Annotated in this window: 42 protein-coding genes and 8 tRNA genes; 18 read left to right on the top strand and 32 right to left on the bottom strand. The window is 51.4% G+C overall.

Annotated elements, in window-relative coordinates; translation table 11 throughout:
* Window positions 1-3: 3 nt before the first annotated feature.
* The 11 genes from AB7038_RS15840 to AB7038_RS15790 form a co-directional block, all read right to left on the bottom strand.
* Window positions 4-79: transfer RNA gene (locus AB7038_RS15840), tRNA-Lys, on the bottom strand.
* Between the two features lie 25 nt (window positions 80-104).
* Window positions 105-180 (bottom strand) — tRNA-Lys (locus AB7038_RS15835).
* Between the two features lie 164 nt (window positions 181-344).
* Window positions 345-1,124, bottom strand: coding sequence for a cell division protein CpoB (gene cpoB, locus AB7038_RS15830; RefSeq protein WP_015422550.1), 780 nt, complete (start codon window positions 1,122-1,124; stop codon window positions 345-347).
* A gap of 9 nt (window positions 1,125-1,133) precedes the next feature.
* Window positions 1,134-1,628 carry a peptidoglycan-associated lipoprotein Pal gene (pal, locus tag AB7038_RS15825; RefSeq protein WP_024474148.1) on the bottom strand — a complete coding sequence of 165 codons (495 nt, stop codon included), beginning with the start codon at window positions 1,626-1,628 and terminating at the stop codon, window positions 1,134-1,136.
* Window positions 1,629-1,671: 43 nt separating this feature from the next.
* Window positions 1,672-2,964, bottom strand: coding sequence for a Tol-Pal system beta propeller repeat protein TolB (tolB, locus tag AB7038_RS15820; protein ID WP_369453632.1), 1,293 nt, complete (start codon window positions 2,962-2,964; stop codon window positions 1,672-1,674).
* A gap of 127 nt (window positions 2,965-3,091) precedes the next feature.
* The gene (gene tolA / locus AB7038_RS15815) at window positions 3,092-4,177 is read right to left on the bottom strand and encodes a cell envelope integrity protein TolA (protein ID WP_072871202.1); all 1,086 of its coding nucleotides are present in this window, start codon (window positions 4,175-4,177) and stop codon (window positions 3,092-3,094) included.
* 46 nt (window positions 4,178-4,223) lie between these two features.
* Window positions 4,224-4,649, bottom strand: a complete 426-nt coding sequence (gene tolR, locus AB7038_RS15810) for a colicin uptake protein TolR (RefSeq protein WP_004235659.1) — start codon at window positions 4,647-4,649, stop codon at window positions 4,224-4,226.
* Window positions 4,650-4,663: 14 nt separating this feature from the next.
* Complete coding sequence (gene tolQ, locus AB7038_RS15805; RefSeq protein ID WP_004241620.1) at window positions 4,664-5,350, bottom strand: Tol-Pal system protein TolQ; 687 nt, start codon at window positions 5,348-5,350, stop codon at window positions 4,664-4,666.
* Complete coding sequence (gene ybgC / locus AB7038_RS15800) at window positions 5,347-5,739, bottom strand: tol-pal system-associated acyl-CoA thioesterase (protein WP_004241619.1); 393 nt, start codon at window positions 5,737-5,739, stop codon at window positions 5,347-5,349. Before ybgC ends, tolQ begins: the two co-directional genes overlap by 4 nt.
* Window positions 5,740-6,165: 426 nt before the next feature.
* A complete protein-coding gene (locus AB7038_RS15795; protein ID WP_369453631.1) occupies window positions 6,166-6,573 on the bottom strand; it encodes a hypothetical protein in 408 nt (135 codons plus the stop codon).
* Window positions 6,566-7,939 (bottom strand): MFS transporter, encoded by a 1,374-nt coding sequence (locus tag AB7038_RS15790; protein ID WP_368888790.1) that lies wholly within the window; start codon window positions 7,937-7,939, stop codon window positions 6,566-6,568. The genes AB7038_RS15795 and AB7038_RS15790 overlap by 8 nt, the downstream gene beginning before the upstream one ends.
* Window positions 7,940-8,030: 91 nt before the next feature.
* Here AB7038_RS15790 and AB7038_RS15785 point away from each other — a divergent pair, with 91 nt between their 5' ends.
* Window positions 8,031-8,924 (top strand): LysR family transcriptional regulator, encoded by an 894-nt coding sequence (locus tag AB7038_RS15785; protein ID WP_368888791.1) that lies wholly within the window; start codon window positions 8,031-8,033, stop codon window positions 8,922-8,924.
* Window positions 8,925-8,990: 66 nt separating this feature from the next.
* On the opposite strand, the gene ybgE is transcribed toward AB7038_RS15785, so the two are convergent.
* The 12 genes from ybgE to sdhC form a co-directional block, all read right to left on the bottom strand.
* Complete coding sequence (ybgE, locus tag AB7038_RS15780) at window positions 8,991-9,275, bottom strand: cyd operon protein YbgE (RefSeq protein ID WP_015422547.1); 285 nt, start codon at window positions 9,273-9,275, stop codon at window positions 8,991-8,993.
* A gap of 5 nt (window positions 9,276-9,280) precedes the next feature.
* Window positions 9,281-9,388: a cytochrome bd-I oxidase subunit CydX gene (cydX, locus tag AB7038_RS15775; RefSeq protein WP_071997709.1), complete on the bottom strand. Its 108-nt coding sequence runs from the start codon at window positions 9,386-9,388 to the stop codon at window positions 9,281-9,283.
* A 13-nt stretch (window positions 9,389-9,401) separates the two neighbouring features.
* Window positions 9,402-10,544: a cytochrome d ubiquinol oxidase subunit II gene (cydB, locus tag AB7038_RS15770; RefSeq protein WP_368888792.1), complete on the bottom strand. Its 1,143-nt coding sequence runs from the start codon at window positions 10,542-10,544 to the stop codon at window positions 9,402-9,404.
* A 14-nt stretch (window positions 10,545-10,558) separates the two neighbouring features.
* Window positions 10,559-12,121: a cytochrome ubiquinol oxidase subunit I gene (gene cydA, locus AB7038_RS15765; protein ID WP_369453630.1), complete on the bottom strand. Its 1,563-nt coding sequence runs from the start codon at window positions 12,119-12,121 to the stop codon at window positions 10,559-10,561.
* A gap of 802 nt (window positions 12,122-12,923) precedes the next feature.
* On the bottom strand, window positions 12,924-13,796 hold the full coding sequence (gene sucD, locus AB7038_RS15760) for a succinate--CoA ligase subunit alpha (protein ID WP_004235649.1): 873 nt from the start codon (window positions 13,794-13,796) through the stop codon (window positions 12,924-12,926).
* Window positions 13,796-14,962: an ADP-forming succinate--CoA ligase subunit beta gene (gene sucC, locus AB7038_RS15755; protein ID WP_004235648.1), complete on the bottom strand. Its 1,167-nt coding sequence runs from the start codon at window positions 14,960-14,962 to the stop codon at window positions 13,796-13,798. The genes sucD and sucC overlap by 1 nt, the downstream gene beginning before the upstream one ends.
* Before the next feature lie 148 nt (window positions 14,963-15,110).
* Window positions 15,111-16,322: a 2-oxoglutarate dehydrogenase complex dihydrolipoyllysine-residue succinyltransferase gene (odhB, locus tag AB7038_RS15750; protein ID WP_262861077.1), complete on the bottom strand. Its 1,212-nt coding sequence runs from the start codon at window positions 16,320-16,322 to the stop codon at window positions 15,111-15,113.
* A 14-nt stretch (window positions 16,323-16,336) separates the two neighbouring features.
* Entirely contained in the window at window positions 16,337-19,141 is a 2,805-nt protein-coding gene (gene sucA / locus AB7038_RS15745; RefSeq protein WP_072871220.1) for a 2-oxoglutarate dehydrogenase E1 component, read from the bottom strand.
* Between the two features lie 461 nt (window positions 19,142-19,602).
* Window positions 19,603-20,319 carry a succinate dehydrogenase iron-sulfur subunit gene (locus AB7038_RS15740; protein WP_004235644.1) on the bottom strand — a complete coding sequence of 239 codons (717 nt, stop codon included), beginning with the start codon at window positions 20,317-20,319 and terminating at the stop codon, window positions 19,603-19,605.
* A 34-nt stretch (window positions 20,320-20,353) separates the two neighbouring features.
* The gene (gene sdhA / locus AB7038_RS15735) at window positions 20,354-22,120 is read right to left on the bottom strand and encodes a succinate dehydrogenase flavoprotein subunit (RefSeq protein ID WP_369453629.1); all 1,767 of its coding nucleotides are present in this window, start codon (window positions 22,118-22,120) and stop codon (window positions 20,354-20,356) included.
* A complete protein-coding gene (sdhD, locus tag AB7038_RS15730; RefSeq protein ID WP_072871227.1) occupies window positions 22,121-22,480 on the bottom strand; it encodes a succinate dehydrogenase, hydrophobic membrane anchor protein in 360 nt (119 codons plus the stop codon).
* Window positions 22,474-22,863 carry a succinate dehydrogenase cytochrome b556 subunit gene (gene sdhC / locus AB7038_RS15725; protein WP_015422545.1) on the bottom strand — a complete coding sequence of 130 codons (390 nt, stop codon included), beginning with the start codon at window positions 22,861-22,863 and terminating at the stop codon, window positions 22,474-22,476. The genes sdhD and sdhC overlap by 7 nt, the downstream gene beginning before the upstream one ends.
* A gap of 588 nt (window positions 22,864-23,451) precedes the next feature.
* On the opposite strand from sdhC, the gene AB7038_RS15720 reads away from it, so the two are divergent.
* A complete protein-coding gene (locus tag AB7038_RS15720; protein WP_369453628.1) occupies window positions 23,452-24,747 on the top strand; it encodes a citrate synthase in 1,296 nt (431 codons plus the stop codon).
* Between the two features lie 69 nt (window positions 24,748-24,816).
* On the opposite strand, the gene AB7038_RS15715 is transcribed toward AB7038_RS15720, so the two are convergent.
* On the bottom strand, window positions 24,817-25,581 hold the full coding sequence (locus AB7038_RS15715; RefSeq protein WP_369453627.1) for an AraC family transcriptional regulator: 765 nt from the start codon (window positions 25,579-25,581) through the stop codon (window positions 24,817-24,819).
* A 104-nt stretch (window positions 25,582-25,685) separates the two neighbouring features.
* On the opposite strand from AB7038_RS15715, the gene AB7038_RS15710 reads away from it, so the two are divergent.
* The gene (locus AB7038_RS15710; RefSeq protein ID WP_369453626.1) at window positions 25,686-26,822 is read left to right on the top strand and encodes a multidrug effflux MFS transporter; all 1,137 of its coding nucleotides are present in this window, start codon (window positions 25,686-25,688) and stop codon (window positions 26,820-26,822) included.
* Window positions 26,823-26,861: 39 nt separating this feature from the next.
* Here the strand turns inward: AB7038_RS15710 and AB7038_RS15705 are convergent, their stop codons facing one another.
* A complete protein-coding gene (locus AB7038_RS15705; RefSeq protein ID WP_072871229.1) occupies window positions 26,862-27,605 on the bottom strand; it encodes a type 2 GTP cyclohydrolase I in 744 nt (247 codons plus the stop codon).
* A gap of 127 nt (window positions 27,606-27,732) precedes the next feature.
* Window positions 27,733-27,945, bottom strand: a complete 213-nt coding sequence (locus tag AB7038_RS15700) for a YbfA family protein (protein ID WP_024474161.1) — start codon at window positions 27,943-27,945, stop codon at window positions 27,733-27,735.
* A gap of 274 nt (window positions 27,946-28,219) precedes the next feature.
* Here AB7038_RS15700 and AB7038_RS15695 point away from each other — a divergent pair, with 274 nt between their 5' ends.
* Complete coding sequence (locus tag AB7038_RS15695; RefSeq protein WP_369453625.1) at window positions 28,220-28,654, top strand: EamA family transporter; 435 nt, start codon at window positions 28,220-28,222, stop codon at window positions 28,652-28,654.
* A 59-nt stretch (window positions 28,655-28,713) separates the two neighbouring features.
* Here the strand turns inward: AB7038_RS15695 and pgm are convergent, their stop codons facing one another.
* Both pgm and seqA read right to left on the bottom strand, forming a co-directional pair.
* On the bottom strand, window positions 28,714-30,354 hold the full coding sequence (gene pgm, locus AB7038_RS15690; protein WP_072871234.1) for a phosphoglucomutase (alpha-D-glucose-1,6-bisphosphate-dependent): 1,641 nt from the start codon (window positions 30,352-30,354) through the stop codon (window positions 28,714-28,716).
* Between the two features lie 47 nt (window positions 30,355-30,401).
* A complete protein-coding gene (seqA, locus tag AB7038_RS15685) occupies window positions 30,402-30,956 on the bottom strand; it encodes a replication initiation negative regulator SeqA (RefSeq protein WP_349419451.1) in 555 nt (184 codons plus the stop codon).
* 257 nt (window positions 30,957-31,213) lie between these two features.
* Between seqA and AB7038_RS15680 the strand changes: the two genes are divergently transcribed.
* On the top strand, window positions 31,214-31,993 hold the full coding sequence (locus AB7038_RS15680; protein WP_369453624.1) for an alpha/beta fold hydrolase: 780 nt from the start codon (window positions 31,214-31,216) through the stop codon (window positions 31,991-31,993).
* Window positions 31,994-32,023: 30 nt separating this feature from the next.
* Here AB7038_RS15680 and AB7038_RS15675 read toward each other — a convergent pair whose 3' ends face one another.
* A complete protein-coding gene (locus AB7038_RS15675; RefSeq protein ID WP_072871242.1) occupies window positions 32,024-32,278 on the bottom strand; it encodes a hypothetical protein in 255 nt (84 codons plus the stop codon).
* A 309-nt stretch (window positions 32,279-32,587) separates the two neighbouring features.
* On the opposite strand from AB7038_RS15675, the gene ybfE reads away from it, so the two are divergent.
* The 3 genes from ybfE to fur all read left to right on the top strand — a co-directional run bounded on the left by ybfE (window position 32,588) and on the right by fur (window position 34,187).
* Window positions 32,588-32,881 carry a LexA regulated protein gene (gene ybfE, locus AB7038_RS15670; protein WP_004235627.1) on the top strand — a complete coding sequence of 98 codons (294 nt, stop codon included), beginning with the start codon at window positions 32,588-32,590 and terminating at the stop codon, window positions 32,879-32,881.
* Window positions 32,882-33,027: 146 nt separating this feature from the next.
* On the top strand, window positions 33,028-33,558 hold the full coding sequence (gene fldA / locus AB7038_RS15665) for a flavodoxin FldA (protein WP_004235625.1): 531 nt from the start codon (window positions 33,028-33,030) through the stop codon (window positions 33,556-33,558).
* Window positions 33,559-33,737: 179 nt separating this feature from the next.
* Window positions 33,738-34,187, top strand: coding sequence for a ferric iron uptake transcriptional regulator (gene fur, locus AB7038_RS15660; protein ID WP_072871244.1), 450 nt, complete (start codon window positions 33,738-33,740; stop codon window positions 34,185-34,187).
* 132 nt (window positions 34,188-34,319) lie between these two features.
* Here the strand turns inward: fur and glnS are convergent, their stop codons facing one another.
* Window positions 34,320-35,987, bottom strand: coding sequence for a glutamine--tRNA ligase (gene glnS, locus AB7038_RS15655; protein WP_072871247.1), 1,668 nt, complete (start codon window positions 35,985-35,987; stop codon window positions 34,320-34,322).
* Window positions 35,988-36,161: 174 nt separating this feature from the next.
* Window positions 36,162-38,195, bottom strand: coding sequence for an N-acetylglucosamine-specific PTS transporter subunit IIBC (gene nagE / locus AB7038_RS15650; protein ID WP_368888799.1), 2,034 nt, complete (start codon window positions 38,193-38,195; stop codon window positions 36,162-36,164).
* 428 nt (window positions 38,196-38,623) lie between these two features.
* Here nagE and nagB point away from each other — a divergent pair, with 428 nt between their 5' ends.
* The 10 genes from nagB (at window position 38,624) to AB7038_RS15600 (ending at window position 42,721) form a co-directional block, all read left to right on the top strand.
* Complete coding sequence (gene nagB, locus AB7038_RS15645) at window positions 38,624-39,433, top strand: glucosamine-6-phosphate deaminase (RefSeq protein ID WP_369453623.1); 810 nt, start codon at window positions 38,624-38,626, stop codon at window positions 39,431-39,433.
* 83 nt (window positions 39,434-39,516) lie between these two features.
* Window positions 39,517-40,680, top strand: coding sequence for an N-acetylglucosamine-6-phosphate deacetylase (gene nagA, locus AB7038_RS15640; RefSeq protein ID WP_369453622.1), 1,164 nt, complete (start codon window positions 39,517-39,519; stop codon window positions 40,678-40,680).
* A 13-nt stretch (window positions 40,681-40,693) separates the two neighbouring features.
* The gene (gene nagC, locus AB7038_RS15635; RefSeq protein WP_368888802.1) at window positions 40,694-41,929 is read left to right on the top strand and encodes a DNA-binding transcriptional regulator NagC; all 1,236 of its coding nucleotides are present in this window, start codon (window positions 40,694-40,696) and stop codon (window positions 41,927-41,929) included.
* Between the two features lie 15 nt (window positions 41,930-41,944).
* On the top strand, window positions 41,945-42,142 hold the full coding sequence (locus AB7038_RS15630) for a hypothetical protein (protein ID WP_004235617.1): 198 nt from the start codon (window positions 41,945-41,947) through the stop codon (window positions 42,140-42,142).
* A tRNA-Met gene (locus AB7038_RS15625) sits at window positions 42,120-42,196 on the top strand. Before AB7038_RS15630 ends, AB7038_RS15625 begins: the two co-directional genes overlap by 23 nt.
* A 9-nt stretch (window positions 42,197-42,205) precedes the next feature.
* Window positions 42,206-42,290, top strand: a tRNA-Leu gene (locus AB7038_RS15620).
* 39 nt (window positions 42,291-42,329) lie between these two features.
* Window positions 42,330-42,404: transfer RNA gene (locus tag AB7038_RS15615), tRNA-Gln, on the top strand.
* A 48-nt stretch (window positions 42,405-42,452) separates the two neighbouring features.
* Window positions 42,453-42,527, top strand: a tRNA-Gln gene (locus AB7038_RS15610).
* A 37-nt stretch (window positions 42,528-42,564) separates the two neighbouring features.
* Window positions 42,565-42,641 (top strand) — tRNA-Met (locus AB7038_RS15605).
* A 5-nt stretch (window positions 42,642-42,646) separates the two neighbouring features.
* A tRNA-Gln gene (locus AB7038_RS15600) sits at window positions 42,647-42,721 on the top strand.
* 232 nt (window positions 42,722-42,953) lie between these two features.
* Here the strand turns inward: AB7038_RS15600 and ubiF are convergent.
* Window positions 42,954-44,135, bottom strand: a complete 1,182-nt coding sequence (gene ubiF / locus AB7038_RS15595; protein WP_369453621.1) for a 3-demethoxyubiquinol 3-hydroxylase — start codon at window positions 44,133-44,135, stop codon at window positions 42,954-42,956.
* Window positions 44,136-44,216 lie beyond the last annotated feature (81 nt).

The raw sequence follows: 44,216 nt of genomic DNA, 5'->3' as shown, positions 1-44,216 counted from the left end.
GAATGGTGGGTCGTACAGGATTCGAACCTGTGACCAATTGATTAAAAGTCAACTGCTCTACCAACTGAGCTAACGACCCGTTTCAGATTTCGGGCAAAAGAGAATGGTGGGTCGTACAGGATTCGAACCTGTGACCAATTGATTAAAAGTCAACTGCTCTACCAACTGAGCTAACGACCCGTACTCTCTTGCCAACGGCACGATATAATACTGATTTATCCGGCCGGTGCAACGATTTTTTCAAATTAACTTATTCAAACGCTTATAATTCACTCACTTAGCCCCGGTTGAGCAAAAAACTCTCCGGTCGGGGCTATACTCTGAGCAAAAAAATAAACCGGCGGTTATAAACCAGCCAGTTTTTTCTCAGCCAGTTTCGCACCGGAAGAGCCCGGATATTTTGCGACAACCTGCTGATAAATCGCTTTCGCCTTCGCTTTATCCCCTTTCTCCTGCATGATCAGCCCGACTTTATAGAAGGACTCCCCTGCTTTCTGGGATTTCGGCCAGTTCTTTACCACAGAAGCAAAATACGCCGCAGCGTCATCTTTTTTGCCTTTGTTGTAGTTCATCTGACCTAACCAGTAATTGGCATTAGGAAGATAACCGGATTTCGGATAGCTTTGGATAAAACTCTGAAATGCGCTGATTGCACCATCGTAATCTTTGGTGTTCATCGCCATGTTTACCGCGGCGTTATAGTCATCTTTCTCATTGCCCTTACTTGCAGCAGCAGGAGCGGAGGTCGCGGCAGTCCCCGCAGAGTCCGTATTACCGGATGCCGCGGATGTATTATCTGTTGATGCGCTGCCGCCACCGGTGAGGGAATCCACCTGTGAGAAAAGTTCGCGTTGGCGTTCTGTCAACTGATTCAGCTGATACTGACTTTCCTGGATTTGCCCGCGCAGCATATCGATATCGCGCTGGTTGTCCATGACTTGTTGCTGAAGTTGGGTTAATAGCTGACCATGAGCGTTAGAAATACGCTCGAGCTGCGTGAGGCGGTCATCAGTGGAGCCTGAGCCGATATTGATGATGGGTGCCTGAGCAATAGCGGCCCAGGGGGCCGCTACACCTATCAATAACGACAGACTCACCATCAGGCGTCTGAAGTTACTTTTCATGTATATCTCTTAGTATACGATTACTGCACGACGGTTTTTAGCGTAGTCAGCTTCGGTGTGACCCAGAACTGCCGGCTTCTCTTTACCGTAAGAAACGATAGAGATTTGTTCGCCGTTAACGCCTTTACCCTGCAGGTACATTTTCGCTGCGTTGGCACGACGCTCGCCCAGTGCGATGTTGTACTCAGGAGTACCACGTTCGTCAGCATGACCTTCTACAGTTACTTTGTAAGAAGGGTTGTTGCGCAGGAATGCAGCGTGTGCATCCAGCATTTGCTGGAATTCAGGAGAGATATCGTATTTGTCGAAACCGAAGTATACGATATTGTTGTTCTGAAGTTCCTGCAGCTGCTGGCGTGCCAGTTCTTCCGCAGACATACCAGTGTTTGCGCCATTGTCGACAGTGCCCGCATCAGTCTGGTCGTTTTTGTTAGAACTACATGCAGCAACAGCCAGAACAGGTAAAGCTAACATCAGCCCTTTAAGCACTTTGTTAAGTTGCATCTCTTTGATCCTTTTATAATTTGCCATACATATTTTTAATGCATCACAGATACGGCGACCAGGCAGGGAATTTTACCTGTCCGTCAGTCGCCGGAAGACGCGCTTTGAAACGCCCGTCGGTCGAAACCAGCTGCAATATAGTTCCCATACCTTGTGAGGAGCTATAAATAACCATAGTGCCGTTAGGTGCGATACTTGGCGTTTCATCTAGGAACGTATCCGTTAAAATCTGGAAATTGTTCGCTACTAGATCTTGTTTGGCGATATGCTGTTTCCCGCCGCCTGAACTGACCATTACCAGGAAACTGCCGTCAGCACTGACGTCACCATTCTGGTTCTGAGTTCCATCCCACGTCAGGCGCTCAGGCGCACCGCCATTAATACCAACCTTATAGATCTGCGGACGACCAGCCTGGTCAGACGTGAACGCTAACGTCTGGCTGTCCGGGAACCATGAAGGTTCGGTGTTATTACTGCGACCATCTGTTACCTGACGCATCTGGCCTGAGCCGAGATCCATCACATACAGATTCAGACTACCGGTTTTTGATAACGCAAATGCCAGTTTGGTTCCGTCCGGTGAAAATGCCGGTGCACCGTTGTGACGCGGGAATGAAGCAACCTGACGCACCTGTCCGCTGGACAGATTCTGAATAACCAGGGCTGAACTTCCGCTCTCAAAGGTAACATACGCCAGTTTCTCGCCATCCGGTGACCATGCCGGTGACATCAGCGGCTCAGGTGAACGGTGAACGGTAAACTGGTTGTAGCCGTCATAATCAGACACGCGCAGCTCGTGACGATAGTCACCGCTGTTTTTAACCACCACATAAGCGATCCGCGTGCGGAATGCACCACGAATACCGGTTAATTTCTCAAATACTTCATCACTTGCAGTATGTGCCGCATAACGCAGCCACTGTTTGGTGACTTTAAACTGGTTCTGTGCAAGTACGCTGCCCGGGGAACCGGAGGTATCCACCAGCTGGTAGCTCACCAGATAGTTGCCGTCAGCACCCGGCTGAACCTGGCCGACAACAACAGCATCAATGCCTAACGCCGTCCAGGACTCAGGAACCACTTCAGAGGCGGTACCCGGTAACTGCGGCATACGGTTAGGGTCGATCGGGTTAAATTTCCCGCTGTTACGCAGGTCAGCAGCAATGATCGCGCCGATGTCTTCCGGTACAGCGCCGCCGCCGGCGACCTGGAAAGGCACGATTCCGATAGGACGTGCTGAATCAACACCCTGAGTAATCTCGATACGAACTTCAGCCTGAGCAACTGCCGCCCACAGCATCAGAAAACCGAGCATGTATTTAACTGCCTGCTTCATTCTCTCTCCCTCGTTGTGCCAATGCCCGCATCAAACTCATATTTTAACAAACGTTCATAACCAAAACCAGATACCACAGTAAAAACTAACACCCGGATATATCTGGTTCGTCACGCTGTATTACAGCTTATTCCGGCTTAAAATCCAGTTTGGTATTCTTAAACTGCTGCCAGACCGATTTGCTCGGCGGCGCAGGAATACGGGCCTGTTTGGCCGCCGCGAGTGCGGCCTGACATAAACCGTCATCACCACCGACCGCATTCACACTGATAAGCGTACCTTTATCAGTGATATTAATTTCCAGCGTACAGGTTTTACCGCGGTACATATCCGCATTATAAAACTTCGCCTGAATCGCTAACCGGACCTGTGCGATATAACCGTTCATATCGCCATCCGAGTTTGTTCCGCTCTTCTTGCCACCGCCCTGACCGGCTGCAGATGCACCGCCGCTTTCTGTGCCCGGGGCGTTGGATGCCAGTCCGCCGAGGAGGTCATCGACTTCACTGGCCTGTTTTTTCGCTGCAGCTTTGGCGGCTTTTTCTTTAGCCGCTTTGTCTTTGGCTGCTTTTTCAGCTTTGGCGGCTTCTGCTTTGGCAGCTTCCGCTTTAGCGGCTTCGGCCTTGGCGGCTTTTTCCTGAGCCGCTTTTTCGGCTTTGGCTTTTTCTTCTTCAGCAGCTTTCTGTGCGGCGGCTTTTTCGTCAGCCTGTTTCTTCGCCAGTGCCTGCTCTTTAATTACTTTTTCTTTTTCAGCCTGAGCTTTGGCTGCGGCTTCTTCCGCCAGCTTCTGCTCTTCTTTAGCTTTCTTCACGGCTTCCTGAGCTTGTTTTTGCTGCTCTTCAGCCTGTTTTTTCTGATCTTCCACTTTTTGTTCAGTTTTCAGGCGCTCTTCTTCAATCGCTTTTAAGCGCTCCTGCTCACGCAGTTCTTTCTGACGTAATTCTTCTTCCTGCTGCTTCGCTTTTTTCTCGCGCTGCGCCTGAGCCTGTTTTGCGTTGGCCTGCTGCTGTTGCTGCTGGTTAAAATTTTCAACCATGGCGTTCGGATCAACCATAATGGCATCGATCACCTGGCCACCTTCACCGCCGCCGGTCAGCCCTGATTTGGTTACAAACGATCCCCAGATCACAAGCGCAATCAGCAAAAGATGCAACACCACAGAGGTGATGACAGAACGATTTAATTTATCTTTACGCTCTTTCCGCTTTCCCACGCTTAATTCCCTAACCTTCTGAGTGAAAACATCTGCATAACAAACCTTACATCGGCTTCGTCATCAGGCCCACAGATTTCACTCCGGCCTGTTTCAGAATATTCAGGCCATTAATAATCTCTTCGTAAGGCACATCTTTGGCACCGCCGACCAGGAAGATAGTCTTCGGATCTTCAGCCAAATACTGTTTTGCCGCCGCAATGATCTGCTCTTCCGGTAACAATTCCAGACGATCCTGCTTCACGACCAGGGTGTAGCGGCCGACACCGGAGACTTCCAGAATCACCGGCGGATTATCATTGGTGGAAACGGATTGTGAATCGGAGGCATCCGGCAGATCCACTTCCACACTCTGACTGATGATCGGCGCTGTTGCCATGAAGATCAGCAGCAACACGAGTAACACGTCCAGTAAAGGAACAATGTTAATTTCGGATTTCAGCTCCCGCCGGCGTCCGCGATGACGTGCCATGATAATCTCCTGCCTTATTTCTTATCAGCAGTAGCAAAGGCCTGACGGTGTAAAATCGCCAGAAATTCTTCGCTGAAGTTGTCGTAATTCTGTTCTAATTTATTCACGCGCTGATTAAGACGGTTGTATGCCATAACCGCAGGAATTGCCGCAAACAGACCGATTGCTGTTGCAATCAGTGCTTCCGCAATACCCGGTGCCACCATCTGTAATGTTGCCTGTTTTACCGCACCCAGTGCGATAAAGGCGTGCATGATCCCCCATACTGTACCGAACAGACCGATATACGGGCTGATAGAACCGACAGTGCCAAGGAACGGGATGTGGTTTTCCAGATTTTCCATCTCACGGTTCATGGAGATGCGCATTGCACGCGCCGCACCGGTTTCCACCGCCTGCGGAGAATGCACATTCGCCTGATGCAGGCGGGCAAATTCTTTAAAACCAGAGTAGAAGATCTGCTCAGTACCGCTCAGTTCATCACGGCGGGCCTGGCTTTCTTTATACAGACGGGACAGTTCGATTCCTGACCAGAATTTGTCTTCAAACGCTTCTGCTTCACGGGTGGCCGCATTCAGGACTTTGGTGCGCTGAATAATAATGGCCCACGAGGCAACAGAAAAGCCCAGCAATACCAGCATGATAAATTGCACGAGGTAACTTGCTTTCAGGAATAAATCCCAGATATTCATGTCAGTCACTGCTTAAACTCCGCGACAATAGACTCAGGAAGCGCTACCGGCTTCATTAAAGAAATATTCACGCAGGCGACCAGTACCTCTGCGCGACATAAAAGAGTTCCGTTTTTATGCATAAGTGTCTGCGTAAATGTCAGAGACGCACGACGGATGTCGGTGATCTCACTGCGTACCTCTAACAGATCGTCTAACCTTGCCGGATGGTGGTAATCGATAGTTAATTTGCGGACCACAAAGCCGAGCTGCTCTTCCAGCAGACGCTGCTGATGAAAGCCCCGTTCCCGTAACATTTCGGTTCTGGCGCGCTCAAAAAATGCAAGATACTGCCCGTGGTATACCACACCACCAGCATCGGTATCTTCGTAATAAACCCGTATTGGCCAACTGAACATTGAATATCCCGCAACTTACCTTTATCAGACAACATGCTTTGCAAACTATACGTGAAGAGCAAACGTATTGAAAATGCTTAGTTCGTAAAGATAAGAAAAGCCCGTTTGTCCGCGCGCTAATCATACTCGCCTTTATCCAACACGCAAGCCCCCGGAAGGGTTGAGATGAAAAAATATTTTGTTACGTATTACAACACCTTAGAGGCGTTATTTTTTGCTCTGAAAGCTATCATTAAACACTTATTAAAAGACATTTTTCCCCACGAACACACAAAAATCCGGAATTATCCGGATTTTTGTGCTACCGATTTATTTACCGCGCAATCTAACTTATTGTAATTCCATAAATTAAATCACCTTATTTTTATCTTATAAAAACAGGATTTCCGTCCGCATTTACCGGCTGAAAACGCCGCCTGCGGCATTTCAGGCAGACAGCGGTGTTTCATGTAAATAATGCCACAACCATTGCCCGTTATCCCCGCGGCGGAGAATAACCAGCGAGCGCCGTACTGTGGTACTTCCGGCAAAGTGCTGTGTCTCCTGATAGCGCACTGATATGGTGCTTTCTGTCTGACAGATACACTGATACTCCGCCGTTTCAATCGGTGCTCCCTGTCTCTGACCCTGTATACGGGTAAACATCGCCGTCACCGCCGCGAGATCAATCACCGCCCCGCTGATACCGGTCATGGAAAACTCAGGGGTAAAATGGGTAAGCAACTCAGACAGTGCCGCCTGTCCTTCTGCCCCGGGGACAGTAAATGTTTTAAAAATCAGATCATGGACATGATGGATTTCGTCACATGCCTGCTGAAACATAGTATTACTCACGGATAATCTCCTCTGCGGGTTTTAATGAAGTTCGGTACTGCGGGCGGACCAGGAAAATCAGCGGGATAAGCCCGGCCAGAGCCCCCCCCAGAAATGTCAGGGCAAATGCCTGTCCCGGGGCAACCGCATTCAGAGTCTGATACAGCGTCATCATGACGGCAGCACCAATACTGAACACCACCTGACGGTTAATATTCCAGATCACACTGGCTTTGTTCAGCTGTGCGCCGTGAAAGTCATACAGCGCAGTGGTTTGTGCGCAGTTTGCGGCAATACCGCCGCCGGTGCCGGTCAGCAAATAAATCAGACCGATGAAATACAGCGGTGTATGGCTGTCTGTCAGGGCAAACAGCGCGATACCGCCGCTGTGCAGCAGCAGACTGATAATAAACAGACGCCCGGCACCGGTCCGGTTATACACCGCACCACTAATCAGCATCGCCACCATCGCCCCTGCTGCATACAGCAGCATAAACGCACCGGTGACAGCGGTACTCAGGCCGGAAACCGAGGTCAGATAAAAGATAGCGAGGATGTTAGTCCCGGTGAATACGCCCGGCACCGCGTAATACACTGCAACCGAGAGCCACAGCCGGGTATTTTTCAGCAGCGATAAATCAATAATCGCCTGCGGGGTCTGCCGGTAATGTCGGTAATAAAGCCCTGCACTGAACAACATCAGCCCGCCGAGCGCCAGTGCACCGGTGATATTGTGGTATTCCCCGTACAATGAGAGGGCGAGCAGCAGGGATGCCAGCGTCAGGCTGACCAGAAGCAGCCCTTTGAGATCCGGTGCTTCTCCGGCAGCGGTTTTCGGTTCACGGATCCAGCACCAGGCCAGCAGTGCCGTAAAGAGTGCCACCGGCGCATTGACATAAAAGACAGGCCGCCATCCGGCCAGGTCAACAATAATCCCCCCGGCCATCGGGGAAAGCGCGGGCGCAATCAGCGCGATCATCATAATAATGGTGGAGATTTTGCTTCGCTCACGCCCCTGAAAATACTGAAAAGTCAGTGACTGCCCGGCAGGGATCAGTAATCCGCCTGCCACCCCCTGTAAAAAACGCCAGAAAATCAGCGAAGCAAAGGATTCTGCACTGCCTGCCAGTACTGCCGCTGCTGCAAACAGCAGCATTGAGGCCGTCATCAGTTCGCGGATCCCGAAACGGGCCGCCAGCCGGGGGCTGAGCGGGATAATCAGTGTCAGTCCGAGAATATAACTGTTTGCCACCCAGGTCACCGACAGGGATGACACCTGCATGGCCTCCGCAATTGCAGGCAGCGTGATGGCCGACATAAAGATATTGATGCAATCAATAAAAAAGCCCAGTAAAAAAATCAGGGCGATACGGTAACGATAAGTCATGGTTTCCTCCGGCCAGCAGTGTAAAAGCAGTTGACCGCAGCCGTCTATGCAGCAAAATAGACAATACTGTTTGAAAAAACAAAACAATCTTATGCTGACATCCGTTGAGAAGATCAATACCTTTATTTATGTTGTGGACACCGGTTCCTTTACCCGGGCCGCTGCACACCTGAATCTGAGCAAATCGGTGGTCAGCCTGCATATCAAAGCCCTGGAATCCGAGCTCAGTACCACACTGCTGCACCGGACTACGCGGCAGTTTACGCTGACGGAATCCGGCCAGGCGCTGTATCAGCAATTCAAACCGCTGTTACAACAGTTCGACAGCGCGATGGATGCCGTCAGAACAGGAACGGCGCAACCACAGGGGCCGCTGAGTTTCAGTGCCACCGCAGAATTCGGCGGACAATTTCTGCTGCCGCAGCTGCCTGCTTTTACAGCGCGCTATCCGCTGATCAGAGCGGATTACCGCGTCGATCATAGTCTGAGTGATTTGATTGCTCTGAAACTGGATGTGGTGTTCCGGCTGGGAACGCTGAGTGACAGCGGCCTGCGGTTCCGCAAACTCGCCGATTTTCCGGTCTGTTATGTGGCAACGCCGGAGTTTATCCGGCAGCACCGCGTGACAGAGAGCAGTGATCCCGCCGCCCTGCCCTTTATCGCCAACAGCAACCTGGCCGCCCGTATCAACCGGCATCAGCATCTGCCCGCGCCGGACAACCGGGTGTTTATCTCTAACGCGATTCAGGCGATCCGCACCATGACACTGGCACATCAGGGTTACAGCCTGCTGCCGGTCTGGTATATCCGGGAGCAATTAGCAGAGGAGAAGCTGGTTCCGGTGTTCACCCGTCAGCCGGTACCGGATCAGAGCATCAATATGGTATTTCCGCCCGCTGCGCATTTGCCGCAGAAGGTCCGGGTGTTTATTGATTATTTTGCCCGCTTTTTTGCCGGTAATGCCGCATTACTGCGCTATCCGTGAACCGGGCGGAAACAGAAAAGAAAAAAGCCGTTCAGATGAACGGCTTTTTAGTCATAAACGTTTATATCAGCTGAAAAAATGATAAAGGCCGTAACCCAGAATCACCACCGCCGGAAGCGGATGGAACAAAATCTTCCAGATTGCGCGCTTCGGCCGGAATGCCAGACCAAAAATTGCGCCGCTGCATACCGCCCAGATCATCAGCAGTCCCTGCCAGATCTGTAATGAACTGGTGTTTGCCGCAAAACGCGACGGATCCCAGATCACACTCAATGCCAGCCCCAACGCCATTATAAGGACAAGAGCCCGTAAGGGACCCTTATCCAGTAGTTGGTAAGACTTATCCAGCATCCGTCTTACTCGCCTGAAGCGGCTTTATCTTCGTTATGCTCAATAGCCAGTGCTGCGATAACAGCAATACTGCAGGCCAGGAGCGTTCCGAGGATCCATGCAAAATACCACATATTCGTCTGCTCCTTAATACAGTGAATGTTTGTTCTCTTCGATGAAGGACTTATCAAGACGCCCTGCCATCTTCACATAACACCAGATGGTGTACAGGAGAACAATCGGCACAAAGATAATCGCAACAACCGTCATCACCTGGAGAGTAAACAGGCTGGAGGTTGCATCCCACATGGTCAGGCTGACGTTCGGGTCAATGCTTGAAGGCATAATGAACGGGAACATTGCTGTACCACAGGTCAGGATCACACCGGCAATAGTCAGCGAGGTAAACAGGAATGCCCACGCGCCTTTATCCATTGCAGTGAACATCACTACCAGCAGAGGTGATACCAGACCAATAGCAGGCAGGATCCACAGGATTGGATAGGCATTGAAGTTTGCCATCCATGCGCCTGCTTCCTGTACCACTTCTTTATTAACCGGGTTAGACGCACCGAAATGGTCAATGTCAGAGACAACACGGAAACCATCGATACCGCCCCACATCAGCCATGCACCAGCCGCTGCGAACAGAACAAATGTCAGCAGAGCAGTGATAGTGGTCGCTTTACGCACACGCACATGCAGATCACCGGTGGTACGCATCTGCAGGTAAGTCGCACCATGCGCCACGATCATCATCAGGCTGATTAAACCGGCTAACAGACCGTACGGGTTCAGCAGACCGAAGAAGCTCCCTGCATAAGACACCTGCAGCTGGGAGTTAACTTCAACCGGTACGCCCTGTAACAGGTTACCGAATGCCACGCCGATCACTAATGACGGTACGAAACTGCCGATAAAGATACCCCAGTCCCACATACCGCGCCATTTTGGTGATTCCAGTTTTGAACGATAGTCAAAACCGACCGGACGGAAGAATAATGCCGCCAGGACCAGAATCATTGCGATATAGAAACCGGAGAATGCTGCCGCATAGACCATCGGCCATGCTGCGAACAGTGCACCACCTGCGGTGATAAGCCATACCTGGTTACCGTCCCAGTGCGGTGCAATTGAGTTAATCATGATACGGCGTTCAGTATCATTTCTGCCGATAACACGCAGCAGAACACCCACGCCCATATCAAAGCCATCAGTTACAGTGAAGCCAATCAGCAGTACGCCAATCAGGATCCACCATACAAACCGTAATATTTCATAATCAAACATAAGTGGGCTCCTGTTTACTTAGCGTCTTGTGCCGGGGACGTTTCGAAATGATAACGGCCGGTTTTTAAGCTGCTTGGACCAAGACGTGCAAATTTGAACATCAGGAACATTTCAGCAATCAGGAATAAGGTATACAGGCCGCAAATCAGCGCCATAGAGAACAGAATGTCTCCGGCTGCCAGATGTGACGTTGCATATGCTGTCGGTAATACTTCACCAACCGCCCATGGCTGACGGCCATATTCTGCAACGAACCAGCCCGCTTCAACACCAATCCACGGTAACGGCAGGCTGAGGAAAGCAGCACGCAGCAGCCATTTTGATTTGCCGACACGGTTGCGCAGTACACTCAGGAATGACAGACCGAGAACGATCAGCATCAGACCACCGGCAGCTACCATCAGGCGGAATGCCCAGAACAGCGGTGCAACACGCGGGATAGAGTCTTTGGTTGCTGCCTGAATCTGCTCTTCCGTTGCCTGACCGACGTTATCGGTATAGCGTTTCAGCAGTAAGCCGTAACCAAGGTCTTTTTTGCTCTGATTAAAGGCATCACGAATTGCCGGGTCGGTATTACCGCCACGCAACTGCTGTAACAGATCATACGCCACCATACCGTTACGGATACGGGCTTCGTGCTGCACCATCAGGTCACGCAGACCGAGAACCGGAGTATCAATTGAACGGGTGGTGATAATCCCCATCAGGTACGGAATCTCAATCGCAAAACTGTTTTCCATTTTTTCCTGATTAGGGAACGCAATCACGTTAAATGATGCAGGCGCAGGCTGGGTATGCCATTCACCTTCAATCGCGGCGAGTTTGGTTTTCTGCACGTCACCCATTTCATAACCGGATTCATCACCCAGCACGATAACGGATAACACAGCGGCGATACCAAAGCTTGCTGCAATCGCAAAAGAGCGTTTTGCAAATGCAAGATCACGGCCTTTCATCAGATACCACGCACTGATAGACAGTACGAAGATCGCACCGGTACAGTAGCCGGCAGCCACTGTGTGCACAAATTTAACCTGTGCAACCGGGTTGAGAACCAGTTCGGAGAAGCTCAGCATCTCCATACGCATGGTTTCAAAGTTGAAATCTGCAGCAATCGGGTTCTGCATCCAGCCGTTTGCCACCAGAATCCACAGTGCGGAGAAGTTGGAACCAAGTGCAACGAACCAGGTCACCATCAGGTGCTGTTTCTTGCTGAGACGATCCCAGCCGAAGAAGAACAGACCCACAAAGGTGGATTCGAGGAAGAATGCCATCAGACCTTCGATTGCCAGAGGCGCACCGAAGATATCACCGACATAGTGAGAGTAGTATGACCAGTTTGTCCCGAACTGGAACTCCATAGTCAGACCGGTAGCAACACCCAGAGCGAAGTTAATACCGAATAACTTACCCCAGAACTTCGTCATATCTTTATAGATTTGTTTACCGGACAGGACGTAGACCGTTTCCATGATCGCTAACATGAAGGACATCCCTAATGTTAGCGGTACAAATAAGAAGTGGTACATCGCTGTTAAGGCAAACTGTAATCGCGACAGTTCGACAATATCAAACATCTTGACTCCTTGCTCCTAGCAGGAAGACACCGACATGCGGCAACCCAAGCTTTCCTGAAGAAAGAAAGCAACATAACTACCAGCAATAAATGCCTCTAAATGCAATAACAAATTAGTAACAAAAAAACACCTAAATAGACACCCTAATAATAGTACGCTTATATTTGCACACAATAAACCGCTTTTGCGTGATTCAGATTGGAATTCTGAGGATATATCAAATAATGCACAGCGCAGTCATTTTCGGCTATTTTGATCTGCCACAATTTAAACAAATCACCGAAATAATGCCAGTGCAATAGATTGATTTACGTCAATTTTTCCTCTCAGTGTTAATTAAAATCGCATATATGGTCATTGAGTTGCTTTATTGTTAATGCAATGTACATGTAAATACAACCAAACAGAAAAATAACAATAAAATATGCGCTTTTTATTAACCTTTTATTTTCATCAGCATTTCTGGTTAATTTCATGAGCCGGATAATTCAATTACAAATAAATTATCACTAAAACTGTTATTGTCTGTTTGTATTAATGCACAGCAATAATCATTTTCGGCGTAAAAATTAAGTATAAATCAAGATGATAAAAAACGCCCTTTTATACCTGAGACTTTTTGCTATGTAAACGATACAGCAGGCGTTTCGGGACAATTCAGAAAATTGATTAAAAGAACAGCAACCGGAAGAGCAGCCACGTAAAAACACGTAATGCCAGAGAAAAGATGAATTTGTGTTCAGATCAAAAAACAGCCGGAGGCGGCATAAAACCGGCTCCGGCTGTATAATAATGGCAGGAATTATTTATTCAGAATCGCTTTTACCGCATCACCGATATCGGCCAGACTGCGGACAGTTTTCACACCGGCGGCTTCAAGGGCGGCAAATTTCTCATCTGCAGTCCCCTTCCCGCCAGCGATAATCGCCCCCGCATGACCCATACGTTTGCCTTTCGGCGCAGTCACACCTGCGATATACGCCACGACAGGTTTGGTGACATGGTCTTTGATAAAGGCAGCCGCTTCTTCTTCTGCACTGCCGCCGATTTCACCGATCATAACAATCGCTTCTGTCTGCGGGTCGTTCTGGAACATACGCAGGATATCAATAAAGTTAGAGCCCGGAATCGGGTCACCGCCGATCCCCACACAGGTGGATTGTCCCAGACCGGCATCAGTCGTCTGTTTCACCGCTTCATAAGTCAGCGTACCTGAACGGGAAACGATCCCCACTTTGCCCGGCAGATGGATATGCCCCGGCATGATCCCGATTTTACATTCACCCGGCGTGATAACCCCCGGGCAATTCGGACCAATCATCCGTACACCGGCTTCATCGAGTTTCACTTTGACCGTCAGCATATCCAGCGTCGGAATACCTTCGGTGATGGTGATAATCAGTTTGATACCCGCGTCAATCGCTTCCAGGATGGAATCTTTGCAGAACGGTGCCGGAACATAAATAACAGAAGCGGTCGCACCGGTGGCTTCCACCGCGTCACGCACCGTGTTAAAGACCGGTAAACCTAAATGTGTTGTACCGCCTTTGCCCGGTGTCACACCGCCGACCATTTTGGTGCCGTACGCAATCGCCTGTTCAGAGTGGAAAGTCCCCTGGCTACCTGTAAATCCCTGACAGATAACTTTGGTGTTCTTATCGATTAAAATAGACATTATTTCGCTCCCACTGCTGCAACAACACGTTTCGCAGCATCCGTCAGGCTGGTTGCCGCAATAATATTCAGGCCACTTTTTGCCAGTTTTTCCGCACCCAGTTCCGCGTTGTTCCCTTCCAGGCGCACAACCACCGGCACACTGACACCGACTTCCTCAACCGCACCGATAATCCCGTCCGCAATCAGGTCACAACGGACAATCCCGCCGAAGATATTGACGAAGACCGCTTTGACGTTTTCGTCAGACAGAATGATTTTAAAAGCTTCTGTCACGCGCTCTTTGGTTGCGCCGCCGCCGACATCCAGGAAGTTTGCCGGCTCACCACCGTGCAGTTTGACAATATCCATGGTGCCCATTGCCAGACCGGCACCGTTCACCATACAGCCGATATTACCGTCCAGTGCCACATAGTTCAGTTCCCACTGTGCCGCCTGTGCTTCGCGGGCATCTTCCTGTGACGGATCATGCATTTCACGCAGTTCCGGCTGGCGGTACAGGGCGTTACCGTCAATGCCTAATTTGCCGTCGAGACAGATAAGCTCGTCCTGTGTGGTGATCACCAGCGGGTTGATTTCCGCCATGGCCAGGTCACGCTCAAGGAACATGGTTGCCAGTCCCATAAAAATTTTGGTGAACTGGCTGACTAACTTACCGGTCAGACCCAGTTTAAACGCCAGCTCGCGCCCCTGATACGGCATCGGGCCGGTCAGCGGGTCAATCACCGCTTTGTGGATCAGTTCCGGTGTTTCATGTGCCACTTTCTCAATTTCGACACCACCTTCAGTGGAGGCCATAAAGACCACGCGACGTGAACCGCGATCCACTACTGCACCCAGATAAAGCTCTTTGGCGATATCTGTTGCGCCTTCCACCAGCACCTGATGCACAGGCTGACCCAGTGCATCTGTCTGATAGGTAACCAGACGCTTGCCTAACCACTGTTCGGCAAACGCGCGAATTTCATCTTTGCTCTTAACCAGTTTCACACCACCCGCTTTCCCGCGGCCCCCGGCATGAACCTGGCATTTGACGACCCACGGGCCGCTGCCGATTTTGGATGCTGCTTCTTCCGCTTCACGGGGTGTGGAGCAGGCATAGCCTGCCGGTGCAGGTAAACCATACCGGGTGAAGAGTTGTTTTGCCTGATACTCGTGTAAATTCATGATGTTCTATCCATAATTTGTCTGATGAGAGCGGACTCTCTTATTGTTGTTGCCTGGATAGCGCCGGTTTCCCGGCGCAGGGACACAGATTCACTGTCGCGAGTTCAGCCGGGCGGTTTTAGCGCGATGCCGCCCGGATGAGGGTTGGTTACACGTCGAGCAGTAAACGTGCCGGGTCTTCTAACATCTCTTTAATGGTCACGAGGAATCCGACAGATTCACGGCCATCAATCAGACGGTGGTCATAAGAGAGCGCCAGGTACATCATCGGCAGGATCACCACCTGACCATTTACCGCCATCGGACGATCCTTAATCGCATGCATTCCCAGAATCGCACTCTGCGGCGGGTTAATGATAGGTGTGGACATCAGTGAGCCGAATACACCGCCGTTGGTAATGGTAAAGTTACCGCCGGTCAGATCTTCCACTGTCAGTTTGCCTTCCTGACCTTTGACAGCCAGCTCTTTGATACGTTTTTCGATTTCTGCCATGCTCAGTGCATCTGCATCACGCAGTACCGGTGTTACCAGACCACGCGGTGTGGAAACCGCAATACTGATATCGAAATAGTTGTGATACACCACATCTGTACCGTCGATAGAGGCGTTCACTTCCGGATAACGTTTCAGTGCCTCAACCACCGCTTTCACATAGAAAGACATGAAACCGAGGCGCACACCGTGGCGTTTTTCAAACGATTCGCCGTACTGTTTGCGCATATCCATCACCGGCTTCATGCTCACCTCGTTAAAGGTGGTCAGCATTGCGGTGTTATTTTTCGCTTCCAGCAGACGCTCTGCCACACGCTTGCGCAGACGGGTCATCGGTACACGTTTTTCACTGCGGTGCGGTAAACCAGCCTGAGAAACCGGCTCAGCAGCAGCTTTCACCGGTGCTTTCGGCTGCTGTGCCAGGTGTTTCTCAACATCTTCGCGGGTCAGACGACCACCGACACCACTGCCGGTAATATCTGACGCTTTCAGGCCGTGCTCTGCGAGCAGGCGGCGCACCGCCGGGCTTACCGCATCATTGGTTTCTTCATCCAGACCCGCATTCTGACGCTGTGCCGGTGTGGACTGTACTTTTTCTTTTATTTCTGCAGGCAGACCGGTGCTGTCGCCGAGACGGATGCGTCCGAGCAGTTGTTTTGAAAGGACAGTTGCCCCTTCTTCTTCCAGCACCGCTTCCAGAACGCCGGAATCACTGGCAGGAACTTCCAGCACGACTTTGTCTGTTTCAATTTCCACCAGCACTTCATCACGTTCGACGCTGTCACCCGGTTTTTTGTGCCAGGTTGCCACCGTGGCATCGGCAACAGACTCGGGGAGATCAGGAACCAGAATTTCTATGCTACTCATTGCTTTTCCTTAATTTATTCAACGTTCAGTGCATCATTAACCAGCTCTTGTTGTTGCTGCTGGTGAACAGACGTATAACCCACGGCCGGAGATGCGGATGCCGGACGGCCCGCATAACGCAGTGCTGCACCTGCCGGAACCGCATCACGGAAATTATGCTGGCAGCAGTACCACGCGCCCTGGTTGAGCGGCTCTTCCTGGCACCAGACAAAATCTTTCACATGGCTGAATGGCGCGAGAATCGCATGGATATCTTCATGCGGGAACGGATAGAGCTGTTCAATACGGATAATCGCCACATCCGTCTGATTATTCTTACGGCGCTGCTCCAGTAAATCGTAGTAAACCTTACCGGAACACAGCACAACGCGCTTCACATCTGCCGGATTCAGATCATCCGCTTCACCGATAACCGCCTCAAAGCGGCCTTCGGCCAGTTCTTCCAGAGAAGAAACCGCCAGCGGGTGACGTAACAGTGATTTCGGTGACATGACAATCAGCGGACGACGCATACCGCGCAGTGCCTGACGGCGCAGCATATGGTAAACCTGTGCCGGGGTTGACGGAACACAGACCTGCATGTTCTGTTCGGCGCAAAGCTGGAGATAACGTTCCAGACGGGCACTGGAGTGCTCCGGCCCCTGGCCTTCGTAGCCGTGCGGCAGTAACATCACCAGTCCGCACATCCGGCCCCATTTCTGTTCGCCGGAGCTGATGAACTGGTCAATCACTACCTGTGCCACGTTGGCAAAGTCACCGAACTGGGCTTCCCAGATAGTCAGACCGCGCGGATCGGTGGTTGCATAGCCGTATTCAAAGGCCAGTACCGCTTCCTCAGACAGGACAGAGTCCCACACATTGAAGCGTCCCTGGGCATTATGGACATTCATCAGCGGCACATAGCAGGAGCCGTTGCTCTGGTTATGGATAACCGCATGACGATGGAAGAACGTACCGCGTCCCGCATCCTCACCGGACAGACGCACCGGAACACCTTCATCCACCAGTGTTGCGTAGGCCAGATTCTCCGCCGCACCCCAGTCGAGCAGTTTGTTACCTTCCGCCATTTCCGCACGGTCGGTATAGATTTTTTCGACACGCGGGTGCATATGCACTTCTTCCGGCACGGTACTGATACGGCGCGCCAGATCACTGAGGCGTTTCAGTTCCACTTTATTAGCGTAGCTGTCATTCCAGTTGTGATTCAGGTACGGTTCCCAGGTGAGCGCGGCTTTACCGATTTCACGCCACTCTTCCACCACACAGTCACCGCGGTCCATCGCATCACGGTACATATTGACCATTTCAGTCACATCACCGGCAGCCACCACACCTTCGGCAATCAGTTTGTCGCCGTAGATTTTGCGCGGTGTCGGGTGCTGTTTGATTTTCTGGTACATCATCGGCTGGGTTGCACTCGGCTCATCCGCCTCGTTATGGCCGTGACGGCGGTAGCAGACCAGGTCGATCATCACATCGCGGTTAAAGGTGTTACGGAAATCCAGTGCCAGGCGGGTCACAAAGGCCACCGCTTCCGGATCATCAGCATTCACGTGGAAAATAGGAGCCTGTACCATCTTCATGATGTCAGTACAGTATTCCGTTGACCGGGTATCTTTCGGGTTAGAGGTGGTGAAACCAATCTGGTTATTGATAACAATGCGGACAGTCCCGCCCACTTCATAGCCCCGTGCCTGTGACATATTCAGGGTTTCCTGAACAATCCCCTGGCCGGTTACCGCGGAGTCACCGTGAATGGTGATCGGAAGAACCATTTTGCTCAGGCTTTCCGGCAGACGGTCACGGCGGGCGCGGACAGAGCCGATGACCACCGGGCTGACAATCTCAAGGTGAGACGGGTTAAAGGCGAGCGCCAGATGCACCTGAGCCCCTTCTGTCACGAAATCAGACGAGAAACCCTGATGGTATTTCACGTCACCGGTTCCCAGATGATCTTTGTGTTTACCGGCAAACTCATCAAACAGATCTGCCGGTTTTTTACCGAACAGGTTAACCAGTACGTTCAGACGGCCGCGGTGTGCCATACCCAGCACCACTTCGCGGGTGTCCTGCTTACCGGCATGACGGATCAGGTCTTTCAGCATCGGAATGAGGGAATCGCCCCCTTCCAGTGAGAAGCGTTTTGCGCCCGGGAATTTCGCCCCGAGATAGCGCTCCAGCCCTTCAGCGGCGGTCAGATCCGCCAGGAAACGCCGTTTTTCATCAGCACTGAACAGTTTACTGACGTCAACGGATTCCAGACGTTGCTGGAGCCAGCGTTTCTCTTCGGTATTGGTGATATGCATGTACTCGGCACCAATGGAGCCGCAGTAAATACGTTTTAATGCGTCAAACAGCTCGCTCAGCTGCATGGTTTCGCTGCCGATGGCAAAAGAACCGACGTTAAAGGTTTCATCAAAATCGGCTTTGGTCAGATTGTGGAACGCCGGGTCCAGATCCGGAACCGGTTCCTGTTTCCACAGGCCGAGCGGGTCAAGGTTGGCATTCTGATGACCGCGGAAGCGGAATGCGTTGATAAGCTGCAGGACTTTGACCTGCTTGGAATCCATCGCCGGATCGCTGACGGAAGTGTGGTAGCGGGTCGAATCTTTGGCCAGACGACGGAAGTAGTCGCGCGTCTGTGAATGAGGTTGTTCTGTGATGTCCGCTTTCGGCAGTGAGTCGAAAATCTCCCGCCAACTTCCATCGACGGAGGACGGATCGTTCAGATAGTCTTCATAGATATCTTCTATGTAGGCCTGGTTTTCTCCAGCCAGAAAGCTGGAATCCAGCCAGTCCTTCAGTGCGCCGTTCTGCATTATGATCCCTTAAGCTTAGAGCTTCATCCCCGTTGTCTTTCCGGCTGCGGTGTACCGGCTGCGTGTCCGTCCGGAAAACAGAGTGACTCTGTTCTGCGGATTCCCCGTCTGCCGCTGCCCTGCAACCTGAATGAGGCCGGGTTTAGTTTTCGCCGTGATAACTAATACCGCGATACATTGCGGTGCGTAAAGGATTCCCGGGTGGTGCTTGTGCATCTTATGTTCTGTGTATCCCTGAGGAACCTTTAGCAACGGAATAACCGTTGCTGAAGATCCCTGTACTGTCTATAACCATACTTACATTTAAACCAAAAAACTCACATCTTAATCACAATTAACTACATTTATTGTCGCTTCTAACACTTACTGCGATAGATTATGCCTATTGTTACGGGTTGGTAAAAGATGCCTGCCGGGCAGGCATCTTATTATTATCAATCGCTTAAGCAGAATAAAGTCAATTATGCACTGCGTTTCAATAACATTGATTTAATATGACCAATTGCTTTTGTCGGATTCAGCCCTTTCGGACAGACACTGACGCAGTTCATGATACCGTGACAGCGGAATACGCTGAAAGCATCACTGATGTCGTCAAGACGGGATTCTGTCTCGGTATCGCGGCTGTCCGTCAGGAAGCGGTACGCGGCTAATAAACCGGCCGGGCCGATAAATTTGTCCGGGTTCCACCAGAAGGACGGGCAGGATGTCGAGCAGCAGGCACACAGGATACATTCGTACAGACCATCGAGCTTTTCACGCTGCGCCGGTGACTGTAAATGCTCACGCGCCGGCGGGTTTTTGTTGTCGTTGATCAGATACGGGCGGATCTTTTCATACTGCGCGTAGAACTGCCCCATATCCACCACAAGATCCCGCACCACCGGTAAGCCCGGCAGCGGACGGATCACCACTTTTTTGCCGCCTTTCATCAGCGCCGACAACGGTGTGATACAGGCCAGACCGTTTTTGCCGTTCATATTGATACCGTCAGAACCGCACACGCCTTCACGGCAGGAGCGGCGGAACGATAAACTTGGATCCTGTTCTTTCAGCAGAATCAGGGCATCCAGCACCATCATGTCCCGGCCTTCTTCCACATCCAGCTGATAGTTCTGCATGTGTGGTGCGTTATCCACATCCGGGTTATAGCGATAAACTGAAAATTCAACTTTCATAGTATTCTCTCCGCAAATGCCTCATCACCACACATCAGTAAGTACGAATCTTCGGCGGGAACGGTTCGCGCAGCTTAGGCTGCATGTTCACCGCACGGCGTGTCATGGTTTCAGATTGCGGCAGGTACAGGGAATGACACAGCCAGTTCGCATCATCACGATCCGGATAGTCAAAGCGGCTGTGCGCACCACGGCTTTCAGTACGGAAGTTGGCGGCCATTGCAGTGGAATATGCCGTTTCCATCAGGTTATCCAGTTCCAGACACTCGATACGCTGGGTGTTGAATTCTGATGAGGTGTCATCCAGACGCGCATACTGCAGGCGCTCTTTAATGGCTTTCAGCTCTTCCAGTCCTTTGGCCATCGCATCCCCTTCGCGGAATACCGAGAAGTTGTGCTGCATACAGGATTGCAGGGCCTTGCGGATAGCAACCGGATCCTCACCGCTGCGGGTGTTATTCCAGCGGTTCAGACGTGCCAGTGCCGCATCAATATCCGATTCACCGGCATCACGCATTGCGCCCTGCTCCAGAATGGATTCTTTCAGATGCAGACCGGCTGAACGGCCGAAGACGACCAGGTCAAGCAGTGAGTTACCGCCGAGACGGTTTGCACCGTGAACAGAGACACAGGCAATTTCACCGACCGCAAACAGACCCGGCACCAGCACATCCTCACCCTGCTCATTCATGGTCACAACCTGACCGGTGACTTTGGTCGGGATGCCGCCCATCATATAGTGGCAGGTCGGGATAACCGGAATCGGCTCTTTGACCGGATCGACGTGGGCGAATGTCCGTGACAGTTCCAGAATACCCGGCAGACGGGATTCCAGCACATCTTTACCCAGATGGTCGAGTTTCAGTTTGGCATGCGGTCCCCACGGGCCGTCACAACCACGGCCTTCGCGGATTTCGATCATAATGGAACGGGCAACCACGTCACGCCCGGCAAGATCTTTGGCGTTCGGTGCGTAGCGCTCCATAAAACGCTCACCATCTTTATTGAGCAGATAACCGCCCTCACCACGGCAGCCTTCAGTGACCAGCACCCCGGCTCCGGCAATCCCGGTCGGGTGGAACTGCCACATTTCCATATCCTGCAGCGGAATACCGGCACGGACTGCCATACCGACACCATCACCGGTGTTGATATGGGCGTTAGTGGTGGACTGATAGATACGCCCCGCACCACCGGTTGCCAGAATGGTGGCTTTGGCTTTGAAATAGACCACTTCACCGGTTTCGATACAGATAGCGGTGGTGCCCATAATGGCACCATCCTGGTTTTTCACCAGATCCAGGGCATACCATTCGGAGAAAATCGTGGTGTGATTTTTCAGGTTCTGCTGATACAGCGTATGCAGCAGTGCGTGACCGGTACGGTCAGCCGCAGCGGCAGTACGTGCAGCCTGCTCACCCCCGAAGTCTTTGGACTGCCCGCCGAACGGGCGCTGATAAATACTGCCGTCGTCCAGACGGGAGAACGGTAACCCCATGTGCTCCAGTTCCAGCACCGCTTCCGGGCCGGTTTTACACATGTATTCGATAGCATCCTGGTCACCGATGTAATCCGACCCTTTTACGGTGTCGTACATATGCCATTCCCAGTTATCCGGATGGGTATTCCCCAGCGCCACAGTGATACCGCCCTGGGCGGATACTGTATGAGAGCGGGTCGGGAACACTTTGGATAACAGGGCACAGGACAGGCCGGACTGAGAAATCTGAAGTGCCGCGCGCATACCTGCGCCGCCTGCACCGATAACAACTGCGTCAAACTCTCTGACAGGTAAGCTCATTTAGACACCCCACACAATGATTGAACCGTAAATGACATAGGCTGCCAGCACAATAATGATAATAAATTGCAGCAGCAGGCGCAGGCTCAGGCACTTGACGTAGTCCGTCAGTACCTGCCATAACCCGACCCAGGCATGGGCGAGAATGGCGATCAGTGTCAGAGTGGTGAACACCTGAGTGAATGAAGCGGTAAAGAAGCTGTACCAGACGTCATAAGTGATGTCGGAGGTAAAAGCCACAAAACCGATGAGGTAGAGTACATAAAGTGTAATCACAATGGCGCTGGCACGCAGAATTAACCAATCCTGAATACCATTACGGCCGAGCGTGGTCGCACTGATTTTTGAATTTTTCACCATACCAGAACCCCCGCCAACACGGCTAAAATCACAGTCAGAACCATGGAAATCTTCGCGGATGAAATACCGGCAGCCAGCGTTTCATCAACAAATCCGAAATCCATTAACATGTGACGAATGCCACCACAGATGTGGTAAGCCAATGCAGTGAGGATGCCCCAGAGGATAAACTTCGCGAAGAAACCGCTCATGATATCAGCAGCCTGCGCAAACCCTTCCGGCGAGGACAGCGACAACCCTAATAACCACAGCAGAATCGCTACAGCAATGAAGGTAATGACGCCTGAGACACGGTGTAAAATTGAAGCGATTGCAGGGATCGGAAAGTGGATCGTCTGCAAGTCTAAATTGACAGGTCGTTGTTTTTTCACAATTTTGCCCACACAGCTCTTTATTATTTTTCCTTCCTCCGGACCCGGGCGGAAATCAGACAGCGCTGGGGAAATAAGAACAATCCTTAAGTAAAATCCACATCCGTATTGTTTTACAAAAGTAATGATTCAGTTACGCTGGGTGCTCCTGCTTCAGGGAATTCCGGAGACCTTGAGGCAGTATATGGACTTCACAATATGATTACAATTCCCATACAAAATGTTTGGACAGATTTAGCCAGAACAGTGAATAAGATCACGGTTCACACAATAAAAACGCCCATTATTATTACTTGTGACATTTTGACAACATTTGAATTACATTATGTGGTTAAATACAAAAATTAAAACGACGATTACCGGCAAGAAAGACTTCCCGTAAGTGCAAACTTATGCAAAAGTGTAACTTGCAAAAAATGCACAATATCTTGCTGTACAACATAACTTTTATCGCAACACAAAGTTTCATTAACAATCTGATAACCCATTGTGCGCCGTACCGGATAACGTAACACCAGGTACGGTATCCATTCAGGTAACGCATCAGGGGTTATCACAAAAGATTGCAAAACAAATAATAAATGCGCTAAGGAGACCTACATGTCTAATACAAAGGCGGAGCTGACACTAAACGGCGTCAGGGTTACTGATCTGGATATCCTGAGCCCGACTCTCGGCCAGCCCGTAGTTGATGTCCGGACGCTCGGCGGAAAAGGCTACTACACCTTTGATCCCGGCTTCACCTCCACTGCGTCCTGTGAATCAAAAATCACATATATCGACGGTGATGAAGGTATCCTGTTACATCGCGGCTTCCCGATTGAAGAGCTGGCGATGAAATCTGATTATCTGGAAGTGTGCTACATCCTGCTGTACGGCGAAGCGCCGGACCAGAAAGAGTATGACGAATTTAAAGAAACCGTAAAACGCCACACCATGATCCACGAGCAGATCACCCGCTTATTCAACGGGTTCCGCCGTGACTCTCACCCGATGGCCGTGCTCTGCGGCGTGACCGGTGCACTGGCGGCGTTCTACCATGACTCGCTGGATGTGAATAATCCGCGCCACCGCGAAATCGCGGCTTACCGTCTGCTCTCCAAAATGCCGACCGTCGCGGCAATGTGCTACAAATATTCTGTCGGACAGCCATTCGTTTATCCGAAAAACAATCTTTCCTACGCCGGTAACTTCCTGCGTATGATGTTTGCCACCCCGTGTGAAGAATACGTGGTTAACCCGGTACTGGAACGCGCGATGGACCGAATCCTGATCCTGCACGCTGATCACGAGCAGAATGCGTCCACCTCCACAGTCCGGACCGCCGGTTCTTCCGGTGCCAACCCGTTTGCCTGTATTGCTGCCGGTATTGCCTCCCTGTGGGGACCTGCTCACGGCGGCGCGAACGAAGCCTGCCTGCGTATGCTGGAAGAGATCCAGACGGTCGATCACATCCCGGCCTTTATTGAGCGCGCCAAAGACAAAAATGACTCTTTCCGTCTGATGGGCTTCGGCCACCGCGTGTACAAAAACCATGACCCGCGTGCCAAAGTAATGCGCGAAACCTGTCACGAGGTGCTGAACGAACTGGGCCTGAATGACAGCCTGCTGGAAGTGGCGATGGAGCTGGAACGTATCGCACTGAACGACCCGTACTTCATTGAGAAGAAACTCTACCCGAACGTGGATTTCTACTCCGGTATCATTCTGAAAGCACTGGGTATTCCGTCAAATATGTTCACCGTGATCTTTGCCATCGGCCGCACCATCGGCTGGATCGCCCACTGGAGCGAAATGCACGACGACGGCCTGAAAATTGCCCGTCCGCGCCAGCTTTATACCGGTTACACTGAGCGTCCGTTTGAAACCAAAGTCACCAAACGCTATTCATCGTGACAATACCGTATTAATCCTTATAAAACCCTCCCCGGAGGGTTTTTTTATGCATTTTTAACTCCGGACTATTCATTTACCCATATATTCACCGGGTGTTTTCCCGGTCATCTTACGGAAGAAAGAGACAAACGCGCTGTCACTGGCAAATCCGATCGCCTGTGCAATATCACTGCTGCGGTATTTTTTCGCCAAAAGTTCAACAGATTTTATTAATCGCCACTGCTGCCGCCACTGCTGGTAACTCATACCGGTTTCCCGCCGGAAAATCCGGGTGATCGTCTTTTCCCCGGCACCGCAGCGGGATGCCAGTTCATTAAGCGGCGGCGGCAGTATCCGGGTATCCAGGGTTTTCAGCCGCCGGTCCGACGGCAGCGGTAACTGCATATCTTCCCGTCCGGCCAGCGCCAGTTCATCCAGAAACACCGGCAGCAGATGCTGTAAACGGGGTTGCGTCCAGTCACTGTCAAACGGCAGTCCGGCAAAGAGAAACAGGATCTCGCGCAGCAGCGGTGATACGCCGAAAATTTCACAGGTCGGTGGCAGACGGGCGCTGAGCCGGGCATCCGGATACAGCGAGCGGTAGCCGACAGCCTCAAACATCTGCGCGCGGTGCAGCGCCTGCGGCGGGATCCACGCCACCCGCGTCGGCGGCAGAACGGAGAGTGTGTCCGTCAGGGTGATCTGAATCGCCCCCCGTTCGGTAAACAGCAGTTGTCCGCGCTGATGGCGGTGAAAACCGGAGTCATGCTGTACCGCCATCTCTGCGGCAATGCCAATCAGTGGTGCGGAATAGCTGTCCGCATCAAATGCATCACTTTGCTTCAGCCACGCCATATTGTCCCTTTTGATAAACAGAATGTCCTTATTATTATAATAAGACATCCCGCCTTTTGCTAATCTGCGTCCCGTTCATTTTAGTTACAAAAAAGGGGGGCAAAATGACAATACAAAAACCCGCATTAACACTTGCCGTTGCCCTGATGATGTTCCCGCAGATAGCGGAAACCATCTACAGCCCGGCGCTGACGGATATCGCACAGGGATTCGGCATCAGTGCGGCACAGGCAGGACAGACACTGTCCCTGTACTTCTTCGCCTTCGCACTCGGCGTAGTCACCTGGGGACGTTTATGTGATATCGCCGGGCGCAGACGCACCATGCTGAGCGGCCTGATACTTTACGCTGCCGCCTCCTGTGGTGCGGTTATCACCCGGGATTTCAGTGTATTACTGATCCTGCGGATGCTGTCTGCCTTCGGGGCTGCAGTCGGCTCAGTCGGCACGCAAACTATCATGCGTGACTGTTACCGCGGGGATGAGCTGGCGAAAGTGTTCTCTGTCATGGGAATAGCACTGGCTGTCAGCCCGGCACTGGGGATGTTCAGCGGTGCGGTACTGACCGGTTTCGCCGGATATCAGGGAGTCTTTACCGGACTTGCGGTACTGGCCGTTGTTCTGCTGGTATGGACAGCACTCCGGTTACCGGAAACACGTCCGGCATATATCACGTCAGTTTCGCTGCCGGAAACAGCCGGTCGTATGCTGAGTGATCGCTTTATTCTGCGCAATGTGCTGCTGATTGCCTTTCTGAATATCAGCCTGTTCAGCTACTACCAGTTAGCACCGTTTTATTTCAGCCGGCTGGGCTTTACACAACAGGTATTCGGTTACAGCGGATTACTGCTCGCGCTTGGTGTGGCCGCAGGCTCTGTGATCAACCGTGTCCTGCTTAAACGCGGATGGCACAACCATTCACTGATCCGTCTTGCTGCCATCATCGGTATGGTCAGCGCTGCTGCAGTCTGGCTGTTGTCAGGATCGATTTTGTTTGTGCTGCCGGTGACAGGTATCGTGATTTGTTACGGGCTAGCCATTCCGAATATTCTTGCCGGTGTGTTACAGGATTACCGTGACCGCCTCGGTACTGCCGGTGCGCTGCTCGGTCTGATGTATTACCTGCTGATTGGCGGCGGGCTGGCATTGGCCGGGCTTAGTCAGAATCTCGGCATGTCACTGTGTGTCTGTGCTGCCGGGACACTTATCTGTGCACCGCGCAAGACAGTACAAACCACATAAGAAAAAGCCGGTCTTCTGACCGGCTTTTTATGTTAAAGATTATGCAGGATTCGGGATATCCACAAAGATGACATCCAGTCCGTGAGTTTTTTGTAACCATTCACCCAGAGCACGGATCCCGCCGCGCTCGGTGGCATGGTGACCGGCAGCAAAGAAGTGCATCCCGCATTCACGGGCGATATGAATTGTCTGCTCTGACACTTCACCGGTCACAAAGCCGTCAAGTCCCGCATCTGCGGCTGCCTGAATAAAACTCTGACCACCGCCTGTACACCAGCCCAGTTTTTTAATCTGAGCAGGCGCATTATCCCCGCAATGCAGAATCTCCCGATCCAGCCCCTGCTGTAAACGCTGTGCCAGTTCCTCACCGCTGACCGGCTGCGCGAACTCACCACACGGAAGCAGCGGATCAACCTGTCCTGTGACCGTAACCCCCATCAATTGCGCCAGTTTCGCGTTATTACCCAGCTCCGGATGGGCATCCAGCGGCAGGTGATAACCGTATAAATTCATATCGTTACACAGCAGTGTTTTGATCCGGCGCTGTTTCATGCCCCGGATACTGACCGGCTCGTTTTTCCAGAAATAGCCGTGATGCACCAGCACCGCGTCCGCATTCAGTCTCACCGCTTCATCCAGCAGGGCCTGACAGGCGGTCACGCCGGTCACCACACGCTGAACCTGTTCACGCCCTTCAACCTGCAGACCGTTCGGGGCATAATCCTGAAATTCCTGTACTGCCAGTTTTTCATTAATAATCTGTTCTAATTCAATATGATTCATACATTTTTCCTGTCCGTGCGGATAGATTTACCATACCTTCCCTGCCCGCCAATAGCAATTTGCAGGCATAAAAAAACGCCCCGCGATAACATCGCCGGGCGTCTCTTTTGCTTTCCGGATGCCGGTATCAGTGCTGCTGAGTGCTGCTTACCGCATTTTCTGAACGTGCCAGCCAGACCGGTTTATCACTTGTCTTGGACCACACGCGGTACAGATAGCTCCAGAAGCGGGCGCGATCCCGGTAGAACAGCATAAACGGGAACGCCAGGATACCTAAAGATACTGCACCGGTACGGCGCAAGAGAACCTTATGCAACGGATATGCCTGAAATGTTGACATTGAGACCCTCCTTAATAACGGATTATCGCAGAACAGCAATAATCACCGAATGTACTTCCCTTTCATAGTAACCCGTCTGGTGAAATTTTACCACTCATCTGACCACTTGATGACGGTATGATACGCACAAATTGCCCCTTTTAAGTAATTAAATTACATAATTGTTATTTTTTATCATTTTATTAACAATTTTATTATTCAAAATTAAGCTACCACGCTAATGAAAATGCCTTATGATATTCACTCCACTAATTGATAATGGGAATTATTTATTATGAGTACCTGGCTGATCTATGCCCTGCTGTCTGCCATCAGTGCCGCAATGGTTGCTGTCTTCGGAAAAATGGGCTTACAGCATCTGGATGCCAATACCGCAACCGCGATCCGTGCAGTGATTATGGCGCTGTTTCTGGTCGGCGTGGTGGTGGTTCAGGGAAAACTTAATCTTATCAGTGAAATAATCGAAAATCGTAAAGCCCTGTTCTTTATCGCTCTGAGCGGGATTGCCGGGGCGCTTTCCTGGCTGTTCTATTTTATGGCAATAAAAAACGGTCAGGTTTCACAGGTGGCCCCGATTCCGATTGATAAACTGAGTGTGGTTTTTGCTGTGATTTTTGCCGTGATCCTGTTCGGTGAAAAAATTTCTATGATTGCGGCCGGTGGTGTTGCGCTGATCACCGTTGGTGCACTGATGGTTGCGCTGGGCTGAGACAGGCAAAAAAACGCGGAGGGGAAGATCCGCTCCGCGCTGCTTTTCCGGAGAATACGTCAGTCCGCAATCACCTGGTTGACTATTTCAATTGCTTCTTTTTCTATCTGTGCCAGATGTTCCGGACCACGGAAACTTTCACAGTAGATTTTGTAGGCATCTTCCGTACCGGAAGGACGCGCGGCAAACCATCCCTGCTCACTCATGATTTTCAGGCCGCCAATCGACGCGCCGTTACCCGGCGCGGCTGTCAGACGGGCGGTGATCGGATCACCGGCCAGGGTATCTGCGGTCACCATTTCCGGAGACAGTTTTGACAGCCGGGATTTCTCTGCGTGACTGGCCGCTGCCTGGATCCGGCTGTAGCACGGCGAACCGAATTTTTCCGCCAGCTCATCATAATGCTGCTGCGGGTTTTTGCCGGTCACGGCAGTCAGTTCCGCCGCCAGCAGGCAGAGGATAATACCGTCTTTATCGGTTGACCACGGCGTACCGTCAAAACGCAGGAAAGAAGCACCGGCGCTCTCTTCACCGCCGAAACCCAGCGTGCCGTTATACAGCCCGTCCACAAACCACTTGAATCCGACCGGGACTTCCACCAGATCACGCTGCAAATCCGCAACCACGCGATCAATCATCGCACTGGACACCAGGGTTTTGCCGACACCAACAGAGGCCGGCCAGTCCGGACGGTGCTGAAATAAATAGTTAATCGCCACCGCCAGGTAATGATTCGGGTTCATCAGCCCTTTCGGCGTCACAATCCCGTGGCGATCGTAATCCGGATCATTGGCGAAGGCCAGTGAGAAGCGGTCACGCATGCTGAGCAGCCCCGCCATCGCCCATTTTGAGGAGCAATCCATACGGATAACCCCGTCGTGATCCAGCGGCATAAAACGGAATGTCTGATCCACCTGTTCATTGACCAGCTCAATATCCAGATCATAAAAATCACGGATGCGTTTCCAGTACTCAATCCCGGCACCGCCCAGCGGATCCACGCCGATTTTAAGTTTCGCGTTACGGATAGCATCCATGTTGATCACGTCACTGAGTGAACTGACATAGGGTTCAATCAGGTTCACCGCCGTAACCAGCGGGCTGCGCAAGGCATCACACACCGGCATCTGTTTCACCTGCGCCATATTACCGGCCAGCAGCACATTGGCACGCTTTTCGATAACAGAGGTGAGGTCAGTATCTGCCGGGCCGCCGGTCGGCGGGTTATATTTGATGCCGCCATCTTCCGGCGGGTTGTGCGACGGGGTGATCACAATACCGTCCGCTTTATCCGCATGATCGCGATTGTAAGTCAGGATGGCATGAGACACCGCCGGTGTCGGGGTGAACCCATTGTTTTCCTGAATAATAACGCGGACACCATTTGCTGCCAGTACGGATAACACCGTCTGAAATGCCGCTTCAGAGAGGGCGTGGGTATCTTTACCCACGTAGCACGGCCCGGTAATGCCCTGCTGCTGACGGATTTCGGCGATTGCCTGAGTGACCGCCAGAATATGTGCTTCATTGAAACTGCCGCGCGCCGCACTGCCGCGGTGGCCGGAAGTCCCGAATTTGACCTGCTGTGCCGGATCCGCCGCATCAGGTGCAAGGGTATAATACTGAGAGGTTAGCTGCGCCACATTGATTAAATCGGATTGTTGCGCAGGCTGGCCAGCCCGCGGGTGCGTATGAGCCACTGTGTCATTCTCCCCTGATTACGCCGTCACCGGCAGATAAATACCCCTTACAGGGTATTGCAGACTTTCTCGACAGTATTTGCCGGGAAGCCCATTCCCTGCATAATCTGTTCTACCATGCTCTGCTTACGCTGAGTATTGGTGTTAGTGATAACCCAGAACGGCGTGCCCGGAATGTGACGAGGTTTGCTGGTTTTACCGCTGGCCAGCAGTGTGTGCTCATCACCGGCAAAATAGACACGGGTACGGCCGTGGAGTTCATCGGTACTCTTGCTGAACCCTTGCGGATCAATATTATACAGTGCGGATAACACCAGCATAAAACGATCGATCGTTTTCTTTTTCTCAGCATAACTGTCGGATAACAGCAGTTCGCGCATGACACGGACCGGATCCTGAGACGTGGCTTTTACCGGACGCGGGGTAACCGGCGGAGTTTTGTTATCCGCGCTGTCAGCTGCAACAGGTGTGCAGGTGGCACCCGGCGTCTGCGGCCCTAAATTGAGCATACGGCGTAAAATTTCCGATGCGCTTTCACCAATGTGCTGTGTGTGGCTGGCAATATAACTGTAAAGTTCTTCATCTACATCGATTGTTTTCATTTCTACCCGGTTCTTTTATTCGTTAACGCGAAACACGTTATTATAAGATAGAAAAAAGCAAAACAAAACAAGTAAAATTTCAATAACTTAAACTAAAAACCCCGCAGTTTGTCCCGTCCGGCATTTAAAAAATAAATCAGTAAGTTATCGTTTCCGGACACACAATCAATCACAGAAACATTTACTTAACATGTTGGTTTCCGGGGGCTGCCGTGTCATCATATCCGCCTGTTTTGCTCTGCGGATCGGTTGTTAATATGAAATTACCTGCATTACTTCATCATGAAATATTCACGCCTGAAATATCACATCACACCACACCCATTGTTCTGATCCACGGTTTGTTCGGTGATCTGCATAACCTCGGGGTGCTTGGTCGTGAACTGCGGAAAACACATACCGTAATACAGATTGATGTCCGTAACCACGGCGATTCACCGCGCGTACAAACCATGACGTACCGGGAAATGGCGCAGGATGTGCTTGATCTTATCCGCTCTCTGAACATTGAAAAAGTGATTGTGATTGGCCATTCCATGGGCGGAAAAATCGCCATGGCGCTGGCAGCACTGGCTCCGGATGTCACTGAAAAGCTGATTGTAATTGATATGGCTCCCGTTGCTTACGGCGTACGCCGTCATGATGAGATTATTGCGGCACTGGAAGATGTTACCGCCGCCGGTGTCACCACGCGCACTGAGGCCACCGCAATTATGGCGCGGCGCATCCGTGAAGAAAGCGTTATTCCGTTTCTGCTGAAATCCTTTAAGCAGGGAGAATGGAAATTCAATCTGCCGGTTATCAAAGCACAGTATGAATCCATCATCGGCTGGGAAACCCTGCCGCCGCAACAAGTTCCGCTGCTGCTTATCCCCGGCGGTAACTCATCGTATGTGAAACCGGAATACCGCGATGCCATTATGGCGCAGTTCCCGCAGGCAACCGCCCATGTGATTGCCGGATGCGGCCACTGGGTACACGCTGAAAAACCGGACGCGGTTCTGCGCGCCATCAGCCGTTTCCTGGGTAAAGCCTGACAGCAGTGCCGCCGTCACGGCGGCGTTTCTTCACTGACGGAAACTCAGTATCAGGCTGTCAGTGTCACTCTCCTGCCACCAGGCCACAACAGAACGCACCTGTTGTCTGACATCCTGCCCCGGCAGATCAAAACAGATATCCAGCAGACAGCAGCCGGATAAAATCAGACACAAATACTGAAGCGGACGGATAAACACCGTCAGCATCTGCTTTACTTTGTGGCCGCACAGATACTTTTTGTGCGACATCCGCGATAACACCGCCGGTTTTGAGATACGATCCATGTGCGCGCCCTCTGTTATTCCCTTGCTGAAAATACATACTACGTAATACCCGCCCTCAAAAACACTCCGTTATCCTGAGTTCAGAACTCTTTTTTTTCTAATATATTCATAATGATAATTACAATAAAGAACCCATTGACACCGCTTGTCACCCGTTCCGCAGGGCTGCCGCACAAGCGGGCAGACGGCGGGATGTTAATCAATCTGCACGAAATCCGCGGTAACAGGCTGCGAAGCGGTGGCGGTAAGCGGGATGGCGGTGTATCATTGCGCGTTTATCATTGTAATCCGCCTTTTCGTAGTAAAATTATGGCCAAAGAACAAACGGATCGTACCACGCTGGATTTGTTCGCTGACGAACGCCGGCCCGGACGACCGAAAACAAACCCGCTCTCCCGTGATGAGCAGTTGCGGATTAACAAACGCAATCAGCTGCGGCGTGACAAAGTTAACGGATTACGCCGCGTTGAGCTCAAACTGAATGCGGATATTGTCGATGCCCTGAACCAGCTGGCATACGAAGAAAACGTGAACCGGGGCGAACTTATCGAGCAAATTCTGCTTGATTACCTTCAGCGTTCAGATTTATGCACCAAATTGTGAGACGACACACCACACAAATTTGACAGACTTCAAATACTGTTTTCGTCAGAATAGTATTTATTAAGATGAAATAGTTATAATTTCTGCTTGTTGTCGCCGCGGCGTCCTTTTGCAGGCACAGAGATTTTCGGTTGAGAGGCTTATTTATGGCAATCGCAGGTATATTTTTTGGTAGTGACACCGGTAACACAGAAAATATCGCTAAAATGATTCAGAAATTACTCGGCGATGACGTTGCTGAAGTCCGGGATGTTGCCAAGTGCAGCAAAGAGGACATCGAAGGGTTTGATTTCTTACTGCTGGGTATCCCGACCTGGTATTACGGCGAAGCACAGTGTGACTGGGATGATTTCTTCCCGACACTGGAAGAAATTGATTTTAACGGTAAAATTGTGGCTATCTTCGGTTGTGGTGACCAGGAGGATTACGCAGAGTATTTCTGTGACGCCATGGGCACCATCCGTGACATCATTGAACCGCGCGGCGCGACCATTGTGGGCCACTGGCCGACAGAAGGCTATCATTTTGAAGAGTCAAAAGGCCTGGCGGACGACAGTCACTTTATCGGCCTGGCTATTGATGAAGATCGCCAGCCGGAGCTGACTAACGAACGCGTGGCAAAATGGGTTGAGCAGATCCGCGAAGAAATGAGTCTCGACGAGATCCTGGCAATTTAAGGTTTTCCCTTAAATTGCGAATGATAATTCTGCTTATTTATGTAATGATATTATTTATCCGGTCCGGCATCGGTCAGGCGAATCGCACCTGACACCTTTTGATAGCCGGACATTGTGTTCAGCCGTTGAGCGTTTTCCTGAGTGTGCGCTCACCAGCGACAATATAGGACTAAATCCGCATGACCGATAACAATAAAGCATTGAAAAATGCAGGGCTGAAAGTCACACTTCCCCGCCTGAAGATTCTGGAAGTGTTGCAGGATCCGGAGTGCCATCACGTCAGTGCGGAAGATCTCTACAAAAAACTGATCGATATCGGTGAAGAGATTGGACTCGCAACTGTCTACCGCGTTCTGAACCAGTTTGATGACGCCGGTATTGTCACCCGTCATAACTTTGAGGGCGGCAAATCCGTTTTTGAACTGACCCAGCAACACCACCACGATCATCTGATCTGCCTGGATTGCGGTAAAGTGATTGAATTCAGTGATGAATCCATTGAATCACGTCAGAAAAATATCGCGGAACGCCATGGTATTAAACTCACCAACCACAGCCTGTACCTGTACGGTCACTGTGCGGATGGCGACTGCCGTTCTGATGATGGTATCCACGACGAGAAAAAATAATTCTCTCCGGTAACCGAATTGTATGAAAGGCGCGTACCGCGCCTTTTTTGTTGCCGTTTTTCAGAACACATGCACACAAAAAAGCCGTTCCTGCGAACGGCTTTTTTTATATCAGTAACACTGTGTTATCAGTTATTTACTTTCAATTTTTGCCCAGGTATCACGCAGGCCGACAGTCCGGTTAAAGACTAATTTATCTGCTGAGGATAATTTGGCATCAGCACAGAAATACCCTTCGCGCTCAAACTGATACGGTTTGCTGCTGTCAGCGGCAACCAGTGACGGCTCCACAAAGCCCTGACGGATCACCAGAGAATCCGGATTAAGCGTCGACAGGAAATCATCCTCTGCGCCCGGGTTCGGTACACTGAACAGACGGTCATACAGACGGATTTCCGCCGGTACCGCGTGTTTCACGCTGACCCAGTGGATGACGCCTTTCACTTTACGTCCGTCAGCCGGATCTTTATTCAGAGTTTCCGGATCATAGGTGCAGTAGATAGTGGTGATATTGCCTTCGCTGTCTTTTTCCGCGCGTTCTGCTTTAATCACAAACGCATTGCGCAGGCGCACTTCTTTATTCAGCACCAGACGCTTGTACTGCTTGTTCGCTTCTTCACGGAAGTCCGCGCGATCAATCCAGATTTCACGGCTGAACGGCACTTCACGGCTGCCCATCTCCGGTTTGTTCGGATGATTCGGCATGGTCACCATCACATCGCCTTCCGCCATGTTTTCAATCACGACTTTCACCGGATCGATCACAGCCATGGCCCGTGGTGCGCTTTCGTTCAGGTCATCACGGATACAGGATTCCAGAGCCGCCATTTCGACGTTATTATCCTGTTTGGTGACACCGATACGGCGGCAGAACTCGCGGATAGAGGCAGCGGTATAACCACGGCGGCGCAGACCGGAAATGGTCAGCATGCGCGGGTCATCCCAGCCTTCAACAAATTTCTCTGTTACCAGCTGATTCAGTTTCCGCTTGGACATCACGGTGTATTCAAGATTCAGGCGGGAGAACTCATACTGACGCGGATGGCAGTCAATGGTGATATTATCCAGCACCCAGTCATACAGGCGGCGGTTGTCCTGGAATTCCAGCGTACAGAGTGAATGGGTGATCCCTTCCAGCGCATCAGAAATACAGTGGGTGAAATCGTACATCGGGTAGATGCACCATTTATCACCGGACTGATGGTGGGTCGCAAACTTAATACGGTAAATCACCGGATCACGCATCACCATAAAGGAGGATGCCATATCGATTTTGGCACGCAGACACGCTTTACCTTCCTCAAAGCCGCCGTCACGCATTTTTTCAAACAGCGCGAGGTTCTCTTCCGGGGTACGGTCGCGGTACGGGCTGTTCCGGCCCGGCTCTTTTAAGGTGCCGCGGTATTCGCGGATCTCTTCCGGACTTAATTCGCAGACATACGCCAGGCCTTTGTTGATCAGCTCAACGGCGTAGTTGTACAGCGTGTCGAAATAGTCGGAGGAGTAGCACACTTTGCCGCTCCACTGAAAACCGAGCCATTTGACATCGTTTTCAATGGAATTAACGTATTCCACGTCTTCTTTAACCGGATTGGTGTCATCAAAACGCAGATTGCATTGCCCCTGATAGTCTTGTGCAATGCCGAAATTCAGGCAGATTGATTTCGCATGACCAATATGCAGGTAACCGTTCGGCTCAGGCGGGAAGCGCGTGTGAACCGTGGTATGTTTTCCGGAAGCCAGGTCTTCGTCAATAATCTGACGAATAAAGTTTGTCGGGCGGGCATCAGCCTCGTTCATTGTCATAATTCCTCAATGCAATATGCGCGTTAATAACCTCATATCATCCGATATGATGCGCTCATATACAACCACCTGAGCACAGAAATATCAGCCGGGCAGATGCCTTCGCGCAAAAAACAGATAAAAAAACGGGAAGCAGCTGCCTCCCGTTATTATCATAACCGCAATCACTTATTTAATGACATGATACAGCTCAGATTCGTTTGCCTTAACCAGACCTTTGGCAACAATCTCCACGCGATCATAATCATCGATATTACTGATGATTACCGGGCTTATCATAGATTTTGCATGCTCGTTCAGATAGGCCAGATCCAATTTCAGCACCGCATCACCGGCAGCAACCTGTGCGCCTTCTTCAATCAGGCGGGTAAAACCGTTGCCGTTCAGATTCACGGTATCAATACCCATGTGAACAATAATTTCCGCACCATTATCAGTTTCCAGGCAGAATGCATGGTTGGTATCGAAAATTTTCACCACAGTACCTGCCGCCGGAGCATATACGGTGTCACTTTCCGGTTTGATGGCAATACCGTCACCGACAACACGACTTGCGAATGCTTCGTCCGGTACAGCGGATAAATCAACCACTTCACCATCGAATGGTGCCACCAGCGTCAGTACCACGTTACCGTCGCCCTGTGCTTTGGCTTTCACTGCTTCGGGAGCCGCCGCCGCAGCCTGAGCTGCTGCAACCGGGCCTTCTTTCAGCACGTCACGCATTGCGTTAGCGATCAGTTCGGCACGGGTGCCGACAATCACCTGCACACTCTCTTTATTCAGACGGATAACACCGGAAGCACCGATTTTCTTCGCATAAGCATCATTCACCTGTGCGGAGTCCTTCACAGTCAGACGCAGACGGGTGATACAGGCATCAATACCGGTCAGGTTATCTGAACCGCCGATAGCCGCGATATACTGACGCGCTTCGCTGCTGATGGATTTTTTCTCATCTTTTTTATTATCAGTGCTGACATTCTCGCTGTAACCATCAACAGTATCGTTGGTTGCCATCGCCGCTTCACGGCCCGGGGTTAACAGATTGAATTTGGTGATAACAAAGCGGAACACCACATAGTACAGCGCGAAGAAAACCAGGCCCTGCAGGATCAGCATATACCAGTGGGTTGCCAGCGGGTTGCGTGAGGACAACGCCATATCCACCAGCCCCGCACTGAAGCCGAAGCCGGAAATCCACTGCATGGTTGCAGCGATAAACAGGGAGATACCGGTCAGGAAGGCGTGGATGACATACAGAACCGGTGCCACGAACATAAAGGAGAATTCAATCGGCTCGGTGATACCGGTGAAGAACGCGGCAAATGCACCGGCGATCATAATACCGGCTACTTTTGCTTTGTTTTCCGGTTTGGCGCAGTGATAAATCGCCAGCGCGGCACCCGGAATACCAAACATCATGATCGGAAAGAAACCGGCCTGATAACGGCCTGTGATACCCGGAATCGCCGTACCGGCATCGATGGATTGCTGACCGGCCAGGAAGTTAGGAATATCGTTGATATCCGCCACGTTGAACCAGAACACAGAGTTCAGTGCGTGGTGCAGACCGACCGGGATCAGCAGACGGTTAAAGAAGCCGTAAATCCCCGCGCCCCATGCGCCCAGGTCTTTAATGCTCTTACCGAAGGAAACCAGTGCATCATAAATAACCGGCCAGACATACATCAGCACCGCAGCGACCAGGATCATCACGAAAGAGGCCAGGATCGGCACCAGACGGCGGCCGCTGAAGAACGATAATGCCATCGGCAGTTCAACACCGCTGTAGCGGTTATACAGTTCAGCAGAAATAACACCGACCAGAATACCGATAAACTGGTTGTTGATTTTACCGAACGCAGCCGGAACCGCTTCCGGCGGGATACCCTGAATCATACCGACTGTCGCAGTGGAACACAGCGTGGTGACCACCATAAAGCTGACAAAACCGGTCAGTGCTGCCGCACCGTCTTTATCTTTTGACATCCCGTAAGCGATACCGATAGCGAACAACATTGACATGTTGTCAATGATAGCCGCACCGGATTTAATCAGGAACGCGGCAACCACGTTGTCCGCACCCCAGCCTGTCGGATCGATCCAGTAACCGACCCCCATCAGAATTGCCGCAGCCGGCAATGTGGCGACAGGCACCATCAGTGCCCGGCCAATCCGCTGCAGATAGTTCAGTATACCCACTCACTCCCCCTTGCCGCCCTGACGAACGGCTTTTTGTTTTACAGCATTATTATCACAGCCGTGACCGGCTGCCTTTTTGTGTACAACTGAATTATTTAACAACCGGTCTGATCACTCACCGTATTGTGTAACACGTATTTTACTGCCAACTATACGTATCAGTCTAAAAAGTTTATTTCGCTTCGCAAATTAAATAGCTGTGATTTGTGATTATTGTCACCAATATTCGTCACCGGCTGGTTAAAATGCTGGCAGTCACACAAAACTTATTTTAAGATAAAAAATATCTTTTCCGGCGGCTGTATTCTCACCCGTGACTAATAAATTCCGGGTATTCATGCTATAGATGAGACAGGAAGGATCTTCCTGAGACAGCACAGCAGATACCGGGCTGATAACCCGGTATAACTTAGTGAGGTAGAATCGATATGCGTTTAATCCCTCTTGCGAAAGCGCAGGATGTCGGTCAGTGGTCCGCACAGTACATCGCTGACAAAATCAATGCGTTCCGTCCGACGGCAGAACGACCGTTTGTTCTGGGACTGCCGACCGGCGGCACCCCGCTGGCCACCTACAAGGCGCTGATCGCCCTGCATCAGGCCGGAAAAGTCAGTTTCCGTCATGTGGTGACTTTTAATATGGATGAGTATATCGGTCTGCCGGAGTCCCATCCGCAGAGCTATCACTCATTTATGCATGACAATTTCTTCAGCCACATTGATATCCCGGCAGAAAACATCAATCTGCTCAATGGTAATGCCCCGGATACCGATGCGGAATGTGAACGCTACGAAGCGAAGATAAAAGCTTACGGCGGCGTGCAGCTGTTTATGGGCGGCGTCGGTAATGACGGTCATATTGCTTTTAACGAACCGGGCTCATCACTGACCTCACGCACCCGTGTCAAAACGCTGACCCCGGAAACCCGTATCGCCAACTCCCGTTTCTTTGACAATGACATCAATAAAGTACCGAAATATGCACTCACCGTGGGTGTCGGCACACTGATGGATGCCAAAGAGCTGCTGATCCTCGCCACCGGCCATAACAAGGCCCAGGCGGTACAGCAGGCGGTTGAAGGCTCAGTGAATCATATGTGGACAATTACCTGTGTGCAGATCCACCCGAAAGCCATTGTGGTGTGTGATGAACCGGCCACACTTGAGCTGAAAGTGAAAACCCTGAAGTATTTCTGTCACCTTGAATCCGACATTATCGAACAATTTGCTGCTGAATAACCGATGCTGACCGCCCTTTATCCGGGCGGTTTTTGTTGTGGTGTCTTATCTTTAAATCAGTATTCTCTCCCTCAGGAGGCGTTATGTACGCATTAACCAATGCCATTATTTATACCGGTCACGATCGTCTGGAAAACCACGCGGTTATTATTGACGGCGAATTAATCCACAGCGTGTGTCCGGTCAGTGAGTTACCGGCCGGAATTGACACCCGTGATCTGAGCGGTGCCATTCTCTCTCCGGGATTTATTGATTTACAGGTCAACGGCTGCGGCGGCGTACAGTTTAATGACAATGAAGAGGATATCACTGTCCGCACCCTGGACATTATGCAGAAAGCCAACGAACGCACCGGCTGCACCAGCTTCCTGCCGACACTGATCACCAGCCCTGATTCGCTGATGAAACTGAGTGTCAGCACTATGCGTGATTATCTGAAAAACCATAAAAATCAGGCGCTGGGGCTGCATCTGGAAGGGCCGTATATCAACCCGGTGAAAAAAGGCACGCACAATCCGGACTATATCCGCAAACCGGATGCCGCGATGATTGATTTCCTGTGTGACAACGCAGAGGTGATAACCAAACTCACCCTCGCACCGGAAATGGTGGAACCCGCCGTTATCCGCAAACTGACGGATGCCGGGATTGTGGTCTCCTCCGGGCACTCCAACGCAAGTTATGAAGAGTCCCGCGCCGGGTTTGAAAACGGTATCACCCTCTCCACGCACCTGTTTAATGCCATGCCGTACATTTCCGGCCGTCAGCCGGGACTGATTGGCGCAATTTATGATACCTCTGAAATATACGCAGGGATTATCGCAGACGGCCTGCATGTCTCCTGGCCGAACATCCGTAACAGTAAAGCGCTCAAGCGCGACAAGCTGCTCCTGGTTACCGATGCCACCGCACCCGCGGGGCTTGATCCGAAAACCAGCGGACTGGATCATTTTATCTTTGCCGGCAAAACGATATATTATCGTGATGGTTTATGTGTGGACGAGAACGGCACACTGAGCGGCTCCTCACTCACCATGATCCGCGCAGTGGCAAACTGTGTTCAGCATGTCGGTATTCCGCTGGATGAAACCCTGCGCATGGCCACACTCTATCCGGCACGGGCAATTGGTGTTCAGGACAGACTGGGAAGTATTAAATCCGGCAGTATTGCCAACCTGACCGCCTTCACCGCTGATTTTTCTGTCTGTATGACAATCGTTAACGGGAATGTGGTCCATACATCATGAGTAAAAGACGCCGATGGGTAACGGAATTCCGCAGATAGGTAATATTGATTTAGTCAAACAGCTGAACGGGGCAGTGGTTTACCGCCTGATAGACCGTTCCGGCCCGATTTCACGCATTCAGATTGCCGAACAAAGTCAGCTGGCACCCGCCAGCGTGACCAAAATTACCCGTCAGCTTCTTGAGCGCGGCCTGATAAAAGAGGTGGATCAGCAGGCATCCACCGGCGGACGCCGCGCTATCTCCATTATTTCCGAACACCGTGCCTTTCAGACGATCGGTGTGCGTCTCGGCCGCCATGATGCCACTATCGCACTGTTTGATCTCAGCGGACGGGCTCTCGAAGAAGAAACCAGTCCTCTGGAAGCGATTTCTCAGGCAGATGCGGAAGCAAAACTCATTGCACTGATCGACAACTTCAGACAGACGCACCAGCGCCGTATCCGCGAGCTTATCGCCATTGCGGTGATTCTGCCCGGACTGGTCGATCCGGATCGCGGTATTGTGCGCTATATGCCGCACATTACTGTCAGTGACTGGCCGCTGACTGAAAATCTTCATCACCATTTTAAACTGCCCTGCTATGCCGGGCATGATATCCGCAGCCTCGCGCTGGCCGAACACTATTTCGGAGCCACCCGCGATTGCGCGGATTCTCTGCTGGTGCGTATTCACCGGGGGGCCGGGGCGGGGATCATTATCAACAATCAGATCCTGCTCAACCAGCGTGGTAATCTCGGCGAAATCGGCCATATTCAGATAGATCCGCTCGGTGAACGCTGCCACTGCGGAAACTTCGGCTGTCTGGAAACGGTCGCGTCGGATGCTGCTATTGAAACCCGGGTAAAACATCAGCTGGCTCAGGGGTTTGAGAGCGAACTGACGCCGGATAACTGTTCCATCCGTGCCATCTGCCGGGCAGCCAACCGGGGCGATGCCCTTGCGGCAGAAGTGATAAAACAGGTTGGTAATTCCCTCGGAAAAGCCATTGCCATCACGATAAACCTGTTTAACCCGCAAAAAGTGGTGATTGCCGGTGAGATAACCGCCGCTGAAAATGTGCTGCTCCCTGCCCTGCAAAGCTGCATAAATACGCAGTCGCTGAAAAATTTCCGTGAGGATCTGCCGGTGGTGATTTCACAACTGCCGCCAAACTCCGCTATCGGGGCATTTGCCCTGATAAAACGGGCGATGCTGTACGGTGAATTGCTGCTGCATGTTCTGGAAAATAAACCGGATACGGAGGAATAATCCGCCACCGGATAAATGCGTCAACTCCGTGATTTTATCCTGTTTTTTGTACTGTTTATCTTCAAAGTGATTATTATGCAGGCAAACAAACGGATTTCATCAAAATATCTGCAAAAAGCAGTTGACGCTTTTGGCTGTAATCCGCATAATGCGCCCCGCAACGCCGATGAAGGTCACGCAAAAAAAAGATGGCTACGTAGCTCAGTTGGTTAGAGCACAACACTCATAATGTTGGGGTCACAGGTTCGAATCCCGTCGTAGCCACCATCTTTTTTTGCGGGAGTGGCGAAATTGGTAGACGCACCAGATTTAGGTTCTGGCGCCGCAAGGTGTGCGAGTTCAAGTCTCGCCTCCCGCACCATTTCTCGTGACATTCGTTGTTGCTTATTGTATTTCCGGATGGGGTATCGCCAAGCGGTAAGGCACCAGGTTTTGATCCTGGCATTCCCAGGTTCGAATCCTGGTACCCCAGCCATCTTCCACTGAGTGGAAAAATGAAGTATGATAAGCCTCGTTTTTCAGGTGGGGTATCGCCAAGCGGTAAGGCACCAGGTTTTGATCCTGGCATGCCCTGGTTCGAATCCAGGTACCCCAGCCATATTCTGAAAAACGGCTTTGTTAAAGCAGTAAAAGATGGCTACGTAGCTCAGTTGGTTAGAGCACAACACTCATAATGTTGGGGTCACAGGTTCGAATCCCGTCGTAGCCACCATCTTTTGGGGTATCGCCAAGCGGTAAGGCACTGGATTCTGATTCCAGCATTCCCAGGTTCGAATCCTGGTACCCCAGCCAAATTCTGAAAGCCCGTCTCTGACGGGCTTTTTGCTTTTCTGAATCCGGATAAATATTTCATTTGCACTCAATGTACAACGCGCGACAGCAGGCAAAATAAACGAAAAGCATGCGCGTCAGGGATGACGCGCCTGAGCGCACACGGACGTGTTTACAGCGACTTTTCGTTTTTGCCTGCTGTCCGCCATCCCCGGATTCAGAAGAGAATCTCCCGCCCTGCCTGAATCAGCAATCAAACCCCCAGTGCATATTTCAGCGCCAGTTTTTTCAGCGGTGTTGCGCGTTGTGCCACCGTCAGTGCCAGATTACGCAACGGCTGTAACCCCGGCAGGGTATTACTGAAAGTGAGATAAAATGCATCCATCCCGGCCTGCATCAGCAGGTTATCCGGACGGCGGCGGCGCTCATAGCGTCTGAGAACAGATTCACTGCCCCAGTCCTCACAGCACTCACGCGCTGCAATCAGGGTATTCAGTAATGTATCCGCATCACGGTAACCCAGGTTAACCCCCTGCCCGGCCAGCGGATTGATGGTATGCGCCGCATCACCGATCAGCGCCAGCCCGTCCTGCACATAATGGGCGGCATGATGCCGCACCAGCGGGAAAGAGCCACAGGCCAGCGGTGTGACGTCCCCGAGGCGTTCAGGGAATGCCGTGCGGATTTCAGCCTGAAGTTGCGGCAGCGGCAGTTTACTGAGCTGGCGGATACGCGCCGGTGAGTCATACCAGACCAGCGAGGCGTAAGAATCAAACAACGGCAGAAACGCACGCGGGCCGGACGGGAAAAACTGCTGCCAGGTGATATCCTGCTGCTCACGTCCGGTATCCACGCTGATCAGCATGCAGGACTGACGATACTGCCAGCCGCGGCTGCCGATACCGGCCAGGGTTCTGACCTGTGATTTCGCACCGTCTGCGCCGATAACCAGCCGGGTGGTCATAACATCACCGTTATCAAACGTCAGCAACCATTCACCGGATTGCTTTGTCATACTCTGCAGCCGCGCCGGACACAAACAGGTGATCAGCTCATGAGCGGTGATCATCTCCCACAATGCCCGCTGCAGCACCGGGTTTTCCACCATATACCCCAGCTCAGGTAACCCGAGGCTCTCTGCGGTAAAGGTCACTTCTGACCCCGGTTCCTCATAGGTTTCCAGTGTGCGGTACGGCACACAACGCATGGCACGGACACGCTCCCATACCCCGAGACTCTCCAGTAACTCAGCAGACGCACGGCTGATAGCAGAAATCCGCACGTCAGGGCGGCTCTGAGCATCGAACGGTGCCGGTGCCTGTAACTCAGCCACAGTGACACGAAAACCGGCCTGAGCCAGTCCCAGGGCTGTGGCGGCACCAATCATTCCCCCGCCGATAATGGTGACTTCAGAATGTGTTAACGGGTTATCCATGACATACCTATTCTAATACGTTGATTTTTTGTTCAATTGCCGTAAATTCACCGGGAAAGGTGAAGATCCGTGCTGCCGGGT

Origin of the sequence: Morganella morganii, assembly GCF_041099235.1 — a bacterium.
GTDB lineage: Bacteria > Pseudomonadota > Gammaproteobacteria > Enterobacterales > Enterobacteriaceae > Morganella > Morganella morganii_E.
Note: the sequence above shows the minus strand (reverse complement) of the source record. Positions and strands in the feature narration are given on the sequence as shown.

What these genes read in the sequence shown, in the direction of transcription:
- AB7038_RS15740 (WP_004235644.1), bottom strand. Translation starts at nt 20,319, where the DNA reads ATGAAAGTTGAATTTTCAGTTTATCGCTATAACCCGGATGTGGATAAC.
- AB7038_RS15785 (WP_368888791.1), top strand. Translation starts at nt 8,031, where the DNA reads ATGCTGACATCCGTTGAGAAGATCAATACCTTTATTTATGTTGTGGAC.
- ubiF (WP_369453621.1), bottom strand. Translation starts at nt 44,135, where the DNA reads ATGGATAACCCGTTAACACATTCTGAAGTCACCATTATCGGCGGGGGA.
- sdhD (WP_072871227.1), bottom strand. Translation starts at nt 22,480, where the DNA reads ATGGTGAAAAATTCAAAAATCAGTGCGACCACGCTCGGCCGTAATGGT.
- AB7038_RS15710 (WP_369453626.1), top strand. Translation starts at nt 25,686, where the DNA reads ATGACAATACAAAAACCCGCATTAACACTTGCCGTTGCCCTGATGATG.
- ybfE (WP_004235627.1), top strand. Translation starts at nt 32,588, where the DNA reads ATGGCCAAAGAACAAACGGATCGTACCACGCTGGATTTGTTCGCTGAC.
- AB7038_RS15700 (WP_024474161.1), bottom strand. Translation starts at nt 27,945, where the DNA reads ATGTCAACATTTCAGGCATATCCGTTGCATAAGGTTCTCTTGCGCCGT.
- nagB (WP_369453623.1), top strand. Translation starts at nt 38,624, where the DNA reads ATGCGTTTAATCCCTCTTGCGAAAGCGCAGGATGTCGGTCAGTGGTCC.
- AB7038_RS15630 (WP_004235617.1), top strand. Translation starts at nt 41,945, where the DNA reads ATGCGTCAACTCCGTGATTTTATCCTGTTTTTTGTACTGTTTATCTTC.
- cydA (WP_369453630.1), bottom strand. Translation starts at nt 12,121, where the DNA reads ATGTTTGATATTGTCGAACTGTCGCGATTACAGTTTGCCTTAACAGCG.
- fur (WP_072871244.1), top strand. Translation starts at nt 33,738, where the DNA reads ATGACCGATAACAATAAAGCATTGAAAAATGCAGGGCTGAAAGTCACA.
- AB7038_RS15790 (WP_368888790.1), bottom strand. Translation starts at nt 7,939, where the DNA reads ATGACTTATCGTTACCGTATCGCCCTGATTTTTTTACTGGGCTTTTTT.
- fldA (WP_004235625.1), top strand. Translation starts at nt 33,028, where the DNA reads ATGGCAATCGCAGGTATATTTTTTGGTAGTGACACCGGTAACACAGAA.
- sucA (WP_072871220.1), bottom strand. Translation starts at nt 19,141, where the DNA reads ATGCAGAACGGCGCACTGAAGGACTGGCTGGATTCCAGCTTTCTGGCT.
- cydB (WP_368888792.1), bottom strand. Translation starts at nt 10,544, where the DNA reads ATGTTTGATTATGAAATATTACGGTTTGTATGGTGGATCCTGATTGGC.
- pal (WP_024474148.1), bottom strand. Translation starts at nt 1,628, where the DNA reads ATGCAACTTAACAAAGTGCTTAAAGGGCTGATGTTAGCTTTACCTGTT.
- AB7038_RS15680 (WP_369453624.1), top strand. Translation starts at nt 31,214, where the DNA reads ATGAAATTACCTGCATTACTTCATCATGAAATATTCACGCCTGAAATA.
- ybgE (WP_015422547.1), bottom strand. Translation starts at nt 9,275, where the DNA reads ATGCTGGATAAGTCTTACCAACTACTGGATAAGGGTCCCTTACGGGCT.
- seqA (WP_349419451.1), bottom strand. Translation starts at nt 30,956, where the DNA reads ATGAAAACAATCGATGTAGATGAAGAACTTTACAGTTATATTGCCAGC.
- tolB (WP_369453632.1), bottom strand. Translation starts at nt 2,964, where the DNA reads ATGAAGCAGGCAGTTAAATACATGCTCGGTTTTCTGATGCTGTGGGCG.
- cydX (WP_071997709.1), bottom strand. Translation starts at nt 9,388, where the DNA reads ATGTGGTATTTTGCATGGATCCTCGGAACGCTCCTGGCCTGCAGTATT.
- cpoB (WP_015422550.1), bottom strand. Translation starts at nt 1,124, where the DNA reads ATGAAAAGTAACTTCAGACGCCTGATGGTGAGTCTGTCGTTATTGATA.
- nagA (WP_369453622.1), top strand. Translation starts at nt 39,517, where the DNA reads ATGTACGCATTAACCAATGCCATTATTTATACCGGTCACGATCGTCTG.
- AB7038_RS15720 (WP_369453628.1), top strand. Translation starts at nt 23,452, where the DNA reads ATGTCTAATACAAAGGCGGAGCTGACACTAAACGGCGTCAGGGTTACT.
- nagC (WP_368888802.1), top strand. Translation starts at nt 40,694, where the DNA reads ATGGGTAACGGAATTCCGCAGATAGGTAATATTGATTTAGTCAAACAG.
- tolR (WP_004235659.1), bottom strand. Translation starts at nt 4,649, where the DNA reads ATGGCACGTCATCGCGGACGCCGGCGGGAGCTGAAATCCGAAATTAAC.
- sucC (WP_004235648.1), bottom strand. Translation starts at nt 14,962, where the DNA reads ATGAATTTACACGAGTATCAGGCAAAACAACTCTTCACCCGGTATGGT.
- AB7038_RS15675 (WP_072871242.1), bottom strand. Translation starts at nt 32,278, where the DNA reads ATGGATCGTATCTCAAAACCGGCGGTGTTATCGCGGATGTCGCACAAA.
- sdhA (WP_369453629.1), bottom strand. Translation starts at nt 22,120, where the DNA reads ATGAGCTTACCTGTCAGAGAGTTTGACGCAGTTGTTATCGGTGCAGGC.
- AB7038_RS15705 (WP_072871229.1), bottom strand. Translation starts at nt 27,605, where the DNA reads ATGAATCATATTGAATTAGAACAGATTATTAATGAAAAACTGGCAGTA.
- glnS (WP_072871247.1), bottom strand. Translation starts at nt 35,987, where the DNA reads ATGAACGAGGCTGATGCCCGCCCGACAAACTTTATTCGTCAGATTATT.
- AB7038_RS15695 (WP_369453625.1), top strand. Translation starts at nt 28,220, where the DNA reads ATGAGTACCTGGCTGATCTATGCCCTGCTGTCTGCCATCAGTGCCGCA.
- sucD (WP_004235649.1), bottom strand. Translation starts at nt 13,796, where the DNA reads ATGTCTATTTTAATCGATAAGAACACCAAAGTTATCTGTCAGGGATTT.
- AB7038_RS15715 (WP_369453627.1), bottom strand. Translation starts at nt 25,581, where the DNA reads ATGGCGTGGCTGAAGCAAAGTGATGCATTTGATGCGGACAGCTATTCC.
- odhB (WP_262861077.1), bottom strand. Translation starts at nt 16,322, where the DNA reads ATGAGTAGCATAGAAATTCTGGTTCCTGATCTCCCCGAGTCTGTTGCC.
- ybgC (WP_004241619.1), bottom strand. Translation starts at nt 5,739, where the DNA reads ATGTTCAGTTGGCCAATACGGGTTTATTACGAAGATACCGATGCTGGT.